Below are 55,321 nucleotides of genomic sequence, written 5' to 3' on the forward strand. Positions count from 1 at the left end.
CCGAACGCGGGCCGGTCGAGGTCAGGTTCTGAGTGTGCCGGGGGAGAGGGAGTTCGTCACGCTGACTCCGGCGCTCGCGATCGCAGCGGCCGCCTTCACCCTGCTGTGGCTGCTCCAGGTCATCTGGCGCATCCGTGCCGCCAAGGGACCACGCGTGGGCCGGGGCGTGGCGGCGCCGGAGTTCGAGGGGCTCTCGCCCGCCGTGGTCGACCTGATCACCGAGAACGGCACGCTCACCCACGAGGCGGCGGCGGCCACGGTGCTGGATCTGGCGGCGCGGGGTCATGTCGGTATCGAGGAGGTAGGGCCCGGTCTCTGTCTGGTACGGCTGCGCCGGGATCGTGCCAAGGGCGGGCTCAAGCCGTACGAGATGATGGTCCTGGACCATCTCACCACGCTGGGCGGCACCGGCGTGGTCGCCACGGAGGCGATCGCCGAGGGCAGCCGCGACCTGGGGCGATGGCAGGACGACTTCGAGAAGAGCGTGATCGCGGAGGCGCGTACGCTGGGCCTGACCGGGAAGGCGGGCGGCCCCGGCACCGGTATGTCGATCACCGGGCTGCTCGCCGCGCTCCTGTGGGGCGTGCTGGCCGACCTGACGTTGATGCCCAGGCCGGTGGGCGCGCTCACGCCGCACCTCCTCCTGATCGGGTTGGCCGCGACGACAGCCTTCGACAAGCGCCTGGGCGGCGAGCGGCTGACCAGGCGCGGCCGGGCCGCCGCCGGACATTGGCTGGGCGTGCGCGCCCACCTGCGCGGGATCGCGCACGTGGACAGCCTGCCGTCGGCCGCGGTGACGATCTGGGGCAGGCGACTCGCCTACGCCGCCGCGTTCGGTCTCACCCGCGCCGCGCTGGCCAGCCTTCCGGTACTGCTCCCGCGCGATCAGGAGCACGCCTGGTCCGACCACGGGGGGCTCTGGCACCGGGTCCGGGTCACGTACCCCGGCCAGAGCAAGGTGATCACCTGGCTGCTGCTCTCCCTGATCTTCTGCATCTGGGTGGGGAGCGCTCTGGGGGTGAGCATCTGGTACGGCCTGCGTACCCTGGCTCCCGACGACCCGGCGCCGTTCGTCATCTCGATGATCATGATCGCCGGCGGCGGACTCGTCACCGTCGTGTTCATGCTGATCGTGATCCTGCCGATCGGGCTGGTCACCAAGGCGGTGTGGAAGAACCGGGCAAGGAACGCCACGCCGCGCCGGACGCTGGAGGGCCGGGTGATCAGACTCCACGCGGCCGAGATCACCGGCGAACTGCGTTATCTGGCCATCGACCACGGGCCGCGGCGCGTGCGGGCGGTTCGCGCGCTCGCCGGCCAGCTGGCCGGCGTCGCCGACGGGGACCTGGTGCGAGCGCGGGTGACCGGGGCGGGCTACCTGGCTTCGATCGAGGTGCTGGAACGCCGCACCGCCCGGCCGTCCGACATCACGACGACGGAGACGTAGGAGTGTCGGGCAAGGGGCGGCCGCCAGTCTGGTGTTGGTCAAGGTCGCGCTAGGCGCATGGCGATCGCCCAGGTCGTGGCCCAGGATGCAGGGGTCCATGCTGACCTGTGAAGGAGCACGATGCGTTACCTGGTCCTGATCCCTGTTGCCGCCGCGGGGCTGTTTCTGGCCTCTCCCGCCCAAGCCGCGCCGGCGCCGCCCGGCGAGGGCCACAGCATGCCCGGCACCCTGCTCGCCGGGCTGACCCGAGGACTGCCGATCAACGGGCTACCGGTCGGCTGAGGCCACCGCTCAAGTCGCGTGGGCGGACAACCCCAGTGCGTTGTCCGCCCGTGCTCTCCGTGGCGACGTCATCCGGCGCGTTCTCGATTCTGCACTGAACTTCCCCGAATCCCCCAGAACTTCGGCGTCGTGGGGGAGCATCACCCATCGGGCTGGGCACGTTGACGCGTACTCGCCTCCGCAGCGGGAGGTGTACGCCGAAAACGCTCACACAGCGTCACGATGGCCATGCTCCAGCCCCACGGGCATGGCTCTCGGATCCACCTTCATGGCCACGATGCCCGTCACCGCCGGCTTCCCGACGGGTGGCCGGGATCCCGCTCGGCTGAGTGGCTCCTCGATGGTACGGCGCGGGCGGTACGGCGTCCCTTGGCTGCGTTCGGGTAGGGCCGCATTGCCTTCCTGCCCGGCGGCCGGGTTGTCGAGGAGGGCGATCACGAAGGCCGCTACGCCGATTCCTCCACGTTGGTGCGGTAAGCTCCCGGGTAGCAGCTAGACAAATTTGGCTAGTGAAGATCGAGAGGTTTCGATGAAGCCGGTACGGCTGCTGGTCCTGGGCGCACCGACGGCTACTGGATCCACGCGGGCCAGGCGCCTCATCGAGGACCTTCCCCGGAAGCGGGCCTGGAGTTGCTGCGCCGGCGGGCCCGCGCCATGCGCGAGCATCACCGCGCACCTGCCCGAGGGCGCGGATCTGGCGACCGGGGGCCCGGTCGGCGAGGTGCCGTCCCTGTGGCCCAGCACCACCGACGCCCAACGGACCGACCCGATGATCCGCCGCCTGGAAGAGGGCGCGTTCACCATGGCCGACGAACAGGAGTTCCCCCGATGGCCAACGAGATCGCCATACCGCTGCTTCCCTGCCGCTCCATCGACGAGATGGCCGACTTCTACACGATGCTCGGCTTCCACCGGATCTACTACCAGGTCCGGCCGAACCCGTACGTGCTGCTCAAGCGCGAGGACCTCCAGCTGGGCTTCTTCGGCATGCCGGAGGCGTTCAAGCCCGAAGACTCCTACGGAACCTGCGTGATCGTCGTGCCGGACACCGGAGAGCTGTTCGAGGCGTTCGCCGCGGGCATGCGCGCGGCGCACGGCAAACTCCTGGTCTCCGGCATCCCCCGGATGACCCGGCCGCGCAGGCGCAAGAACGACGGCAACCGCTCCGGCTTCGCCGTCATCGACCCCGGCGGCAACTGGATCCGCTTCATGACCGCCCGCCCTCTCCCGGAGCAGAAGGAGGCCACGAGCAGGCTCACCACCTCGCTGAACCGGGCGGTCGTGATGGGCGACTCCCACGGCAAGCACGAGCGGGCGGCCGAGGTCCTGGACGGCGCCCTGGAGCGGGACAAGGACACCGCGTCGGCGGCCGAGCTGCTGGAAGCGCTGGCCTACCGGGCCGAGCTCGCCGTCCGCGCCAAGGACCACGCGGCCGCCGGACACGCCCTGGCCAGGGCGCGCGCCCTCACCCTGACCGAGGCGGAACGCGACCAACTCGCCCAGCCCCTGGCGGCCATCGACGACCTAGAGGCCGCGCTGGATCTCTGATCGGGTACGCCGCTCGCGCGCGGCCGCCGAGCGGGGCGGCCGCGCGCGTGCGGCCGAGGCGGGAACAGAGCCCCGGACCAGCTGATGGCCGGGGCGCGTTCACCCGTGCCGGCCGTCCCGCCCGGCGCACCGGCCACCCACCCCGGGCATCGTGCCGTGCCGGTGCGCGCTGCTCGTGGCCGCCGAACCGTTACCGGCTCGCCCCCGGCTGGGGCGCCCCGGCCAAGAACGCGCCCGAGATGAGGGGAAGTAGAGATCGCCGCCCTGCCGGACATCTAGGGGTGAAGCCGAAATCGGGGTAGGAGGAGATCACTTGGCTGTCCAGCAGGTGACGCCGGGCTGCCGCGACGTGTTCTCCGAGCCTGCCAAAGGCGGTCAGCCAGGCGCGTCCCAGATGGGCCGGATCTCGATGCCCGCCCCCAGCGGGCAGCGCCGCGCGATCTCCTCGGCCTCCTGCGCTGATGCGCACTCGATGACGTAGAAGCCGGCCAGGTCCTGCCGCAACTCCACCATCGGCCCGCGCCGGGAGATCGGCCCCTGCTGCGAGGGCCGCAATGACCAAGCCTCCTTGGAGGGCTTGACCGCCTCCCCGGAGAACGCCACACCCTCCTCCCGCAGGTAATCGGCGAACGCCACATGCTCGGCCACCGCCGCGCCCATCTCCTCCGGCGAGACCCTGTCCCAGTAACCCTCCGGGTCGAAGAGCAACAAAACAAACTTCATCATCGACCTCCTTCACCCACCATGACGCTCAAGCCTCTCCGAAATCGACAGGCCTGAGGCGCAAGCCGCCGACCCTCCCTATCTCAAGGGCGTCGAGGGCGAACGGCGTGCAGTACAGGCCCCTTTTGATCGCCCTTCGGCGGCCTGGCGCTCACCACGGTCATCCTGCCCGGCATCCGGGTCATGGCCGGGCTGGAGGTTGGCACTCGAACTCCGCTGAACGGTCCCATGGCCCATCTGGCGGGCTGGAAGGCAGTCCAGCAGGGCGCGAGCTGGCCCTGGACGTGGGTTGCCCGGTCTGGTGGGATCTCTGTGGCTGGGGCCCGTGGAGGAGAGGGCGCGATGGAGAAGTGGGAGCGGCGGGAAGTGCCGCAGGAGATTCTGGAGCAGGCGTCGTCGCATCCCGGTGGGAACGTTTACGCGATCGACCATCGGCAGATTCGAGATGCCTCAGGGTATGTGCCGCCGGAGGCGATCGTCGGGTGCTGGAAGGTTGGGGACGACGGGCGGCCGACTGGAGAGTACGCGGCCAATCCTGGGCATGGGCCGATTACTGATGACTTTCGTGCGTTGAGCGAGGCGGATCACTGGCTGGGGTGGGCTGGGGAGGATCCTGCTGCTGAGGTACGGAGATCGGTGGAGGAGACGCTGCGGGAGCAGGTGACTGGATGCGTCGTTCAGTGGATGAAGGTTCTTCGTGAGCCGGAGTTCCTCACCGGTGGCAGGAGGGATCCCGAAAGCGCCGAACGCATGGTTGTGGTGCGGGCGGGGCTGGCGGTGGAGTTCGCGTTGTCGGTATCGCCGCCGAGCGGGGAGTTCGAGGTCCTCGTCGGTGTGTACACGTGGGTGGCCACCGGGCTCGACGGGCCAGACAGGCGCGATCGTATCTGGCTGGACCTCGGCATGCGCCTTGAGGACGCCAAGGATCTGCTCAAGTCCCGCATTTACGAGGTCGGCTGATCTCTTACGGCCCGCTCGACGGTGACCACCGGATGCCCCCCGCTCTGGTGAAAGGCATCCACGCATGAGCAGGAACAACACGCTGAGAATACCTCAGCTGGATAAATAGCTTTTTTGCCAGCAATTTGGTTGAGGGCCAGTCGATGTCTAGTGCCACGCGTAGATTTTCCAGTATGCCCGTTCGTCAACCTCTGCCTTGATTGTATCCATCTGCGGTTTGCTGAGAAGTAGCCCTACATACTCAACCATGTAGCTGGTTATGTTAACCGCCCATTTGTTGTAAGCCATGGTCGCGTGGCCGTGAGACGTGGCGGCATCCATGCAATATTTGGCTCTTTTGAGCGCGTGTCCCAGCTCTCGGTCTCCTGCGATGCCCGCTCGCCTTTCCAGCGATTTGCAGGCATCAAGCATCGATTCGACACGGCCATAGAAATCGCGGGGGGCTGTCATGTACTTCCGGGGCAGCGCGCGATTCTGTGCATGCCATCGGAGCGCACTGGTGAGATTTTCGTGTCCATCTCCTCTCAGATCGATGGCTGCTGTGAACCGGCCTAACTGAACCTTGGAAGCCGTCATCCAAAACTCCTCGGGGACTTCTCGAAGAAGGCCCATCATCGAGCCGGTAACAAAACAGTAGGCCTTCTCTTGTCGCGAGGATCGATGAACGTCCGTGTACCAGTTTATTCCAACGACCACGCATCCGCCGAGAAAGGAATATCCAATGACACCCGAGAGAAAATTGACCATCACAGGATGCTTCTGCAGAAAATCTAGATAATATAGTTCCATGTAGCAGGCGATGGCAAGGCTGGCTAAGAACGTTATTATGAGGACAGCGACTACAGCCTTCGGCAGGCGCGGCATTAACCTTCTCCAATCGTGCCTGAGTATCGCCAGGGGTGACTATTCCCCGACACGATAACGCCCGTCAGCGCACCGGCGTTCCCGATTTGCTCTGGTTGTCCCCTAGGAACTTGTCTCACTGGCTACACAATCCGCCCAGGTGAGCATTGAAATGTCAAACTGCACGAAAGAGACAACTGCGGATCGTGCCTTAACGTGAGATTCTGATGACCAAATAAGCCCGATTCGCGAATCAGTCTCACGTTCAGATTGACCTCCTTGCGCATCGCGGGACGGCCGGATTGGCTGGGGTAGGTTCACGCGGGTTTGATCAGCCGGCGATGCCACACCGGTAGAAAGCGGGCCAACGCCGCCAGGAGCGCCCGATCGGCCCAGTCCGGCTTTGGCCGGACGATCTGGCGCTTCAACACCGCCACCTCAGGCCGGAGCACCATGATCTCGACATCCTTGGACGTCTCACCTCCAGCCCGCCAACCTCCCGGATCAAGGCCAGATACAGCAGACGAACCGACGCAAGCCCGACCCCGTTCACTGGTCAAACCCGCATGTCAAGCACCACGCGACGAGTTATGGAGCGGTACGGGGATCTCGGCTGAGCGGGCAAGTCGTACCATAAGGCCGTGCACGCCGTCATTCGTTCCCTGTGGAATGAACCGCGTCCTCCCGATCCGCCCGTGCGGGTGCCGCGTGACTGGGTGCTCGTGGGCGTGCTCGTGCCGGTCGCGCTGCTTGAAGGCGTCCTCCGCCCCGACCTGCCCCACCGGGTCGTCGCCGTGACGCTCACCCTCGTCCTGCTGCCCACGCTGCTGTGGCGACGGACGCATCCGCTGCGGATGCTCCTGATCGTCTTCGCCGCCACGGCGCTCGCGCCGCTGCTGACCGGTGGCGCGTCCTCGGAGGCCTACTCCCTGGTCTACGTGCTGATCCTCGTCTACGCGCTGGCCCGCTGGGGATCGGGGCGCGAGATCGCGATCGGTCTGGCCGCCATGATCACGGCGACCGGGCTTTCGACGGCCTTCGGCCGCATGGAGCCTTCCGACGTGGTCGGGTCGTTCGCCGTGATGTCGGCGGCCACCACGCTCGGCATCGCCCTGCGCTACCGGGCCAGAGCCCGCTCGCGTGAGCTGGACCAGGTCAAGCTGCTCGAACGCGCCCAGCTCGCCCGCGACCTGCACGACACCGTGGCCCATCACGTCTCGGCCATGGCGATCCGCGCGCAGGCCGGGTTGGCCACCTCCGCGTCGCGGCCCGACGCGGCGACCGAGGCGCTGAAGGTGATCGAGGAGGAGGCGGCTCTGGCGCTGGCCGAGATGAACAGCATGGTCCGTGTGCTGCGCCAGAACCAGCCGCCCGAACTGGCGCCCGGACGCGGGGTCGCCGATCTCGCGGAGCTGGCCACGCAGGGCTCCGCCGTACCGGCTGTGAAGGTTCATCTCCCCGGCGACCTCGGCGAACTGCCGACGTCGGTCGGGGCGGCGCTCTACCGGCTGGCGCAGGAGTCGGTCACCAACGCCAGGCGGCACGCGCGCCACGTCGGCCTGATCGAGGTGAGCGTCAGCGCGGAGGAGGACTGCGTACGGCTGAGCGTGACCGACGACGGATCACCCCCGGCCGCTCCCAGGCCCGGCTCCGGTTACGGCATCATCGGCATGATCGAACGTGCCGAGCTGCTCGGCGGCACCTGCCAGGCCGGTCCCGGCCCCGAGCGCGGGTGGACGGTCACCGCCGTCCTCCCGCGGGCGGGGAGGCGGTCGTGAGCGTGCGGGTGCTCGTCGCCGACGACCAGGAGATCGTTCTCACCGGACTCACCATGATCCTCGACGCCCAGCCCGGCATCGAGGTCATCGGCCAGGCGGGCGACGGCAGGCGCGCGGTCGAGCTGGCCCGCCGCCTGCGTCCCGACGTCTGCCTGTTCGACATCCGCATGCCCGGCCTCGACGGCATCCAGGCCACCCGCTCCCTGGCCGGGCCCGACGTCGCCGACCCGCTGGCCGTGGTCGTCATCACCACCTTCGACCTCGACGAGTACGTCTACGCCGCGCTGCGCGCCGGGGCCAAGGGCTTCCTGCTCAAGAACGCGGGCGCGGCCCTGCTCTCGCAGGCCGTCCACGCCGCCGCCAGCGGCGACGCGCTGATCGCGCCCAGCGTCACCGCGCGGCTGCTCGGCGTCTTCTCCCGCACCGGGCCCGTCTCTCCGCCCGTACGGCCGACCGAGACGCTGACCGAGCGCGAGGAGCAGATCTTGCTGACCGTGGCGCGCGGACGTACCAACGGCGAGATCGCCGACGAGCTGCACATTTCGCTCAGCACGGTCAAGTCGCACATCGCCAGCCTCATGGCCAAGCTCGGCGCCCGCAACCGCGTCGAGATCGCCATATGGGCCTACGAGACCAACCGCGTCTAGGACCTGTGGATGACCCACTCGGCGACCGCCAGATTGATCAGCCAGCCCGCGGCCATCAGCAACGCCTTGGGAAGCTGACCAGGCGTGCCGGCGACCAAGAACCACGGCAGCAGTGTGAACGCCTGCGTGCCCGCGCCCAGGGCGATCGCGTACGCGCGCATCATCCAGGCCCGGTGGGCGGCGATGTCACGGCGCCGGATCGCGAGCAGACCGAGGACCAGCGAGGCGGCCATGGCCGTACCGAAGATCACGCGAAAGACGCCCAGCAGCGTGCCGTCGGTCTCGGGCAGCGGGCTGAACAGCGTCATCCACATCCCGGCGAGCGCCGCCACCAGCCCCGCAGGCACCAGCACCCGCCCAGCGGCGCGATGCCAGCCGGGACGGCTGCGCCGCAGACCGGGCGCGAACTGGAAGGCGCCGACGACGGTATAGACGGTCGCGCCCGCGATGTGCAGGCTCACCGGAAGCGGCGCGGCGAAGAAGCGCGCGTTGTCCGGCGTGATCGCCGCCCCCACGGACAGCTCGGTCATGCGCATCGCGCCCGCGACGATCGGAACGGCACTGAGCGCCAGCAGCGCGGCCGGGATGGTACGACTCCTCATGCCATCGATCTTGGCGAGCCGAGCCGCGCCGGACATCGCGCCTGAGGCTCCCTGGTAGACGTCCTATCGGCCGCCAATCAGGCGTACTTTCGGCTGATCAGCGTCTGGCGAACGCGTGCAGATTCCCGTTCGTGCCGCCGCAGTACGTGGTGCCGTGATCCTTGACCTGGATGCGGTCATTGACCACGGTCATTGTCCCAGGGAAGGATCGGTGAACGGGATATACGCCTTTGATAGACGTCGGTCAGTGTGTGAGTGCGGCCTTCCGGGTGGAGAATCACCCCACGTTCTCCTCCGAGATCAGGGCCTGTGTGGCGCTCGTGTCGCTACCCTGCGCCGAGTTGGGAAGCGCGGGTGCCAGGGTCAGGCTGAGGCCGGTCAGGAGCGCGGCCAAGTACTTCACCAGGTGCGGTTGCATGATCTTCTCCTCGGCTCGATGAATCACGTAGTCGCTGCGCCGCTCGCCCACGAACGCCGTGGCAGCCGCGCTGATCAATGAAGCGTTCACGGTCCACGCTAGAAAACGTCACCTGGCCAGTTCGACGTCTTTCACGCGTGCTTGAAAGTCCCGCGTCAGGTGCCGCGGACGTAGAGGTCCATGTGCGTGTAGTCGAAGGTGATGGCGAACTTCCTGAGGAAGTCGTGGCTGTAGTTGGCGATGACGTCGAATCCGAACGGGCGGGACTGACCGGGGCCCGGACCCATGGAGGGCGGTTCGGCGATGCCGGCCGCGTCGTGCCGGACGGTGTTGCCGAGGCTGATCCGGTCGGGTTTGATGGGGAAGCGGGTGCGCGTGTCGTCCGTTGGGTGGTCATAGTCCACCTTGAGGCCCGCGCGTTCGGCGATCTCCACGGTCGTGCCGACGCCTGGGCCGAACCCGCCGGTGTCGAGGGTGACGATCCGCGGCCCGTAGTCGCGCAGGCTGCCCAGCGTGCAGGGGAAGTGGTCGCCGGCCAGCCACAGTGGCACCCGGTCGTATCCGCGCTTTCGTGCCTCGGCCTGGAAGACGCGGGTGCCGTTCTTGCGCCGCAGCACCAGGCTCTTGGCCCGATAGTCCATGGTGGTCAGGAAGTGGTAGAAGAGCGTCGTGCCGATCGCGCCCGCCGGGCGCGTGCCGTCCGGTGGGCGGGGCATGTCCGGTGCGTCCTCGCCGGTCCATTGGATCGGGATGTTGCGCAGTTCGATGCCGCCCATCCGCAGCGACTCCAGGACGCCCAGGTAGAGGGTGACGGGGTGGCTGCCGACGTGCGCCGTCAGCTCGGCAGCCGCGCGAAGGCCCAGTTCCTCGGCCACTTCCCGGGTCAGGCCGGCGGTCGCGTAGGTGTCGACGAGGAAGAGCCTGGACCGCCCGCCGTTCACCGAAGCCTCGACGAACGGGAGCGGGTCGATGGCGTACCAGGGCAGCCGGGTGCTCTGCGCGCCGTGCACCTGCCAGGGAGTTCCGGTGAGGCTCGCGTACTGGCTGGCGAACGCCTCGTCACGCTTGCTGCCGGTGCCGCGCAGCAGGGGTATCGCGCGGGAGAGCCGGTCCTGGCGCACGTAGCACTCCGCGAGCCGCTGCTTCGCGGGGACGTCGTCAGGAGCCAGCCGGAGCGCCCGGTTCAGAAACCGCTCAGCGCTGTCGAATCGGTTGGACAGCAGCGCGATGTACCCGCGCTGCGCCAAGGCCCGGGCATCGCCGGGATTCCCGCGCAGCAGCCGCGCGTAGGCGCGGTCGGCCTGGTCGAACTTCCCGGCTTTGAAGAGCTGGTCCGCGCTGGGGGTGCCCGCCGCGGCGGCCGCGGGCCCCAGAGGCGGCAGCACAGCTCCAGCCGTGACAGCCAGTCCCGCCGTCCGCAGAAATCCACGCCTGTCGTACGCCATCGCATGCCCTTCGCCGTCTGCCGGTGATGTGGCCGCCCTTTCTACCGACCGGCGCCGATGGGCAGGCGATGGCGGGACCATACGTGATCCATATGGCGAGACCGGGACAATGCCCGGATGCGGGTTCTGTTGGCCGAGGACGAGCGGCCCCTGGCCAAGTACATCGCGGCCGGGCTGCGCAAGCACGGCTTCGCCGTCGACGTGGCCTACGACGGCAGGGCCGCGCTGGACAAGTGCGCGGCCACGCCGTACGACGTGGTGGTCCTGGACCGGGACCTGCCTCTGGTGCACGGCGACGCGGTGTGCAGGAAGCTGGCCGGGCAGGGCAGGGCGCGGATCCTCATGCTCACCGCCTCCGCCGAGGTCGCCGACCGGGTGGACGGGCTCGTTCTGGGCGCCGACGACTACCTGGGCAAGCCGTTCGCCTTCTCCGAGCTGATCGCCCGGGTCGGCGCGCTGGTCCGGCGCAGTTCCCCGGCCCGTCCGCCGGTGCTGCGCGCCGCCGACGTCGTCCTGGACCCGGCACGGCGCAGCGCCGAACGCGCCGGCCGGTCGCTGGCGTTGACGCCGAAGGAGTTCGGCGTGCTCGAACTGCTGTTGACCGCCGGTGGCGACGTGGTCAGCGCCGAGACGCTGCTGGACAAGGTGTGGGACGAGCACGCGGACCCGTTCACCAACGCGGTCCGGATCACCGTCGGCACGCTGCGCCGCAAGCTCGGCGATCCGCCGCTCGTCGAGACCGTGACCGGCGCCGGATACCGGATCGGGGCATGACCGCCCGCTTCCGGCTCGCCGCTCTCTACACCCTGCTGGTCCTGGCGGCCGGCGTCGTCCTGACCGGGCTGACGTACTTCCTGATGAGCCGCAACCTGGGGCGCCGTCTGTCGCTCGACGTCGTCGGTACCTCCGCCGACCCCGGCTATGCCGCGATGGCGCGGCAACGGCTCTGGACGATCGCCGGACGGCTGGAGGCGGCCACGTACTCCGAGTTCCTGAACCAGGCGTTGATCTCGCTCGCGGTGGTGACCGGGCTGGCCGCCGCGCTGGGCTGGTTCGTGGCCGGGCGGGTGCTCCGGCCGATCCGCACGATTTCGGCGACCGCCCGCCGTCTGTCCGCGGAGAACCTCTCCGAACGGGTGCCGGTCACCACGCCGGCCGACGAACTGGCCGTCCTGGCCCGCACCATCAACGGGATGCTCGACCGTATCCAGACCGGGCTGGCCGAGCGCGACCGGGCCCTGGACAGCCAGCGGATGTTCACCGCCAACGCCGCCCACGAGCTACGCACCCCTCTGGCCACCATGCGTACCGCCATCGACGTCACCCTCGATGACCGGCCGGGCACGTCGGAGTTGCTCGCGATGACGCGGGACGTCAGCGCGGCCGTGGATCAGAGCCGGCGCATCCTCGACGGGCTGCTGACCCTGGCCGGCGCCCAGAGCGGCCGGATCATCGGACGCGACGTGGATCTCGCCGACATCGTGACCGGCGTTCTCGCCGGGGTCGCGGGGGAGGCCCGGGACCTCGCGGTGCGGCGCGTGCTGCGGCCCGCCCGGATGACGGGCGATCCCGTGCTGCTGGAACGCATGGTCGGCAACCTGATCGACAACGCCGTCCACTACAACCACGCGGGCGGCCGGGTCGAGGTGGTCACCGGGGTCGAGGGCGGGCGACCGTTCGCGCGCGTCTCCAACACCGGCCCGCTCCTGACGCAAGGCCAGGTGGAGCGCTGGCGGGAGCCGTTCGTGCGCGGGGAGGGCGTCCGTACCCGCGGTGACGCGGGCCTCGGCCTCGGTCTGTCCATCGTGTACGGCATCGCGGCCGCGCACGACGGCTCGGTCTCCACCACGGCCCGTCCGGCGGGCGGCCTGGACGTCACCGTCCGCTTCCCCTTCCCCGGCAGGCGTTGATGGCCTCCCCGGTCCGTGCGAGGGTGGTCAGCGACGGGGAGGGTTGAGCGATGAGATCGTTCATGGGAAGGATGGCCGTCGTCACCGGGGGCGGCGCCGGGATGGGACGCGAACTGGTCGTTCAGTTGGCCGCCGAAGGCTGTTCGGTCGCCGCGTGCGACGTCGACGAGGCCGGGCTGGCCGTCACCGCCGAGCGGGCCGCCAAAGCCGGGGTGCGGGTCACCACCCATGCCTGCGACGTGTCGGACGAGGCTCAGGTGACGAGGTTCCGCGACGAGGTGGTCGAGCGGCACCGGACCGGCCACATCAACCTGCTGTTCAACAACGCCGGCATCGGCGGCGGCACCAGCTTCGTCACCAGCTCGCGAGCCGAGTGGGAGCGTACGTTCGCCGTCTGCTGGGGCGGGGTGTACAACTGCACGCGTGCGTTCATGCCGCTCCTGATCGCCAGTGACGAGGGGTGCCTGGTCAACACCAGCAGTGTCAACGGCTTCTGGGCGGCGGGCCCCGGTGTGCCGATGAGCGCGTACAGTGCCGCCAAGTTCGCCGTGAAGGGCTTCTCCGAGGCGATGCTGACGGACCTGCGGATCAACGCGCCGCACGTACGGGTCGCGCTGGTGATGCCCGGGCACGTCGGCACGGAGATCGTGATCAACTCCCGCCGGATCCACGGCCACTCCGAGCCTGACGACATGACCGCCGAGGAACTCGCGGACACCCGCGTGCTCGCCGCCGCCGTCGCGGGCGTTCCCGCCGACCGATTGAGTGATGAGGAGGTTCGGGCCGCGGTCAAGAGCATGGGTGAGTGGTTTCGCGACCTCGCGCCGCTGTCGGCCGCCGACGCCGCGACCGTCATCCTTGATGGCGTACGCGCCGGCACGTGGCGCATCCTGATCGGTGACGACGCCCGCGCGCTCGACGCGGCGATACGTGCCGACCCGCTGGACCTGTACCGTCCCGACAGCCCGACCCTGGCCGCCCTCTTTCCCGACATGAGCCATCGCGAGGAGTGACTCGGATCCCGGCGGCGCCGGAGACAGCGACGCGCTGAACAGCGGCAAGCTCCTGCCCGCCGATCTGCTGGCCGAGATGCGCAAGCCGTACCCGAAGAGCGACCCCCTCTACGGCCGCTACGGCCTCGGCGTGTTCGTGCAGGACCTGGGCCCGACCTGCGGCACCGTCCTCAACCACAACGGCAGCCCGCCAGGGGGCTACGCGGCGCTGATGTACAGCACACCCGACGGCAGGGTCATGCTCCACCACCGCCCGGGGCTGTTCCACTGGAAGGGCACGGGCTGGAACGCCTTCTGATTGTCAACGCCGTCCAACCGAACGACGGCGTCCAAGATCACAAGGAGACCTTCATGGTCACTGGCAGCAGTCTGAAACGTGGCCTGCTCAAGGTGCTGGGCATCGCCATGGCCCCCATCGCCGCCCTCGTCTTGGTCGGGGCGCAGCCCGCGTCCGCCGCCACCGTAGCCGCGCAGGCCTGCACGGGTCAGGTCCAGCAGAACGTGTGCGTGACGATCACCAGCCTTGGCTTCGGGTTCTACGAGGTCCGTCTCGGCATCGACTTCCGCATCGGCCTGGCGGGCGCCCAGCAGATCATCAACGCGCCCGGCGAGCCGTTCTCCGGAGCGCTGTTCGGCGCCGACTCCAGCCCCGAGTTCCTCCTCAGCGTTCCCGTCACCAGTGTGGGCGCCTCGGAGGAGAGCGGGCTCAGCGCCGACTTCGTGACCACCGTTCCCCGGCTCTGGCTCGATGAGGACCTCAACGACCGGGACGAGATGTTCGGCAAGATCAGGCTTCTGGACTCTCGCTTCAACGTGATGCGCACCTTCGACACGCCGCAGATCCAGCAGTTCTTCTAAAGCCCCCGGTCACCCGCTCCCGGCCGGCCTGACCGGGCTCCGCTCGCTACTTCCGTGCCGGCAACCCCGAACGAGCCGAAGTCGTCGAGGGGGTCTTCACATGGCCTGCCGGGGCCGTCCGAGGGCTTAGCTTCGGCGTGCTCAAGGCTGGGCGCAGGTAGACGGCGAGGTTGCGTATGGGCCGGCGGGTGAATGGTTGGCCGAGTTTGGTCGGGCCGTGGTCACCTCTGGCGTAGGTAGCGAAGGAGAACGGTCTTGGTGTCGAAGGTCCGCGAGTCGACGAGCGTCATGTCGATGCGGTCCTTCGGCTCCCAGAACAGCCGTGGGCCGCCGCCGAGGACGACAGGGTGCACGACGATGCGGTAGTCGTCGAGCAGGCCAAGCTCGGTCAGGGAGGCCGCGACCTGTGCGCCGCCGGTCAGCAGGATGTCCTTGCCGGGTCGGCGCTTCAGCTCCGCGACCTCCTCGGCGAGGTTCTTTCCGATCACGCGGGCGTCCCAGCCGGCCTTGTCGAGCGTGCGGGAGACCACGACTTTCGGGGTCCGCCGCCAGAAGGGCGAACGCCCGCGCATGATCGTTGGTCGTCTCGGGGTCGGCATCGGCCGTCGACCAGTAGGCGGTCATCATGTCCCACACCACGCGCCCGTACATGAGGGTGTCGACCTGCTCGTTCATCGCTTCGGAGTACCCGAACAGCTCCGGTCCCGGGGTCGGCCAGTCGAACGCTCCCTTGGGCCCCGCGACATGACCGTCGATGGACACGTGGACCCAGTAAATGATCTTTCGCATGACTCGCTCCTCTGCTGTCCGAGGCGCTCTCCGCCCGGCGCCTTCGGGAAGAGTCGGAGCCAGCCGTACGTTCTCGACATCCCCCACCATCTACCTGTACGTCGCTCCGCACGTGGAGCGTCCCGTCGGACACCGCGGACCTTCGGCGACGTGGCTGCGTAGTGCGTCCAGGAATCGGGTGTCGTCTATGGCATGGGTGGCAGGTCCAAGGCGCGGGTGACGGCAGTGACGATCGAGGTGGAGTGATCTGGCAGTTGCCGCTCGGCCCAGGTGGAGACCAGGTTCCGGAAGTGGGTCAGGTCGGTTTCGGCGTGGTTGAGTTGATGACGTAGTTCCGCGGCGGGTGCCTCGATGATCGGGCTGCCGGCCTGCTCGGCGTCGAGGGTCATGCGGACGAGGTCGCCGGTGCGTTCAACCAGCGGGGATGGATCGTGGCCGAAGGAGACGACCGCGCCGTCGATGGCCAGGAACCAGTCGCGCCATTCCTCTAGGCCGCTGCAGCATCCGGGGAGCAGCACGACTCCGCTGGTGGTGTCCGTCACGCGCAGGCCGCCGGAGGCGAAGAGGTCGTCCATGGTGAGGAGCCCGTGCAAGAACGCCTCAATCGAGTCTGCGGGACGAGGAGGATCGCTGTCTGTCGGATCGACGTTGTTGCACTCGGCGATCCGCATCACGGCAGTTCCGACCTCGGCTGGGCTTAGGTCGCCGTTGAGCGGGAGGTAGCCATACGACTCGACCTCGGCGACGGGCCAGAGCGCAAAGCCGTCGTAGGAGTAGACCTCCAGGACGGGCTGCATGACGATCACCTGCGTAGTCTGCCGCAGACTCAAAGGGTCACTCTCGATTGAAGCCGCTGTGGCCATCCTTCGCAGAGGTCGCCGTCCAGGCTTCCGCCGCCGAGAGTTGGCGATGAATCGTCTTGTGAAGGCCCATCGGGCGTGTTTACGTTTGATCATGACCTTCAGGAAACCCGGGGGACGTCTACCCCGTCTGGCCGTGTTAGCCGTGCTCCCCGCCTTCGCGGGACTGGCGTTCTCCCCGTCGCCCGCCCAAGCGGCCCAACCCGGCTACTCCTGCGCCACGCTGGAGACGGAGCCCAGCCCGCAGCAGCGCGTTTTCGCCACCGGTTGCACGCCGCTCAACGGAGCGCCGGACAACGGCCTGGTCAGGGAGGTCTTCATCTCCTGGCCCGGGGGCCGCATCCAATGCTTCACCGCTAGGGCGACGCGCGACGGGGCCCACGTGAGGGTCAGTGCCTCCCCGTGCATATGAACGGCCCCGCCTAGGGTCAGCCGATCGGTGGAGCACGGCCTGTAGCAGATGCCGGCGACATCGGGCGGGATCTTCACTGGCCGCGGCTGTCGACGCGCCGGGCGCGGCGCCGCTGTCGCGCTACCGGATCATGAAGAGCGAGCCACCGGGTCGGGTGGAACGGATCACGGGTGTCGGCGACGCGGACACCGGACCGTTTGTGAGCAGGTTCTCTGCGTATGCCGAGACTGCGCTGGTCACGGTCGGCCCGGTGTCCGAGGCGGCGGGTTTCACGCCGTAGGGCTTTACACGGATACCTACACTCGAAGGCCGGTCGTCGCGGGGCTGGCTGGGACGGCGGGGATTCGAGGCCATGTCCAGGCGGAGCGCAGGACGAAGGCCAGGAGTAGCACCTCGATTCCGATGGAGAGGCCGTAGAAGGAGGCCCAGTCCCAGGACTCCCCAAGCGCGTTGACCACCGAGTAGGGGATGTAGATCGATGCGACGACGAGGTTCGTGGCGCGGTTCACCCGGGCGGGCAGCGTCATGGAGAGCATCACCATCACGGCCGGGATCGCCACGGACGCGAGCATCATGGTCAACAACGTCGGGCTGATGTCGAACTCGAAGACGACGCCAGCCAGGATCTTGTTGACGGTGCCAGGCTTGTAGAGGTGGAAGTAGTCGACGTAGATGTAGAGGAACATGAAGCTGGTCCATGCGGCGGCGAGCTTGGCCCGCACGGGGATCGGCGGGTTGTCGAGCTGGTTCGGGGCTTTGGTTTGTATGGTCATCGGTTCTTCTTTCGAGAGGACGGTCCCTCCGCCGGTGTGGCGGCAGGTCTGGGCGTGCGTACGCACGGGTTGGGTCGTTCTCGTCGGTCCGGTCGTCAGACGGTGACGACGACCTTCCCTCGGGTGTGGCCGGCTGAGGGCGTGCGTGCGGTCGATGACGGGCGAGATCTGCCCGGTCGTGAGCAGGTTCTGGCGTTTCGCGAAGGAGCCCACGCCACCCGACGTTCCCGTGACCAGCACCGTCTGGCCTGCCGGAGGAGCCCGAACGCAAGGCGCACGTACGGCACACCGGTCATCACGAAGTAGCCGCCCACCTGGACGAGCACATCCCTTCGACCGGGCGGCGGCAGCCCGATCCCGGACACCTCGAGCACTGACGGCGGCCCGCATCGTCGCCGCCCCGGCCGGACTCGCCCCCGGCGCCAGGCGTGCTCCGGCATTCGATCGCGGTTCGATTCCCACCGAAGCCTCCTTCACGTCCGAGCTGCGACTCTCGCTGTTTCGTACACCGTACTTCGTACGCCGTACTATGGTAGTACGCTGTACGAATGTCAAGCCGTTCGAGAGCGAGGAGAACCGTGCCTGCAAGGGAACGACGTCAGGTCACTTCAGACGCGGGGCTGAGCAAGCAGCGGGTGGTGGCCGAGGCGATCCGGCTCGCCGACCGCGAGGGGGTCGACGGGCTCAGCATGCGCCGGCTGGCGAACGCGCTCAGCGCGGGCGCGATGTCGCTCTACTACTACGTGGCCAACAGGGAGGAACTGCTGGACGCCATGATCGACATCGTGTTCGAGGAGATCGAGCTCCCGCCCGAAGACACCGACTGGCAGGCGGCGATGCGACGGCGGGCGGTATCCGCCCGACAGGTTCTCGCCCGCCACCCATGGGCGATCAGCCTGATGGAGTCGCGGGCATCGCCGGGGCCCGCGAACCTCCGCCACCGCGAAGCGGTCACCGCCTGCCTGCGGAGGGCCGGCTTCTCGGTCCTGATGGCGACGCACGCCAACTGGTTGCTCGACAGCTACGTCTACGGTTTCGCCTTGCAGGAAGCCAGCCTGCCGTTCGACACCGGCGATGAGTTCACGGACGTGGCCGAGGACGTCTTCCTGCCCCAGCTTCCTCCTGACGAGTTCCCCTACCTCAACGAGTCCGCCGCGGCGCTCGCCGCTGCCGGCTACGACCCGGCGGAGGAGTTCATCTTCGGCCTCGACCTCGTCCTGGCCGCCCTCGAACCCCTGAGAGCCTCCACATAGCGATGCTCACGGACCATCGCGGCCGAAGCGCTCCGCCGGTCATCCTGTACGGCTCGCGCCGCGACAACGTCACCGTCTGGCGCGGTGACCGGAACATGCTGCGGATCTGGGCGCGTTCGCGGCGTTGGGCGGTCAGCACCAGGTCGAGCGGTGGTTCCTGACCCGGGGTTACCCGAACGACGATCGAGGACCATGGACCCTCGGGTTATCGCAGCTCAAGCGCCTTCTGACGCGGCACAGGATTCGTCGAGGAGCAGGAGGTCGGATGGGCCGATCGTGCCGGAGACCAGCAGCGCGGTGATCAGGTTGTGGTTGAGGGTGTTGCCCAGAGGCGGCGGGATCTCCTCTTCCAGGAGTCCGGGCACGTTGGCGCTGAGCCGCTGGCGCGTTTGGGCGACGATGTGGGCGGCTCGTTTGGTGGTCCACTGTTCCGCGGGGCGGAGGTGGCTGAGCTCGTCGGCGACCTGGGCCCAGGTCAGTGGCTGCGGCCATGGCTCGGGCCGGAGGTATCGCTGACCCAGGCAGACCAGGACCAGGCGCTCGACGGGACTCAGGGGCCATCCGCTCGGGCTGCGGGTGTCGGTCTCCTGGCGGACCTGCGGCGCCGGGCTTGATGCCGTCCTGACGATGCGTACTTCAAGTAAGTGGTCTTGCCGGGGAGCAACGATGAACAGCGGTGTGTACGCCACCGGCAGCGGCACGCGGTGCCCGGTGAGCACCAGACGCTCACCGGGAAGGCGGATGGGCAGGTTGCCGACGTTGCACAGGACCCATCGCGCGTTCTCGTAAATGATGATGCCGTGCTGCCGGCTGACGTAGGGGTCGTCGGGCCCCACGCACACGTGCACGTCCGGCTCGCAACGCCCGAACACCACATCGATGCCGGCGTCCGGCGCGACGCGGATCCCGCCTTGGGCTCCCTGGACGTACAGGGTGCCCGGTACGGCGGGAGGCAGCTGGCCGATGATGCCGCCGGGCTCCGCCGGCAGAAGTTCCACCTTGCTGAGGGGGCCGCGTTTCATCGACGCCATGCCCCGATCTTTCCACGAGCCCGGCATCGCTGACAGAGGGAAGTTCGAGGGCGGTCGCCGCTCAGTAAGGTTGCGGTAGATCAGCTCCTTGGCAACACAATGACCGCATGGCTCATTTCACGCCGTTGGCACCCGGCGACCCTGAGAAATTGGGTGGCCTGAGACTCCTCGGCAGGTTAGGCCAAGGCGGGCAGGGCGTCGTCTTTCTTGCCAGGACGCCCATGGGCGCGCATGTGGCCGTCAAATGGCTGCACCGGTTGGACGAGGAGAGCGTGGCGCGCTTCATGCAGGAGGCGGCACTCTCCCAGCGGGTGGCGACGTTCTGTACCGCGGCCGTGCTCAGCACGGGTGTCGAGGGCGGCCGGCCGTACATCATCAGCGAGTATGTCGAGGGCCGCTCGCTGGAGCGGACCGTCAGGGAGGACGGCCCGCTCACCAGCGGCGACCTGGAGCGGCTGGCCATCGGCACCGCCACCGCGCTCGCCGCGATCCACGAAGCCGGCGTGGTGCACCGGGACTTCAAACCCGGCAACGTCATCATGGGCGCCGGCGGCCCGCGCGTGATCGACTTCGGCATCGCGCGCACGCTCGGCCCGGCCACCATGACAAGCAGCACGCAGATCGGGACACCGGCGTATATGGCGCCCGAGCAGATCATGGGGCTCGGACTCGGATCGTCGGCCGACCTGTTCTCCTGGGCCGGCACGATGGTCTTCGCCTCCTGCGGGCAGGCGCCGTTCGGCAATGACGGAACACCTGCCGTGATGCACCGGGTGCTCAGCGATCGACCCGAACTGGGCTCGCTCGACGGACGGCTGGCCGAACTGGTGCAGCGGTGCCTGGCCAGGGAACCGGGAAGCCGGCCGACGGCCATGGACGTCATCACGCACCTGCTCCGGAATCCGGAGCCCGGCACCGACCCGCTCGTGGCGGGAGCCAGGCAGGCCACTCGGGACCCCGCCACACCCGCCGGCCGTGGCGGGACCGCACGCGGGCCGATCCTCGCCGCCGCGGCTCTGATCGCCACGGCCGCGGTGGTGACCGCGGTAGCGCTGCCCGGCTGGCTGCGGACGAGTACGCCCGCCGCCTCGCCGACCGCCGCGCGGTCCGCGACCGCGTCGCAGCGCGCGACACCCTCGCCGACCACGTTGCCCGGCGGGCCGATCACGCTCCAGGAGAGCCCGTCCGACCCCATCGCACTGACCGCGTACGACGTCTACGACAAGAAGCTCGACAAGGACGTCAACTATGCCAGGCAGTCGCTGCGGGGGAAGTTCGACAGGTATGCGGGCAACATAGAGTCGCTGGTGTCCCCCAACGGCCGCTATCTCGCGGGAAGGCCGGACGACTACACCGCGGACGGCTACGACTCGATCCTTCTCACCGACCGGCGGACAGACTCGAGTTTCCGGATCAAAACCCTGCCCAAACCGCAGGACACCAGCATCCGCGCCTGGTCGAAGGACGGCTTGAAGATCCTCCTGAACCTCAACAAGAAGATCACCGACAAGCGGGACAAGGAACGCTGGGTCACCTTGGGGTTCGCCATCGTCGACGTGGACAGGAACGACCTGTTCCAGAGCAAGGTCCGGGTGGTCAGGGTGGCGGACGCCTCGCTCGGCGACAACAACTTCGGCTGGGACGGCGCCGAACAGGGCGTCGTCATCGTCGATGGCAAGGACAAGGGGCTGCGCTTCTTCGACGCTGCCGGCAAACACACCCGTGACCTACCTGGAGTGGGGCCGCTGGCGTCCGGCACCGTCGACCTCTTCTCACCCTCGGGCAAGACCTTCGTGACCGCCTGCCCGGGTGACGACGACAGCGATCACTGTCTCTGGGACGCCAGCACCGGCAAGCAGGTACGCAGGTTCTCCTCCGACTGCGACAAGGTGCTCGGCTGGTTCGACGAGTCGCATCTGTACTGCTGGGAGAACGACAACGGCGCCCACGACGAAGTTCGCGTGGTGGCGTTCGACGGCAGGCTGCTGCGAAGGCTGCTGGAGTCTCCGGACGAGCTTGACCTCGCGCCGTACTTCACCGTCACCCCCACCAGGTCGTGAAGCGGCAGTTGCCGCACGTTGGGTGATCGAGATCACGCGGAACCGGTTCGCTACGCGTCCGTTGTGGGGGAGGGCAGGCCGGGACCCCTCCCGAGTGAGTGGCGCTACGTTGTGCCGATCGGTGGCGATCCAACGGGAAGGAACGCGCGGACGTGGCACTGCTGAGTTCCATAACGGCGCAAGTACGGCAGTTACGTCATCCGAGGGAATTCCGCATCCATGCCGCGGCCTGGCCCGACGACGCCCTGGTGGCGTTCGAGCGTCTGGGGACGGATCGGCCCACGGAGACTCCGGACGACGCCCTTTCCGGGCACTCGGTGGCCGAGGTGGTGACGAGTCTCTGGCGGCTCGATCGCCGGGTACGGCGACTTCCGGGGGAGACGCGGGCCGTGACGCGCTACCTGGAGATGGCCTGGGATTCCTTCACCCAGGCCGGCATCAAGGTCCAGGAGCACGTGAACGACCCATTCGACCCGGGGCTCGCGATCGAGGTGCTGTCCTACCAGCCCGCGCCCGGTCTCGACCGTGACCGGGTGGTGGAGACCATCCGGCCGAGCGTTTACCTGAACGATCATGTGATCCAGAGAGGAGAGGTGATCGTGGGTACCCCCGACCCCGTCGCGAAGGAGGTCACCCCGTGACCAGGACCACGATCGGCTACGGGATCGACCTCGGTACCACCAACAGCTCGATCGCCGTGCTGAACGGCGTGGGCGTCGAGGTGGTCAAGAACAACCGCCAATCAGAGATCACCCCGTCGGCCATCTGGATCGACCGCGCGGAACGGCTCCACGTCGGCGACGTCGCCAAGAAGCGCAGCGAGCTGGATCACGAGAACACCTGCGTCGAGTTCAAGGCCAGGATGGGCATGACCGACCAGCCCAAGGTCTTCGCCGACGGCGGCCGGTCGATGACGCCGGAGGAGATGTCCGCTGAAGTACTGAAGTCGCTCAAGGGCGACGTAGCGCAGCGGACCGGCGAGGATCTGCGGGCGGCGGTCATCACGGTGCCGGCGGCCTTCCAGCTCAGTGCTTGCGAGGCGACCAAGCAGGCCGCCAGGCTCGCCGGGCTGGAGCACGCGCCGCTGCTGCAGGAGCCCACCGCGGCCGCGCTGGCGTACGGGTTCCAGAGTACGGCCGACAACGCCTTCTGGCTGGTGTACGACCTGGGAGGCGGGACGTTCGACGCGGCCGTGGTCAACCTCAGGGACGGCGAGTTGACCGTCGTCAACCACCGGGGCGACAACACCCTCGGCGGGAAGCTGATCGACTGGAAGATCGTCGAGGAGCTGTTCATCCCGGCCCTGACGAGGGAGTACCGGTTCGCCGATCTCAGCCGGGGCAACCCGCGGTCGCTCGCGACCATCAGTCAGCTCAAGCGGGCCGCGGAAGAGGCCAAGATCGAGGTGTCGCGCAGCGAGTCCGCGTCGATCTCCCTCTTGCTGAAGGACGACCGTGGCGACGACGTCGACTTCTTCTACGACCTGGAGCGGGCGGAACTGGTGCGGCTCACCGAGCCGCTCATCGTGCGCTCGGTGAATCTCTGCAAGAAGGCCCTGGAGGAGCGCGGGCTCGGCGCGGCTGACATCGAGAAGGTCCTGCTGGTGGGCGGTCCCACACTGTCGCCTTACCTCAGGGAACGGCTTGCCGACCCCCGGCAGGGGCTTGGGATCCCGCTCGACCACAGCAGGGATCCCATCACGGCCGTGGCCACGGGCGCCGCCATCTTCGCCGGAACCCAACGCCTGGACGCCATGGCGACACTGGCCGTCCCGCCCGCCGGCGAGTACGTGGTGGCTCTGGCCTACGAACCGGTGGGGGCGGATACCGAGCCGCTCATCGGAGGCCGGGTGTCAGGAGCTGACACGGCGGGGTTCGCGATCGAACTGGTCAACGCGGAGGCCCGGCCGGAGTGGCGGAGCGGCAAGATCACGCTGGACGCCGACGGGACCTTCACCGCCACGCTGTGGGCCGAGCGCGGGCGGGCCAACACCTTCCGCGTCGAGCTCACCGACGGCTCGGGAACCCGGCGCGAGGTGAGCCCCGACCAGCTGACCTACACGGTCGGAGCCGTCGACTCCCAGCCCACGCTCACCAACGCGATCGGTGTATGGCTGGAGGACCACGATGTGGCCTGGCTGCTCCCGAGGGGGACGCCGCTCCCGGCACGGCGCAGGCACACGCTGCGTACCACGATCACACTCAGCAACAGCCGGCGCGAAGGCTACATCCGCATCCCGATCGTGGAGGGCGAGTACTCGCGCGCCGACCGCAACCGGCGGGTCGGCCGGTTGGAGATCGACCCTGGCCAGGTCACCCGTGACGTGCCGGCGGGCAGCGAGGTGGAGTTCTCCGTGGTGGTCGACGAATCCCGGCTGGTCGTCGCCCGTGCGTACATTCCGCTCCTTGATGAGGAGTTCGAGCACGTCGTCAACCTGCGAACCGAGACGACTCCCACGCACGACGAGCTGAACAAGAAGGTACGTGCGGAAAGGCACCGGCTGCACGAACTGCGCACGGAAGCCAGGGACCTCGGCGACGTCAGGGCCGGGACACTGGTCGCCAGGATCGACGCGGAGGGGACCGCCAAGGACCTCGACCGGCTGGTCGATGCGGCCCGCGCCGATCCGGACGCCGCCACCGAGTGCGGCAGGCGTCTGCTCGATCTCCAGGTCGCCATCGACGAGGTGGAGGAGATGGTGGAGTGGCCCAAGCTGGTCCAGGAGGCGAAGGAGACGATGGGCGGCGTCCGGGACATCGTGCTGGGCATGGGCGACGTGAACGACCAGCGGACCCTGACCACGCTCGAGTCCGCGACGCGGGAGGCGATCAACGCTCATGACGCCGACCTGGTCAGGAGATGTGTCGCCGACGCCTACGGGCTGGCGGCGGAAGTGCTGGAGAGGACGGACGAGCTCCCTCGCATCCGGTTCGAGCATCTCAGGGGCCTGCTGCCGGATATGCGGGACAGGCACGAGGCCGCTCAGCTCATCGAGACCGGGAGGAAGGCGATGGAGCGAGGCGACATGAGGACGGTGCGCGACGTGAACCGCGAACTGGAGAGCATGCTGCCCGCGCCGCCGCCGCTCGATCTGTCCAGCACCGTCGTACGTGGGTCATGAAGCAGGTGACCATGGCCCTATCCGTCACCCGCGAGCTGGTCCTGGCCCAGGCCAGGGCCCTGGCGCGGAGCGGCCGCCGCGCAGAGGCCGCGGAACTGCTGGAAGATCTCCAGGGGGAGCCCAGCGTGACCGTGCTGGACCTGCTGGCTCGCGTCTACGCTCAGCAGGGCGATCTCGACCGGGCGGACCAGTGCTGGGCAGAGGCGGAGCGGCTGGCTCCCGGCGGGGCGGAGATCGCCGCCGGACGGCGGCGGATCGCGGCCATGCGTCCCGCCGCGCGGCGGCGCAGGCTCGGCAAGGGTCTGCTCGCCACGTGCGCGGTGCTGGTCACAGGCGCGGTGCTCGTCCTGCTCGTCGATATCCGCCTGGAAACCGCCGGGCCTGCGATGCCCGCGGCCCCGCTGACGGTCGTGACGACCTCGCCGCCGGAGAAGCCCGACGTGCTGGCCCGCATGAGACTCGACGTTCCGGGGATCCGGGTGAGGCGGTCACCGGGGGAGATCTCCATCGTCTTCAAGGAGGCCCTGTTCAGCCAGGGCACCGAGCTGACTCGCCGCGGCCGGGCCGTGCTCGGCGATCTGGGCAGACGTCTGCGCCCGTACGCCACCGGGATAGAGGTGGCCGTCGTCGGCCACACGGACCGCGACGCGCTCCTGCCGGGCGGCGACCACGTCAGCAACGCCGACCTCGGCCTGGCCAGGGCTACCTACGTGCGCGAGATCCTCCGCACCACGGCGCGGATCCCCACGACAAGGTTCGCGCTGTCGTCCCTGGGCGGGGTCATGCCGCCGTACCGCGACGGCGCGCGAAACCGTACGGTCACCCTGCGCATCTCCGGAGCCGCCGGATGACGCTCCTGGGACTGCGGCCGGACCTGTACCGGGAGAACGCCTTCCGGATCACCGGGCTGCCGGTGCGCGCGACGACACGCGACATCCGGAGGCAGGCGGAGAAGATGCGCCTCATGGAGCGTCTCGGCAGGTCCGGCGCGAGCGAGGGGATACTGCCGCCCGCCCGGCCCCCTGACGAGGACACGCGGCAACGAGCCGCACAGCGGCTGAAGGATCCGGTGTCGCGGCTGGTGGACGAGCTCTTCTGGCTGTGGCCGATGGCCGATGGCGAGATCGACGACGCCATGGCCGCCCTGCTCAAGGGCGAGCCGCACGACGCGCTCCGCGTGTGGGAGCGCACGACGAAGCAGCCGGCCAGGACCATCGCGGTGCACAACATCGCGGTGTTGTCACACGTCTGGGCACTCGACACGGACAAGCTGGACACCGACGCCATCAGGCTGTGGAAGCGGGCGTACAAGTGCTGGGGCGAGGTGATCGCCGACGACTCCTTCTGGGAGCTGATGCGGGTACGCGCCAACGAGCTCGACGATCCACGGCTGACGGCGGGCGTGGTCGGCCGGATGCGCGAGGATCTGCCCGCCGCCCTGCTGGCGATCAACGCCCAACTGGCGGTCGCGGCCGCACAGGACGGGCGGCTCAAGGACTCACGCGGGCACATCACCGGCATGCGGGCGTCCGGATTCTCGACCGGGCTGGTCGACGAGGCCTTGCACGGCGCCTTGGGGCACGAGACGTCCAGGATCAAGACGCTGTGCAAAAACGTGGGGCAGGCCGTCAGAGCGACCCCTGAACGTGGGGACGAGCTGGCCGATCGGTTCCTCGACGAGGCCAAGCCCCTTCTCAGAGTGGCGGGAAGCGTACTGCCCGACGATCACCGGGTGGTGCGGGAGGCCGGTGACGACATGGCGCTGACGGTTCTCGGCTGCGTCGTCGCCTACGTGAACACGGCCAAGGACCACCGGCGATCTCTGGACCTCCTCCAGCACGCCCTCGCCCTGGCGGACTCGGAATCGGTCCGTGAACGCGTGCAGGAGAACGTCGACATCATCGCGGACAACCTCTCCTACGCCTCCTGCTTCTTCTGCGGGCAGGACGCCGACGAGCCATGCGCGCTGCACCTGCCCATGCATGGTGACGTCAACCGCGCGAGCGACTATTACCAGACCCGGATAACCTGGCGGACGATCACCGTCCAGGTGCCGCGCTGCCGTCGGTGCAGGAGGAAGCGCAGCTGGAGAATCGCCTGCGGCGCGCTGATGGGCCCCTTGGCCGCGGTGGCGGTTGCCGCGTTCTTGATGAACGCCGTCGGCCTGGGCGCCGTCCTGACCGCGATCGGATTCTTCGTGGCGAGCTGGCTGATCGCGGGTCCGCGCCGCGACCCCACCGAGTTCGGACCCGTCATGGAGTTGTACGCCCTGGGTTGGCGGCCCGGCAACCGCCCGCCGGAGGCCGGACGCTAGATCCTTGAGGATGATGGCTGATCCGGGCTGTGTGGCGTTCGAGGCCGACTCCGGCGAAGCCCTTGCCACACACGATCGGGCCCGTCCACCTCGGCAGCCGAGTTCATGACCGAGTACACCTGGGCCATCGCCTCTGACCGCAATGGTCCGGCAGATGACAGGAGGCGCCGTATGCCCTGATGGTGTCGGTGATCCAGGAACGGTAGTGGGTCACGTCGGTCCAGATGCCGACTCCTGGCCCGCCCCTGGGGTTGGTGGAGCAGCCGGCGTCGCCGTTCATGCGGTCCTCCATGTCGTCGCCGTCGCGCGAGGTGGCTCCGACCAGCTCCCACCGGCCGCCAACCTTGCGGATCTGCGGACCACCTGAGTCGCCGTTGCAGGCGCTGGCAGCACGCCCGTTGAGCTCACCGGTGCACAGCTCCTCGCCGCGGTTGAGGGAAGAGCACCGGGAGTCGCGTACGCGTACGGTGTCGAGTTCCTGCAGCAGCCGTGGACCGTTCGAGCAGAGCGGATCGTCGGGGTCGTCGCAGGTCATGCCCCAGCCGATGACACGGCTCGGCTCGCCCACCCGGCCCGGGCCGTCGGCGATGCGTATGGGCTCAAGGTCTACCGGCCGATCCAGCTGGACCAGCAGGATGTCGTCCTTGGGTTCCCCGCGCATACCGGGCTTGTCCTGGTTGGGATGGGTGATGACGCGCTTGACGCTGGTGAGCGCTCCGCCCGTGTCACGTTCCAATGAGCCGACCCGCACCTGTGTCTTGCCGGCCTTCATGAGTCCCTTGCAATGGGCGGCGGTGACGACCCAGTCCGGGGCGATGAGGGAACCGCCGCAGTGGTGCTCCGGTAGTTTCCGCAGCTGGAAGGAGACCATGAACGAGTAGGTCTCCGTCGCGGCCTTTCCACCGATGATCGCGGGACGGCCGGTGCTCGCCGCTGCCGTCGTCGCGGTGGTCAGTGCGAGCCCGGTGGCCATGAGGGTGGCGAGCACCACTGATCGTCTGCCGGTTGCCTTGAACACAGGTCTCCAGTCGGTCGAGAGGCGCGGGCAGGGGGTTCTGGCGCTTCGCGCGGCGTTCTGCCAGGTCAACACGCCCGCCATGCCAGGCTACCTGCGATTTCCGTTGGAACCGACGCGAGCGCTCATGCTCGCGACCGAGCGAGAACGAGGAGGAGCGGCGCACCTCCCTCATCGAGACTCGTGACCACCGCGCACCCGGCTGTCAGGCCACCGCCTCCGACCAGTACCAGCAGCACGGCCGATGCGCTCGGCTTTGGCAGTAGGAATCTTCTGATCCCGACACCTCGCGTCGGCCCCGTTTCGCCGTCATACAGTCCGCCACTTGGAACGGAACGGAACGCGAGGGAACCGGATGTCCCGCCTTGGGAGTAACCGACCAAAGGAGAAATGGATGCCTCGCTCATGGTGGACGACCCTGTTCGGGATCGTCGCGATCATGCTGACCTTCGGCCTGGCCGGGCCGGCCGGCGCCCTTCCACCGGACAAGGATCCGGACAACCCCGGCCCCGATCCCATCCCCTGTATCGACTCGATCGTTCTCAACTCCTTCTCCGTCTCGCCGACCACCGTCGCCGCCGGCCAGAGCGTCACGGTCAGCTGGAACGTCTCGGTGACCACGGACAATCCGCTGTGCACCCTGAGCAACTACAAGGTGACGCTTGACGGATCCCCAGTGGGCAAGGTCGGCAGCAAGACCGTCCAGGTCTTCGCCACCAGGGCCTTCTTCCTGCGCGGCGCCTACGGCACGGCCACGAAGTTCAACGTGTTCCGTGAGGTGACCGTCCCGCCGCAACAGGTCACGGTGCCGAACGTGGTGGGGCTCGACACGGCCGCCGCGCGGCAGGCCATCACCTCCAGGGGACTGACCCTGACCGCCTCCATCAAGATCGACCCGTTCTGCAACGCGACTCCGGGCACGGTACTCAGCCAGACCCCCGTCGGCGGGACGCAGGTCTCGCCGGGATCCCTCGTGCGGATCTCCATCGCGGATTGGCCGGACACATGCCCATGACCTGGCTGCTCGCCCTGAGCCTGATGGGCCCGGCAGGGGCGGCGACGATCCCGTCCGACGTCTTCTGCGTGCTGCGCACCACCGGCTCGGTCACCGCGGCGCCAACCCCCGCGCTGAACCAGTGGCGGATCACCTGGAAAGTGGTCGTGCCGGCCGACTGCGAAGGCCGTGTGAGCCAGCAGCTGGACGACGTGGTGGTCTTCCGGTCGGGATCGGCGTTGTTCAACGTCCTGACGCCGAGCCGTACCTGGACGCTTGAAGCCTTCAACTCGGCACGGGTGAAGTTCCTCGACTCGGTGACCGTCCTCGGGACACCGCCCTTCTCCAGGCCCGACGCGTCCAGCTGAGCCTGCCAGTTGGCGACGTGGCGATGAGTCGGTCGAGATTTCTCGTCATCTGGCAGGACTGTCCGGCACGGGTACCCGTGCCGGACAGTCCTGCCAGCGCGAACGGCGTCAAAATGGAGCCCGCACCCAAGCTTCGGGCTCCTGGAGTTCGGCTTGACGCCCCGGGCTGATCAAGACGGCCGCCATCCCGCCCAGATGGCTGCGTCCGATCCGGCCTCGGCCATCCCTGGCCACCCACGTCTCAGGTTTTCTTGCCGCCCTGGCCGTGGGGTCCCGCCGAGCGCGACTGCCAAGGACGCCTGCCGCTCCAACGCCGCCGCCATCCGCATGCGCGCCCGATGCAGCCGGGTCCGGGCGGCAATGGCCGTACACATCCCAAAGCTTTGGCGATCCGCTGGCTGGTCTGGCCCTCCCAGCACCCCAGCGCCAACACCTCGCGGTCACGTTCGGGCAACCCGTCGAAGGCGGCGCGAACATGGTCCAGATCGACCGGCCTGACCGGCCCGGTCGGCCGCCAACTCCACACGCAGCCGTTCGGTGAGCACGGCCCTCAGTGCCTGTGAAGGCCTTTCGACAGGGAAGCTCCACGATCTTCAGTGACATGTCCCGATCCGACAAGGGAGAAGGGCGTGGGAGTCTGGACATGTGACAATTGAGTGGTCCCGGAAGGAGGTCCTCGAAGCGGTCAGGACACGCTTGCAACCTGCGGGCGCCGTGCTGGAGGGGTGCTCCGGTGTCGATGTCAGGGCAGAGTCCGACGGCATGCTGGTGATCTTCCGTTGGCGTCGAGATCCGAACACTTACGCCATCAAGGTCGAGTTCCCGAGGGGGTCAGCGAGTCCGTGGAGCGGCGGTTCGTACACCGGCCTGCCGGTGACCTCGCCGGATGGATGGGCCGTTGACTTCGCCTTCCGTCTTGGGCTGGAACTCGACACCGGGCTGGTTCGCCGAAGCCGCCGAACGATCCGATACGGGTACGTCCTGTTGGACGTTCGCGATGACACAGACGTCTGGCGCGCCGGGTTCTTCATCAATGCCGTTCCACTCAACGACCTTGAGCTCTCGGCCTCGCCTGATGACCTCGAAAGGGCCTATTCCCTTCTCGGATCGGCTTCTCCGCCTGTGTACGAGGCCGGCGCCTGGCTGGCTCGGGCCGGGATGGATGTCACCGTTCCCAGGCAGCTGATCGTCGAGGCCAGGCTTGCCTGCTGGCTTCATGCCTATGTCGACAACGCCCGCGGGGAACCTTTTGTCGGTCAGGCCGCCGCGTCCTGGGAGGACAAGCGACGTACCATCGCCCGTCTCGACCTGGTGCACGTCCAGCCGGGCGTCCCATCAGAGGTGCGCGATGCGCTGGTGCGTGTCGTGATCTGCGAGGTAGCCGAGGCCGGCGCCCTGCGCGTGGTCACCGCGGTCGACGATCCCGAACTCCATGGACTGGGGTTCCGGCCCGCGAACGTTGGCGGCCTTGCGCTTCACACCAGGAGCTGGGACCCCGCGGCCGGAACCTGACTCAAGGCGCCTCACATCCGAGGCTGGACCTCGACAGACTTCACCACCCAGATCACTGTCATCGAACTCCCGCCCTGCCACCCCGGCTTTCGGGGTGGTGGCGGGGGAGGACGTCCTCGGAGACATCTTGGACGTCCCCCCACCACCCCTGACGTCCAGGACGTCCTGGACGTCAGGGGTGCCGGCCTCGTTGTCGGGGCCGAGCGGGCGTTCGGGCGGGCGCGCTCGACGTCGTGGCGGGCCTGCGCCGATGCCCGCCACAGCGCGGCCGCCGCGGCATCGGCACGCTGCTGCAGGTCGCCTACGGGGGCCAGGCGCGGCCGACCTCGCGCAGGTGATCGGCGTGCTCGGTGATAAAGGCGCGGTGGTGCTGGCGTGCCCGCTTGGGCCGCCGCGCAGCGACAGGTCGCGGTGTTCGGCCGGCTGGCGCGAGCGTACCGTCAGCGCGGGGGCGAGCTCGTGGAGCAAGGCTCCTGGCGGGGGGGTATACGTTACGGACATCCGATGGATCCGGACATGCGGAACCCAGCTCGCGTCTGCGTGGTCCGCTGTCAGGGCCACGATGACACGAGCCGGTCCCCGCTGGATGTCGAGCTTGCTCCCGGCGGGGAGTGGGAGGGCAGGGATTGATGGCATGGGATTGGTCGACGGTACGAACGTCTTCGGGGGGCTCGGAGGAGATCCCGGCAACCCTGGAGAGGCTGCTTGCCGGAGAAACAGAGGCCCAGCGCGATAGGGCTTTTGATGGCCTCTACTCGGCTGTCGTGAACCAAGGCGACCTTGAGACGGCCGCTGCCCCGGTCGCGGACCGAATTCTTGAGGAGCTGGGCGTTCACGGATCCGTTTCCGAGTACGGCTGGCTCATGCTCAACTGCATCTTCGGCGGAGCGGGGTACGGCAAGCAGGTGCTCGTGGATGGGTCCGAGACGGACCTGGAGAGCTATTGCCGGCAAACGGTGATCGCGAGCCTGCCCATGATCGGTCCCGCGGCCGCGGCGGCCGATGGAGAGACCTTCAGATTTCTGACTGTGCTGCTGGGCAAGGTGGGTGAGTACGCGCCGGAGGCCATCTCCATTCTGGAACGGGAAGTGCGGGTCTCCTCTGGAGAACGCCTTGTGGCGGCGAGCGATGGGCTGGAGGTAGCTCGGGAGCTCGCGGCCGAACGCGCGGCCGACGGGTGAGCCGCACCCCGGGCGTCTTGTCACCGTTCGCTGAGCTGGACCCAGGTGACCTTTGGAGCCGATCACATAGCCCTCACCCTTCTGCGGGTCCTCGCGCAGTTGGCGGATGACCAGCAGCGCGGCCAGGCGGGCCAGCACGGCGGTGATCCCTTCGGGCGAGATCTGGTCACGCAGGTCGACGGCCGCGCCACAGTAGCTCTCTCGTATGGCGTCACGCGCGCGGACGGTGTGCTCGTACGCGGAGCGGGCCAGCAGCAGGGGTGGGCGGCGAGCACGGCGCGGTGGGCGCGGTAGCCCGGCGGCAACGCCTCCAGCAGCCAGCCGATCGCCTTCCGGGTCAGCCGTCGGTGCCAGGCGCGGGCACATCCGATGGCGGCGCACTGCTGTCAGGTGGTGAGCGCCGGCGTGTCTCGATCGCGCGGACGATGGTGATGATGGCGCATCGGATGCGGACCGACCGCATCGTCCTTCTGGACGGGGGCCTGATCGTGGAGGAAGGTAGCCACGACGAACTGCACGCCGGCTTCTGGAACACCTCCATGGCCCCCGCCGCGCGGGAACGAGCCCGCCGGGCCCGTGTTTCCGGCCTGGGGCGCTCCGGTACGGCCGCTACGGCGACGGCTGCCGGTCATCGACCGCGCGGGAACATTTGTCCAAGACTGGCGGTGGGCCGCCTGTGCATAGTCTCCGCATGAGTGCATACGACATTGAACGTTCGCATGGGATGCACGTGGTCCATGACGGCCCGCGGCAGGCGCCGCCGTTGTTGCTCATCCACGGGTCGGGGGCCTCGGGCGGTTTCTGGGGTCCGGCGGTCCCGGCGCTGGCCGCTCACCACCACGTCATCCGGGTCGACCTCCCGGGTTGCGGCCAGTCGCCGCCCGCGCCGTCGTACGACGTGCCCGCGCAGGCGGGTCAGGTGGCGGCGCTGCTGGACGACCTCGGGCTGCGTCACGTCGCCGTGGCCGGGCACTCCAGCGGTGGCTACGTCGCCACCGCGCTGGCCGAGCAGCGTCGCGACCTCGTGGGCTCGCTCGCGTTGATCAGTAGTGGCCCGAGCCCGGATGCGCTCCTGCGGCAGCCGTTCATCCTTCGGGTGCTGCTGGCCCCGCCGCTGGGCCCGCTCATGTGGCCGAGGCGTTCGGACGCGATGATCCGCAAGGGGATCAGCGCGACAGCCGTTCGCCCCGTGGACCTCCCGGACGACGTGGTCGCCGATGTGCGAGGCATCACCTACCGCGTGATGAGAACCGTGCTGCGCCAGAACACCGCCTACATCGCCGAACGGAGCGTGCCCGAGCGGCTCGCCGCCCTCGGGATCCCCGTACAGGTGATCTTCGGTGCCGCCGACCCCCGTTGGGAACCGTCGTCGGCGCACCGATACGACGCGGTCCCGGGCACGCGGGTCGAACTGCTACCCGGCGTCGGGCACCTACCCATGCTGGAAGCGCCCGAGACGATCGGCAAACTGCTGCTGGACTTCACAGCGGCGGGGCCGACGACGACCCGTGACCCCTGATGCCTCGACTGCTCGCAAGACCGGCCAGCAGCCCTCCGGCATCCGGGGCAGGTTCATGAACTCGTTCAAGCGCTCGACGGGTTCCGGAAGAGTGACGTACTCCGCAGGAGCGGCCGTGAGCTCGGGGGCTTCATGGCGCTCCTCGTGCCACAGGTGGTGCGGTGAGATACGCAGGTTGGGTAAGTGCAGGCTTCTCACCGCCGGGGTGAAACCGCCGAAGCCGAACCAGTCGGTCGCCCTGATCGGTTCACGCAGAGAGCTGCGCACGCGTTGCGCCAGAGACGCCATGTTCAAGGGCTCGGAGGCATTGTCGTACTCCGTGGCAACCATCGAGCGGAACGCCTCCAGGACGGCAAGCCACTACCCACCGGCCGCTGGTCGATCAAGGCGCCCATCGCGGTCGCCGTCGGCGGTAACGGCGAGCCCTTCATCCGCACCGGCGCCCAAGCGCTGGCCGCCATCCTGCCGGACGTGACCGTCCTGACACTCGCCGACCACGACCACTCCGCCTTCTGGATGGCCCCGAACCCGTCGCAGACCAGGCCCGCACCTTCCTCCTCGGCTGAAGAACCCCGCAAGCCGATCCAGCCGGCGCACCACGGCCTGGAGGTCCACGCCGTCGCCTTCCGGCACGGAGCGCTCACCCGGGCGTGGCGGCTTGTGGGTCGGGTCGGTGTCCCATGCTTCGGGCCGGCGACCGCTGTTTCAGCTGGCGGCGCGGCTGCCTTGCGCCGGGTGGGCCGGCGGTGTTTCGGTGGCCGCGGCGGGTGTGGTGAGGCGGGTCAGCAGGGCGAGGATGCGCTCGGCGTCGGTGAGCAGGCTGCCGCTGGCGGCCCAGCCCTGCGGGCGCTCCACCTCGCCGGCGCGGATCTCCGTGGTCATCTGCCGATGGATGGCTTCGATCTTCTCGCGAGCGCGCGAGAGCAGCTGGGCGGTTTCGCGGTCGTCGGGCGCGGGCGGGACGACCCGGACCAGTGCGGCCGCCAGCGTGTCCAGCAGTTCGGCGTAGTCGCGGGCGAAGTGCACGCTGATCCAGCCGGTGGCGGTGTCCACGCCCGGCTGCTGCTCGATGTGGGCCAGTGCGCGCACGATGGCGTGCACGTGTACGCCGGCCTGGCTCATCGCGCTCAGCAACGTCGCATGATCCCCCTCGGCAGGGTGGCGTGAGCGGCGCAGGTTGTAGCGGCGGCTTTCGACCCCGTCGGTGATCGCCTCCCGGGTTTGGACAAGGTGGACATCCAGTTCGGCGGCCCGCTTCTCCCACTTCGGTAGACGTGACAGGTCACAACGCTCCTTCAAGCCCGCCGCCATGCTCTCCAGCAGGGCCGCGACCTCCTGGCTCTGCCCGCGCAGCGCCCGGAAAGGACGGCGCAGATACAGCGGCGGCCAGATCAGCGCGTTCACCCCCGCTCCGCATAACGCCCCGGCTGCGGTCGCCATCACGTAGCCGGCCAGATAGCGCTCCTGGGAGGCGGCGCCGAACGACAACATCAGCACGGCCGTGGTGGCCACGTCCGAACCGTGCCGTCCCATCCGATTCCAGCGCGCCGCGATCAACGCGGGTGGCACGACCAGGAGCAGGCTGAGTGCGTTCAGGCCGAGCAGATGGCCGATGCTGCCGGCCAGGAAGACCCCGGCGGCCACCGCGCCGACCCGCCGCAGCCCGTTGGTCACCGTGCGATACACGGTCGCGTGAACCATGATCACCGCGGTGGCCGGAGCGAACCACACCGTCTCCCGCGCCAGCAACCGATCAGCGATCAACCACGCCAGCACCGCGGCCGCGGTCGCCTTGGCGATCTGCCGCAGTTCCAGACGCTGGGAGGAATTCCGCTCGCCCAGCCCGGTCACCTGCTGACGCACATGGCGCAACTCCCGCCGCGCCGCCCCCGCCAGCCGTACCCCCCAACGCTCACTCACACGATCCCCCTGTCACCGCATTCACGAGGCATATGGACCCGCGCCTGGCGCGCTGAGCCACAGTCCGGTCACTTGTGGCCTTTGCCGAACGAGCGGAGCTTGCGCCCGCTTTTGACCTTGCCGCTTTTGCCGGTGGTCTTCTTTGCCTGTCCCGGAGGCATGGACTCCGCTGCAGCCGGGGCGGACCCTTCGGTCTGGCGCCAGGTGGCTGGAGTGCCCCGTCTGGTGGACGCGGGCCTCAGCTCCAGGACCGCGCCGGGCGAGGCGGACACCGTCGTGGCAGGCGTTTCGGCGAAGGGACGTTCGGTGGCGGGAGCGTCCTTCGGCGCGCCTGGCCAATAGACGACCGCCAGCATCCCGGCGATCAGGGCGGTCACCGCCGCCGCCGCGGGCCGGCCGTACGGGATCCGAGACCCGCGAACGGCCGGATGGGCCCGCGACGGGGTGGGCTTGGGCGCGGGTGGCGCCGCGATGGCGGGCGAGGCGGTGATGTGCCGCAGGAGCCGGCGGGCGTCATCGACGGCGGTACGGCGGGCCGGGTCCTTGGCCAGCAAGCCGGTCAGGAGGGGCGCCAGCGGACCGGCGCGTACGAAGGGGGCCGGATCCGCGGTGAGGACGGCGCTGATGGTCGCCAGGGCACTGCCCTGTTCGAACGGGCAGCGGCCCTCGACCGCGGTGAACAAGGTGACGCCCAGCGACCACAGGTCGCTACCGGCGGTCGGGGCGGCGCCGCGGGCGCGTTCCGGGGAGATGTAGGCGGGGGTGCCGACCACGATGTCGGCCTGGGTGAGGCCGCCGTGGGCCGGCTGCTCCAGGGTGGTGGCCAGGCCGAAGTCGGTCAGCACCGCGTGCCGGCCGGTGTCGGCCAGGAGGATGTTGGCCGGTTTGACGTCGCGATGCACGATGCCCGCGGCGTGTGCCGCCTGTAACGCCTCCAGCACCTGGAGGCCGATCCTGGCGACGTCGGCGGGCGGCAGCGGCCCTCGTTCGGCCAGCACGTCGGCCAGCGTGGGGGCGGGAACCAGCTGGAGCACGATCCATGGCCGCCCGTCGGCCTCGACCACGTCGTACACGGCGGCGATGTGCGGGTGCGACAACCTGGCCGCCAGCCGGGCCTCGCTCATGGTACGGCTCAGCAGCGCGGCGCGTTCGCTTGGCGGCCGCCGGTCCAGGGTGACTTCCTTGACCGCGACCGGGCGATCGAGCAGTTCGTCGTGGCCGCGCCAGACCCTGCCCATGCCGCCTCGGCCGAGTTCGGCCTGCAGTCGGTAGCGGCCGCCCAGCAACCCGTCCCCAAACCCCTGCGAACTCGGCATAGCGCACGACCTACCCGATCAACGCTCACCCATTCGGCGACGAGCATCCGAGACCGGTCAAGCACGACGCCATACCCTTCCACAGCCGGGTGATCGTCCCAGAGAAGCCGTCCGGAGCCACCCTCCAGCAGCTTCTTTGGAAAGCGCACGCGGACGGCCATCATGGACCCGCCTTCGCTGGGCCGCGGAGATGACGACGTGTGATCGCTCCGCGGTGAGCTCGGGCGAGTGCGTCCTGCTGACCGCATGTCCGCTGCTATGGGTCGGCCCTGTCCCTGGGCGGGGGCGTTGCTTTACCCGACGGCGGGCAGGGCCCGTAGCGCATATCCAAGCAGCTCAAGGGGGACACGCACATGGACAACGACTTCTTCCAGCGCAAAGTGCAGGCACGACTCGCCGGATTCGATCATGACAAGGACGGCGTGATCACGCAGGCCGACGTCGACACGGTGACCGAGCGGGCCATGGACGCCTACGGCCTGGCGGCGACCTCGCCCCAGGCCAAGGCCCTCAAGGCTGCGGCCGGGACGTTCTGGCGGCAAGTGGCCGCGAACGCTGACGGTGACCGCGACGGCAAGATCAACCAGGACGAGTTCTTCCTCGCCGCGGCAGGATTTCAGCAGGCGGTGCAACCCTGGGTGAGGGCGCTGGTCTCGGCGGCCGACACCGACGACGACGGCTGGCTCACCGACCGGGAGTACCGGTCTCTGCTGCGGGCGCTCGGCGCCGACGAAACGACGCTTGACCAAGCCGCCCAGCACACCGCTTCAGATGGCTCCATCGCCGTTGTCAACGTACAGAAGACCGCGCTGGAGCTGTTCGCCGACCACAAGCCCTACGCCCCCGCTACCTGGTCATTCGGGACGTTCTAAACCGACACGGGCCTTAACTGGCCTAGATCACGATAAGACGGCCAACCGCGGGCGCGGGCCATACGCCCGACCCGCGTCCGGCTTGGTCTGCGGCGGCGCTCTGAAGAAAGCCCGCCAGGATCATATGCGGTGGCGGTCCCATGGAGGAGTACATGATGAGCGCTCACGACGAGCGGCCGCCGCCAGACAGTCCTGCCTCATCCGCGCAGGCGCTCGAGCGCCAGGCCGCCACCGAAACCGCGACGGTCATCGCCGGGAGCGTCGCCTCCCTCGGCCGGGACGAGAAGAGAGCGCACCGCGTCCGGCAACGGCTATGGCAGCGCCTGCCAGGCCCTGAGGTCACCTTCGCGATGGGCGCGATGGTTCTTGCCCTGCTCATGGCAACGGCCGCCGGCACGGCCACAGCCGCTCTGACACGGGCGATCCGCGCCCGACGGAAGCGCGCCCGATGAATGTCCAGCGCATAGGCCACAGTGATGGGGCTACCGGCCGACGCCTACCTGCCGGTGCAGCGTCTGGTCGACGACATCGCCCTGCCGTCCACCTTCATCGCCGGCCTCTCGCCGGCCGCACCGTATCGCCGGATGTCGCGGCCTCACCCTTGCGCCGCGCTTCGTCTTGTTCGCGTACGTCGGTGATGACGAAGCCACTGCGGGGCCGGGTCGGAACCCTGCGCAGTGAGATGGTCAGGTCCTGGCGCGGCACCGTGTAGTCCAGCCGCGCCAGCCGTACGGCCAGCGTGCGCAGGACCGCCACGGTGACGGCCTCGCCGGGGCAACGGTGACCGGTGTGCGGATCGCCACCACCCTGGGGCACGAGATCGTCACGTCCGACGGAGGCGCCGGTGAACCTGCCGGGATCGAAGGAGTAGGGGCGCTCCCACAGCTCTCCGTCGTGGTTTTGGCCGTGAAGGTCGAGCAGCACCAGCGTGCCTTCGGGGATCTGCTCGCCCAGCCAGGTCAGGTCCTTGACGGCGAACGCCCCGACGAAGGGGGCGATGGGGTAGAAGCGCCGGACCTCCTGGGCGAAGGCGTCGGCGTAGGCGGGGTCGGCGCGCAGGCGCGCACGATTGTCCGGCCAGCGGTGCAGGGCATGGGCCGCGAAGGCGACGTACCAGGCGACCGCGACCGTGGGCCTGATGATGTTGAGCAGCTCGGTCGCGGCGATGCCCGGATCGAGGATCCGCCCGTCCTCGTCGCGATGGCGCGCGACAAGCTCGGCCACCGATCCCGAGGGCAGCGCGTCCGGCTCGGCGAGCAGGCCCGCCAGCCACTTCTCGCGCCGTGCCCGCGCCAGCCGGGCCTTCCAATGCCGCGGGCCGAGACCGCCGAACCCGTCGACGAGCGCCACCATGTCGGCGGCCAGGGCGTCGGTGGCGTCCACCGGGGTGCCGGCCCAATCGCACACGCCCTCGGTGATGGCCTTGGCCGCCTCGTCGAACACCACGACACGCGAATGCGCGGGCCGGTCGCGCAGCCGGCGGTCCCAGCGCGCGCCAACCTCCTCGGCGAGTGCGGTGACCCGGCCGGGATCGGCGAGCACGGACATGAACAGGTGCTTGCGCGTCCGATGTGCCGCCCCGTCGAGACCGTGCACGGTCCCCTTTCCGGTGAGCGTGGCCTGGACCGGTTCGGGGAGCGCCCCGTGCCGCATCATGTGGCGCTCGTCGTAGAAGAACCGCACCGCCCCGGGTCCGCGCAGCGCGACGGTACGACGTCCGAGGATCCGCGTGCGCACCATCCTGCCGTCCCCGCGTCGCCACAGCCCCGGCAGCCAGGCGTATCCGCCGGCCAGCAGGTTGAGCGTCTGGTCGAGGAAGGATGCGCGTGAAGTCGTCATCTCTGCCGCTTGCCCCCGAGGCGGCGGACAAAACAGATGGTCAAGGCGCTGGCCGACTCCGGTGCTGAACTCGCGCGTCCTGGCCGGGCCGCCGGTATCGGCCGCCAGCGGCAGGGTGTCGGCGTCCGCGCCGGTCCTTGGGGCCGGGCGAGTACGCGCCGACGGATGACGTGCAGGGTGCCAAGGGTGGTGTTCGCCTTCCATGTGGCGACGCGTCGGCACCTTCGAGATGCGGGCGCAGATCATCGCCTCGCACGTCGACGGGCCCGCCAGGTGGTCTTGTCCGGCCGCCGATCGGGCAGGCCGCCGGGTCGGGCCGAGGATGGAGGTGATGCCGGGGCCGGTCACGTTTAGCGGCCCTCATCCGGGTAGCGCAGCATGGCTGAGCAGCGCTTCTACGCGAAGGAGACAACCGTGAAAGCCGTCACCTGGCACGGTGGGCGAGACGGCCGGGTTACCGGGTGATCGCCGTGGACGGCGTACCCGAACGGCTACGGACTGACGCTGACCAGGGTCCTTAGGCATCTCGCGCCCTGAGGACCGGGGGAGAGGGGAGGGGTGAGTGCGGTGACGAGCGGGGTGGAGCGGATGCTGGAAGGTCTGCTGGATGCCAGCCACCTGGCGATCCTGGACGATCTTCCCGGGCTGGTGACCCGGCACGCGGCTCAGGCCGGTCTCGCCCATGTGGCGATCTATGTGGCCGACCTGCAGCAGAACGTGCTGCGTCCGCTGGCCGGCGACGGCGAGTTGCGTGTCGACACCACGCTGGCCGGCCGAGCCTTCCAGGAAGTGCGGCCCCTGTCGCAGCGAGGCGAGGACGGAGGGCAGCTGTGGTGGCTCCCCCTTCTGGACGGCACCGAACGGCTCGGCGTGCTCCGGCTGCCCGGCGACGGGAGCGCGCCCCCTCCGGCCGGCCGTCATCTGGCTTCGCTGCTGGCGTTGTTGCTGGTCAGCCAGCGCACCAGCAGCGACACCTACTCGCGGCTGGTGCGCTCGCGGCCGATGAACGTCGCCGCCGAGATGCAGTGGCGGCTGGCTCCGTCGCTGACCTGCGCCACCCCGCGGGTGACCGTCAGCGCGGTGATGGAACCCGCCTACGAGATCGGCGGAGACTGCTTCGACTACGCCTTCCACGGCGACACCCTGCATCTGGCCGTCTTCGACGCCGAAGGCCACGACCAGTCGGCGGCCCTGACCGCCGGCCTGGCCATGGCCTCCTGCCGCAACCATCGCCGCCAGGACATGGACCTGGCCGCCAACAGCGCGGAAGTCGAAAAGGTGTTGATCGGACAGTTCGGGCGCACCACCCGCTATGTCACCGCCGTCATGGCCGACCTCGACCTGCGGACCGGCATGCTCAGCTGGATCAACCGGGGCCATCCGCCGCCGGTGCTCATCCGCGGCGGCCGGTGGAGCACCACCTTGACCTGCCCGCCCGCCCATCCCATGGGCATGAACCTGGGCGGGCCCGTCACCCTGTGCCGCGAGCAGCTCGAACCCGGCGACCGGCTGCTGCTCTACACCGACGGCATCACCGAAGCCGGCGCGCCGAACGGCCGTGAGTTCGGGCTGGCACAGTTCGTGGACTTCATCATCCGTCACCACAGCGGCAACCTGCCCGTGCCGGAAACCCTCCGGCGCCTCATCATGAACATTCTCGACTACCATCACGGCCGGCTCGGCGACGACGCCACGGTCCTGCTGACCGAATGGCGTACCGCCGCCCACGAACGACTGACGCCAGAGCTGGGCAGCGGGCGGTGAGGCTCGGGCTCGTGCGCCATCCCGGCCCGACCGTCACCGTGGCCGGCCCGGCCGCGCTGGCACGACGGCTTCGGCCGTACCTCAGGAGGGTTGAGCTGCCGGCGTAGCTCACCCACAGCAGGTACAGCGCCGCCACGCGGCGGATGCGCCAGAACAGCACGATGGTGGCCACGATCAGCAGGCCGAGCGCCACGAAGATCGGCAAGGTGGCCCAGGTGCGGACCGGCTGGTTGATAACCATACGTTTCTCCCTGCCCGCACGGGGACGACGCTCATCCGGGGAGGGTCTCGCCGCCGATCGGGGCGAGGATCTCGCCGCTGTAGTAGGACGACAGCCGGGCGGCGGCGAAGAACACGTACGAGGGCGCGATCTCGTCGGGCTGGGCCGGACGGCCCATCGGCGCCTGCTCGCCGAAGTCCTCGACCCGCTCCCGCGGGAAGGTGGCGGGGATGAGCGGCGTCCATACCGGGCCGGGCGCCACCGCGTTCACCCGGATGCCGCGTTCCAGGAGGTTCTGCGCCATCGCCTGGGTGAAGGCGTTGACCGCGCCCTTGGTGGCCGAGTAGTCGAGGAGCGTCTTGTTGCCGCGCAGGCCGTTGACCGAGGAGGTGTTGATGATCGCCGCCCCTTCTCCCAGGTACGGCAGCGCCGCCTTGGTCACCCGGTAGTAGCTGTGGATGTTGACCTCGAAGGTGCGCTGCCATTGTTCGTCGGTCAGCTCGTCCAGAGACGACACCGGCGCCTGGTACGCGACGTTGTTCACCAGGATGTCCAGACCGCCGAGCTCGGCAACGGCCTGTTCGACGACGTACCGGCAGTGGGTGGCCTCGCCGAGATCTCCGGCCAGCGGGACGCACCGCCGTCCGGCCTTCTCGACCAGGGATCGGGTGTGGGCGGCGTCCTGGTCCTCCGACAGGTAGGCGATGGCGACGTCGGCGCCCTCCTTGGCGAAGGCGACGGCGACCGCACGGCCGATGCCGGAATCGCCTCCGGTGATGAGCGCCCGCTTGCCCGCGAGCAGGTCCCGCCCGGCGTAGTCGCGCATCTCGTCGCGCGGGTTCGGAGTCATCCGGTCGCTGGCGCCGGGATAGCGCTGTTCCTGGGGCGGCGGCGTGCTGTCGTTGACTGCCATTCCCTTCGGCTCCCCGCAGCGAGCCTGGCCAAACGTCATGACCCGGCTCGACCTGCGATGACGGACAAGCGGCTCACCCGCTACTCGAGCGTGCTGGGGAAGCGCTCCCAGACCCGGTGCCTGGCCAGCAGCCCGGTCACCTTCTCAAGGACGTCGTCCGCCTCGCCGGCGGACACCACACCCGGCGCCGAGGCCGGGATCGCGGCGGCGTCGAACACCTCCCGCGCCCCGCCCCAGCCGCCGATCGGCTTGGCGTGCCGGTACGCCTCGCCGAGTAGCATCACGACCCGCGGATCGAGCTGGCCGCAGTTCACGCCCGCCTTGGCGTCGCGGGCACCCCGGGCGTCGGCGGCGGGCGACGGCGCCCCGGCGACGATGATCGCGTCGAACTCCACCGACCTGGCAGCCGCGAACGTACGCTGCACGGCCACCGGTTCGCCCGGCCCCGGCAGTACGCCGCCGGCCGGCGCGATCACGAGCGGCACCATGCCGCCGTCGAACACCGCCTGCCGTACCGTCCGGACCGCGTCGAGGTCGGGACCGGCCACGATGCCGATGACCCGGCCCGCCGTCGGCCAGCTCTGGCCCACCTGCGACAGCGCCGGGCTGGGCTGCGGGCCCGCTTCCGGCGCACCGTCCGGCACCGGCAGGCCGAGCCCGGCCGCCACCTCCCGGCAGAGCACCGGATCGATCCTGGCCAGCACCATGAGCTGCCGCTCCTTGACCACCTGCTCGTACACCTTGCTCAGCTCGAAGGTGTAGGCGGCGATCACGTGCTCCCGCTCCGCCGGCGACAGGCTCAGCCAGAACAGGCGCGGCTGGGTGAAGTGGTCGTCGAAGGAGGCGGGCGCGAGCCGCCCGCGCGGCCCAGCCTCCACCGGAACGGGCGCCTCGATGTAGCCGCCGGGCGCGTGGAACGGGCAGCCGCCGTCGAGCGAGTTCGGCCGGTACGGCGCCGCCCCGGCGTGCACCGCGCTCTGGTGCATGCCGTCGCGCAGCATGTCGTTGACCGGCGCGTGCGGCCGGTTGATGGGCAACTGATCGAAGTTCGGCCCGCCGAGCCGGGTGATCTGCGTGTCCAGGTAGGAGAACAGCCGCCCCGCCAGCAGCGGGTCGTCCGTCACGTCGATGCCCGGCACCAGATGACCGACGTGGAAGGCGACCTGCTCCGTCTCGGCGAAGTAGTTGACCGGGTTGGCGTTGAGCGTCATCAGCCCGATCGGCTGCACCGGCGCCAGCTCTTCCGGCACGATCTTCGTCGGGTCGAGCAGGTCGATGCCCTCGAACGTCTGCTCCTCGGTGTCCGGGAAGACCTGCACCCCCAGCTCCCACTCGGGCAAAACGCCCGCCTCGATGGCGTCGGCCAGGTCCCGCCGGTGGAAGTCGGGATCGAGGCCGCCCAAGAGCTGCGCCTCCTCCCACACCAGGGAGTGCACGCCCGCCTTCGGCTTCCAGTGGAACTTCACCAGGACCGTGCCGCCGTCCTCGGCGACCAGGCGGAAGGTGTGGACGCCGAAGCCCTCCATCATCCGGTACGAGCGCGGGATGCCGCGATCCGACATGTTCCAGATGGTGTGATGGGTGGCCTCGGTGTGCAGCGAGACGAAGTCCCAGAACGTGTCGTGCGCGCTCTGGGCCTGCGGGATCTCCCGGTCCGGATGTGGCTTGCCCGCGTGGATGACGTCGGGGAACTTGATCCCGTCCTGGATGAAGAACACGGGAATGTTGTTGCCGACCAGGTCGAAGACCCCTTCGGAGGTGTAGAACTTCGTCGCGAAGCCCCGAGTGTCACGGACCGTGTCGGCAGAGCCGCGGGAACCCAGCACGGTGGAGAACCGCACGAAGACCGGGGTCTCGACGTCCTTGGCCAGGAAGGCGGCCCGGGTGAGCGAGGCGGCGGTGCCATACCCGCGGAAGATCCCGTGCGCTGCGGCGCCGCGCGCGTGCACGACCCGCTCGGGGATGCGCTCGTGGTCGAAATGCGTGATCTTCTCGCGCAGGTGGTGATCGCGCAGCAAGGTCGGTCCGCGCGGCCCGGCCTTGAGCGAGTGGTCGGTGTCGGGCAGCCGCGTGCCCGTGGCCGTCGTCAGGAACTCCCCGCCCTGAGCACGGATCTGCGCCGTCCCGCCGGACGGCTGCCCCGTGGACGTGAACGAACCGGGTCCGCGCTGGTCCGGCTTGGGGGGTAGCGGATCGCGCGGCTCCACGGGTTCGGCGAGGCTCGGCGCCTCGGCGCCCGGCCGCCCCGGGATCTTTCCTTCCGCGTCGCGGTCTGCCGCCTTGGTCTTCTTTTTCGGCATGGAAACGTTCCCCCCTGTGGGTGGCGTGCTGTCAGGCGCTGAGCGCGGCGATCAGTTCGTCCTTGGTCATGGAGCTGTAGCCGGTGACGCCCTTCTCCTTCGCCTGGTCCAGCAGTTCCTGTTTGGTACGCCCGACGGGCTTGGGCGGCGTCGCCAGTTCATCGGCCTTGGCCTGGCTGAAGACACGGCCCAGCTTGACGAGCTTGTCGGCGGGGATGGACTTGGCCATGGCCGGGAGGATCTCGTTCTCCTCCTCCTCGACGTGATGGCTGACCGCCTTGATCAGGTCCTCCAGGGCGCTGAGGAACTCCGGCTTGTCGGGGTTGGCGTCCATCAGCTTGGCCAGCAGTTCCTCGGCCTCGTGGTGCTCCTCGACGCCGTGGTGGACCTCACCGCGCTCCGACGGCTTGGCCTTGGCCAGCGCGGTATAGACCTTCGTCTCCTCCGCCCGCGCGTGCGCGACGAACTTGGCGGCCAGCTCGGCCACCAGCGCGGGACGGTTCTCCGGCTGCCGCTTCAGCTTCTCGAAGATCACCTCCACATCGCGGTGGTCCGCCTTGATGAGGTCGATTACGTTCTGTGACATAGTTCCTCCTGATCGTGACGCGGATGGTGCTACCCGGGTATGAGCGACATACGCGGCCGACCGGTCGGGACCTCGGCAGACGTACCCAAGGTCTATCCACCGCCCACCAGGGCAGGGGCCGGGCATGAGCGCACAGTCGTACTGGATGCGGACCGCGCCGGGGCACTCCTACCCCGCCCTGGAGCAGGATCTCCGCGTTGACGTCGTGGTGGTGGGGGCGGGCATCGCGGGACTGAGCGCGGCCTGGGAACTCGTGAAGGCCGGACGCAGCGTCGCCGTGCTGGAGGCCGGGCGGATCGCGGCCGGGGTGAGCGGCCACACCACGGCCAAACTGTCGGCCCAGCACACCATGATCTACGCCGGCCTCGCCTCCTCGGCGGGGACGAAGACGGCGGCCCTCTACGCCGAGTCCCAGCAGCAGGCCATCGACCATCTCGCCGCCACCGCGACCGCCCTGGGCATCGACTGTGACCTGGAGCGGGTGCCCGCGCTCACCTACGCCGAGTCGGCCGGCGACCTCGGCCTGCTGCGCGCCGAAGCCGAGGCCGCCGCCCGGGCCGGACTGCCGGCCTCCTTCGTGACCAACAGCACGCTGCCCTTCCCGATCGCCGGCGCCGTACGGGTGGAGAACCAGGCACAGTTCCACCCCCGCGCCTACCTCCTCGCCCTCACCGAGGCCATGGCCGCGGAAGGCGCGCTCGTCTTCGAGGGCACGCGCGTGGTCGATCTGAAGGAGGGCGAACCCTGCCAGGTCACCACCGAGAGCGGGCAGGTCGTCACGGCGGCCGACGTGATCGTCGCCACGCACTATCCGATCTTCGACCGGGCTGTGCTGTTCGCCCGCCTGCGGCCTCATCGCGAACTGGTCGTCGCCGCGCCGATCCCGGCCGGGAGCGACCCGGGCGCCATGTTCATCACCACTGAGCAGAGCACCCGTTCCGTCCGCACCGCCCCGTACGGCGACGGGCAGCGGCTGCTCATCGTCACCGGCGAGACCTTCACACCGGGGGCGGGCCGGGTGACCGAACGCCTGGACCGGCTCCGCTCCTGGATGACGGAGCGGTTCGCGACCGACACGGTGACGCACTGGTGGGCGGCCCAGGACAACAGCACCACCGACGGACTGCCCTTCGTCGGCCCGCTCCACCTCGGGGCCAGGCACGCCTACGTCGCCACCGGGTTCGGTGGCTGGGGCATGAGCAACGGCGTCATGGCCGGCCTGCTGCTCACCGCTCTGATCACCGGGGGAGAGTCCCCGTGGTCGCAGATCTACGATCCCCGCCGCCTGCATCCGCTGCGTGAAGCAGGTCCGGCGGTGAAGGCGCAGACCGCTGTCGTCCGGCACTTCGTCGGCGATCGGCTGGCCGTACCCCACGGCGGCGAACTGACCGAACTGCCGCGCGGACGCGGAACCGTGATCAGGACCGGCGGCGAACACCGCGCCGTCTATCGCGACGACGACGGTGCTCTCCACGCGGTCTCGGCCATCTGCACTCACCTGCGCTGCGTCGTGGCCTTCAACGAGGCCGAACGCTCGTGGGAGTGCCCCTGTCACGGCTCACGCTTCGACGTCGACGGCGCCGTCCTGCAGGGACCCGCGGTGCACCCATTGCCACCGGTCGAGCTGAACGAATCACCGGATTAGGGCATGGCTCCGTATCACAGTCGTTCCCGGAGCGCGGGCAGCAGGTCCTTGGCCGACCAGTCCAGGAAGGCGTCCTGGTGCTCGGCGCCGATCTGGACCAGTGCGACGTGCGTGAACCCCGCCTCGGTATAGGCGCGCACCGCCTTCACGACCGCCTCGACATCCGGTCCGCACGGCACGTTCGCCGCCACGTCCTCGGGGCGGACGCTGCCGGCGTAGGCGGCGAAGTTCAGCGGGCCGGGCAGTTCGGCCATCACCTTCCAGCCCGCCACCGACCAGCGCCACAGCCGGTGTGCCCGCTCGACGGCGGCATCCCGGTCAGAATCGAAGCAGATCGGCAGCTGGCCGTAGACCGGCTTGCCCTGCCGGGCGAACCCGCCGACCAGCTCCGCGTCCGGATCAACCGCCACCAACGCGTCGCCGTACTCGCCGGCCAGACCCAGCGAGCGCGGCCCCGAGGCCGCGATCGCCAGCGGCACACCCGCCTCGGGCCGGTCATACAGCTTGGCGGAGTCGACGGAGAAGAATTCGCCACGGCGGGTGACATAACCGCCGTCCAGAAGGTCACGGATAATCCGCAGCGCTTCGGCGAACATCGCGTGCCGCGTGTCGGCCGATGGCCAGCCCCGGCCGATCACGTGCTCGTTGAGGTTCTCACCCGCGCCCAGGCCGAGCGTGAAACGGCCCTGGGACAGCTCCGCCATGGTGGCCGCCTTCTGGGCGACGACCGCCGGGTGATAACGCATGATCGGGCAGGTCACGTAGGTCATGAGCGGCAGATTCTGAGTGACCTGCGCGGCCGCGCCCAGGATCGACCAGGCGTACGGCGAGTGCCCCATCTCCTCCAGCCAGGGAAAGTAGTGGTCGGAGATGACCGCGTAGTCGAAGCCGGTCTCCTCGGCCGTGGCGACGTCCTTGACCAGTTGCCTGGCGGACGTCTGCTCACACATCATCGTGTACCCGAACTGAGTCATACGTGGGCACCTACCCGATGCAGCCCCGCCAATCCTGCCTGGTCAAGGCCACCGCGAGACCAGCTTGCCGCCGGACGCGCCGCCAACGCGCGAGCCATGAATGAGTCCGCTGCGTGGAAATCGTCCGGCGAGTCAGGATGCGCGCGCGGACGGGCGGGTAGGAAGCGCCCGTGATTGCTTCAGGACACGACGTTCCGGTCATGATGGACATGCGGCTGTCGGTCAACGGCGATGGCCACCCCGTGGTCGTGGACACTCGCGAGACGTTGCTGGACACGCTCAGGGAACGCCTGGATCTGACCGGCGCGAAGAAGGGCTGCGACCACGGTCAGTGCGGCGCGTGCACCGTGCTGGTGGACGGCCGGCGCGTCAAGTCGTGCCTGACGCTCACGGTGACCCTGGACGACAGAGAGATCACCACGGTCGAGGGGCTGGCCGAAGGGGATACGCCGCATCCGCTTCAGACCGCTTTCATCACCCACGACGCCTTCCAATGCGGCTACTGCACGCCGGGACAGCTGTGCTCCGCCGTCGGCATGCTGGCCGAGGCCGCCGCGGGCTGGCCGAGCGTGGTCACGGGGGACGTGCGCGCCGAGCCCGCCCTCGACGAGGAGGAGATCCGCGAGCGAATGAGCGGGAACCTGTGCCGCTGCGGCGCCTACGTCAACATCGTCGCCGCGATCGGGGAGGTGGCGCGGTGAAACCCTTCGACTACCAGCGGCCGGTCGACGCGCGGTCGGCGGTCGACGCGCTGAGCGGGCGGTCCGAGGCCATGTACCTCGGTGGCGGCACGAACCTGGTGGATCTGATGCGGCTGGGCGTGGCCACACCCGCCGTGCTGGTGGACATCACCCGTGCCACGTCGGACGCCATCGAGGAGAGCTCCGGCGGCGGCCTGCTGATCGGCGCGGCGGCGCGCAACAGCGACCTGGCCGCCCATCCCGTGGTACGCCGTCGCTACCCGATGCTCGCGCAGGCGCTGCTGGCGGGCGCCTCCGGTCAGATCCGCAACATGGCCACCGTCGGCGGCAACCTCCTGCAGCGCACCCGCTGCTCCTACTTCCAGGACATCGCCAAGCCGTGCAACAAGCACCGGCCCGGCTCGGGCTGCCCCGCCCGCGAGGGCGACCACCGCAACCTGGCCATCTTCGGGCACTCCGGCAGCTGCGTGGCGACCCATCCTTCGGACATGGCCGTCGCCCTGGCCGCGCTCGGCGCCAGCGTGCACGTCGAGGGCGTCGCAGGGACGCGTACCCTGCCGATGCCAGGGCTTCACCGGCTGCCGGGCGACGATCCCGAGCGCGACACCGTGCTGGAACCCGGTGACCTGATCACCGCGGTCGAGCTGCCCGCGTTGCCGTACGCCGCCCGCTCGCGCTATCGCAAGGTACGCGACCGGGCGTCGTTCGCGTTCGCCGTGGTGTCGGTCGCGGTGGCGCTCGACCTGACCGACGGGATCGTGCGCGACTGCCGCATCGCGCTGGGCGGCGTCGCCCACGTGCCCTGGCGGGCCACGCTGGCCGAGTCGGCGTTGCGTGGCGTGCCCGCCACCGCCGAGGAGTTCACCAGAGCGGCCGACGCCGAGCTGGCGGGCGCCCGTCCGCTGCCGGACAACGCCTTCAAGGTGCCGCTCGTCCGCAACGTCCTCGTCCGCGTTCTCAGCGAGCTGGCGTCATGACCACCACGGCCAGGAAGTACGTCGGCACGCCCCTCGACAGGGTCGAGGGCATGGAGAAGGTGACGGGCCGCGCCCGCTACGCCTACGAGCACTCTCCCGACGAGCTGACCTACGCGGTGCCCGTGCAGGCGTCCATCGCCCGCGGCGAGGTGCGCGCGATAGACGTGCGGGCGGCGCTCACCATCCCCGGCGTGATCGCGATCATCTGGCACCGCAACGCGCCCAGGGTGGCGCCCGCCGACAACGCCGAGCTGTCGGTGCTGCAGTCCGCACGGGTCGCCTACCGGGGCCAATACGTCGCCGTCGCGGTGGCCGAGACCCTGCAGGCGGCGGGAGAGGCGGCCAGGTCACTGGCGGTCGACTACGCGAGCGAACCGCACGACACCGAGCTGCGCGCCGACCATCCGGGGCTGTACCGGCCCGAGAAGGTCAACGCCGGCTACCCCACCGACAGCGAGCACGGCGACCCCGACGCGGCCATGGAGGCGGCGCCGATCCGGGTCGACGCGATCTACAGCACGCCCGCCGAGCACAACAACCCGATGGAACCGCACGCGACCGTCGCCCGATGGGACGCCGACGGGCTGACCTTGTACGACTCGACCCAGGGGGCCTCGGCGGTACGCGCCACGCTGGCGGCGCTGTTCGCCATGCCGCCGGCGAACGTCAGGGTCATCGCCCCCCACGTCGGAGGCGGGTTCGGGTCCAAGGGCCTGCCCCTTGCCCCGGTCGTGCTCGCAGCTCTGGCCGCCAAGCACGTCAACCGCCCGGTCAAGCTCGCCGTACCCCGTCAGCAGATGTTCGCCGTGACGGGCTACCGCACTCCGACGATCCAGCGCGTACGGCTCGGCGCCGACGCGGACGGCCGGCTGACCGCGATCGTGCACGAGGCGATCGAGCAGTGCTCCACCATCCGCGAGTTCGTCGAGCAGACCACGGTGCCCACCCGGATCATGTACGCCGCGCCCAACCGGAGGACCACCCACAGGGTGGTCAAGCTCGACGTCCCCACCCCGAGCTGGATGCGCGCGCCGGGAGAGGCCCCCGGCATGTTCGCGCTGGAGTCGGCCATGGACGAGCTGGCCATCGCCTGCGGGATCGACCCCGTCGAGCTGCGCGTCCGCAACGAGCCCGACGCCGATCCGGAGAGCGGCGAGCCGTTCAGCTCCAGGAACCTGGTGGCCTGCCTGCGTGAGGGAGCGCGGCGGTTCGGCTGGGCCGACCGCGACCCCACGCCGGGCGCCAGGCTCGTGGGCCAGACCCTGATCGGGACCGGCGTGGCCGCCTCCACCTACCCGGCCTATCGCAGCCCCTCCCAGGCGAGCGCCCGCCTGGAGCCCGATGGCCGCTACACCGTCAGGATCGCCGCCACGGACATCGGCACGGGCGCCCGCACGGTGCTCACCCAGATCGCCGCCGACGCCCTGCGCACCTCACCCGACAGGGTGACGGTGGAGATCGGTGACAGCGCCATGCCCCCCGCCTCCATCGCGGGCGGGTCGATGGGCACCGCCTCCTGGGGCACCGCCGTCGTACGGGCCTGCGAGGCGCTGCGGGAGCAGGTCTCCGGGAGCGGCGGCGGTCTGGAGGCCACCGCCGACACCAAGGAGGAGATCGGCGCGCAGGAGCGCTTCTCCCGCCACGCCTTCGGCGCCCAGTTCGCCGAGGTCGGCGTGGACGTCGACACGGGAGAAACCAGGGTCCTGCGGCTGCTCGGCGTGTTCGCGGCGGGAAGGATCGTCAACCCGAAGACCGCGCGCTCGCAGTTCATCGGCGGCATGACGATGGGCCTGTCGACCGCGTTGTTCGAGGAGAGCCTCATGGACAGGGAGTTCGGCGACTACCTCAACCGCGACCTCGCCCAGTACCACGTGGCGGCGTGCGCGGACGTGCGCGACATCGAGGCGGTCTGGGTCGAGGAGGACGATCCGCACCTCAACCCGATGGGCACCAAGGGCATCGGCGAGATCGGCATCGTCGGCACCGCGGCGGCCATCGCCAACGCGGTGCACCACGCCACCGGCATCCGGATCCGCGACCTGCCCATCCGCCTCGACAAGCTGCTGCGCTGAGCGCCCCATCCCAGGGAATCGGGCTGATCGCGATCGTCGGCGTCCATCGACGATCGCGGTCGGGCGCGGCGTGCGGGTACCAGAGCATCTGCCGGTACCCAGTCTCGTGGCAGGGCACGCCGATCTCGGCGCAGTGCCCGCGGACGACGGACCGGGCGTGGCGGACGCGCGGGCTCCGCAGTGGCTGCCGGGCGCGTACTCGGTGCGGCCAACCCCCCTGATCCAGCGTGCAAGCTTGCCGACGTAGGGCTTCGGTCCTCACTCGGCAGGGGTGAGGACCGAAGCCCTACGTCCATCCCGGCGGAACACTCCTCCCATCGGAACTCCGCGGCAGGTGTGGGGCGGTCGATGTCGGGCAGTCGGTGATCGGCTTCACCTCCCGACTCGCAAGGAGCAGCACATGACCATCACCGGCATCATCACCGCGATCGTGATCGGCGCCATCATCGGAGCGCTCGGCCGCCTGGTCGTCCCGGGCAAGCAGCACATCCCCATCTGGCTGACCATCGTGGTCGGCATCGTCGCCGCCTTCATCGGCACCGCCATCGCAGGCGCGTTCGGCGTCGCCGCGACAGGCGGCATCGACTGGATCGAGCTGCTGCTCCAGATCGCCGTCGCCGCCGTCGGCGTCATCCTCACCGTCAGCCTGTACGGCAGGCGCGGCGTACGCAGGTGACCGCCGAGGGGCGAAGGACGATGACACTGCAGTTCGACAGTGAGTGGATCACCAGCGACAGCTGCAAGCAGGTGGCGAAAGCCGAACCCCGCGGCCGATGGGTTCTGTCCTGGCGGCCGGGTAGCTACAGCCGGGACCAGGCGATCGCCGCGCTGACCCGCGCGGAGAGCGGCGACCTGGCCACCGACCCTGAACAGCCGCTCCCGCGTGCCGATGCCCCTACGTCTGGGTCGATCTCCACCAAGGAGCAGCAGGAGCCGGACGGCGGCCCGCAGTAGCGAGCGACCACGCCCGCGTGCTGCTGGAAATCGCCCGCAATCCCGGGACACGGCTACCACCGAACGCACCGTGCAAACGATCGTCAACGACCCGCACGAAGCCGGCTACCTCACCCGCCGTCGCGTCGGCCGCGGTGGCGGGTGAGGTAGCCCACCCCATCCCCGCGCCCCCTCAGTGACCGCCGTACAAGAAGACAGGAGAAGCAGATGAGTGACCGTCAGGTATTGCCGCACGCGGACGGCTGGCAGGTGCTGGCGCCCGGCGCCACGCAAGCGAGCGAGGTGTTCGCCACGCAGGACGAAGCGATCGAACGTGCCCGCGAGATCGTTCACAACAGCGGCGGCGGTGAGCTGGTCATCCACGGCGCCGACGGCAAGGTCCGCGACAAGCGCACCATCACCCCCGGCTCCGACCCCCACCCCCCGACCGGCTGATCTGCGCCCGACGCAGCCCGCCCACCTGGGCGCAAGACGCCGCCCTGGTGCGCGATTCGGGCACCAGGCACCTCCGTTCCCGGACGGACGCGGAGACTATGCGTCGTTTGTGCGTCGTTACGGAGTCAGTGGTGAGGGCAGCTGGACTTCATGCCACGTACTTCACAGGCGCGCTTCGGTTTCGACTTCGACCCGCGCTATCGACGTCCGCTCTCGCTGCTGGGCATCCGGCCCGGCAACTGCGGGCTGATCGTGACCGAGAGGGTCCTGCGGGTGCGGTTCGGGCCCTGGAAGCTGATCACTGACCTGCGCAACGTACGCGCGGCGCAGGTCACGGGACCGTACACCGCGCTCAAAATCATTGGACCGCACCTTTCGCTCGCCGACCGGGGGCTGAGCTTCGGCACCAACACCCGGCGTGGGCTCTGCGTCACCTTCCATCAGCCGGTACGCGGCGGCGAGCCGACAGGACTCGTGCGTCACCCCGGGCTGACCGTCACCGTCAACGACCCGGAGGCGCTGGCCCAGCAGCTCCGGACCCTCCTGCGGGCATGTCGGACCGTCCGCCTATGAACGAGGTTCGGTCATGATGAGCGCGCGCCTGGGCAGGGGTATGGACAACTGCGCCGCAGCTCAAGGGGGTTTCAAGGCCACCTCTACGGTGCTGATCGGGGGCGGGATGGCGACGACCATGGGGGTGGAGGAGGAGTTCCTGCTCCTGGAGTCGGGCTCGGGTGAGCCTGCGGCGCTGGCGAGCAAGGTTCTCGCGGCGGCCGGGGGGCATCCCTGGCGCCCTAGCGGCGGCGGCCTGCACGGGGAACTGTTCCAGACGCAGGTCGAGGCGGCCACCGGGATCTGCTCGACGCTCCGCGAGCTGCGGACCCAGGTGCACCGGGCCCGTATGGTGCTGGACGCCGCCGCCCGGGACGAGCAGTTGGAGCTGGTCTCGGTGGGTACTCCGGTGCTGGCCGGTACCGCGCCCGTGCTGTCGGAGGGCGAGCGCTTCGCCCGGATCGGGCAGATGTATGCCGGGGTGATCGCCGACTATCAGAGTGCCGGCTGCCATGTGCACGTCGGCGTCCCTGATCGTGAGAGGGCCGTGGCGGTGATGAATCACCTGCGTCCCTGGTTGCCGACGCTGGTGGCGCTGTCGGCCAACTCTCCCTTCGATCGGGGACGTGATTCGGGTTATGCGAGCTGGCGGATCGTCCAGCAGTCCCGTTTTCCCGGTTTCGGGGTGCCGCCGTGGTTCGACTCGGCAGCCGCCTACGACCGGCAGGTGAGCAGGCTCGTCGACTGCGGGGTGCTGGTGGACGAGGCGATGTCGTTCTGGCTGGCCAGGCCGGGCGTCGGGCTGGCGACGGTGGAGGTCCGCGCGGCCGACGCGGCGGCAACGGTCGACGAGACGATGCTGCAAGCGGCCCTGACCAGGGCCTTGGTCAGCACGGCGGAAGCCGCTCTGGCCGCCGGTCGCGAAGCGCCGAGAGCGAGCGAGCAGGTATGCGCGGCGGCGGTCTGGAACGCGGCCCGGCATGGACTCGACGGGCCGGGAGTCGACGTCCTCACCGAGCGCGCCGTTCCCGCCGTACAGCTGCTCGGCCGGCTGCTCGCCCACGTGCGTGACGCCCTCGCCGACAGCGGCGACCTGGCCGAGGTCGAGGAGCTGGTGGCCTGGGTACGGCGAGCGGGAACGGGCGCCGCACGCCAGCGCCATGCCGCCGAAGGCGGAACACGGGCGGTGCTGGAGCTGCTGCGCGAGCAGACCGTCCGGGGACATCCCGATCGGGCAGACAGGACGAGCGCATGAACGAGCCGAAGCTGCCGCCTGCCCGTGGACCTCTGTCGGCAGGGGTGATCTCGACGCTGACGCTCGGCAAGCCGCCCCCGCGGGTGCAGGAAGCCGATCCGCTCGGTGAGGACCTGCAACTGGCTCTGTATCTGTGCTACGAGCTGCACTATCGCGGCTTCAGCGGCGTTGGCGGCGCGCTGGAGTGGGATCCCGATCTGCTGCGCACCCGTGGCGAGCTGGAGCGGATGTTCCTGGTCGCGCTGCGGGACGGGGTCGCCGGTGGAGATGACGTGCCGGGCGTGCTGGAGGAACTGCTGGTCGAGCCGGTCGACGCCAAGGGGATCTCCCACCACCTGCGTGACGATGGG

General features: G+C 69.3%; 54 protein-coding genes (2 of these 54 only partly in view). 36 read left to right on the plus strand and 18 right to left on the minus strand.

The genetic code is table 11. The annotated features are described in order from the left end of the window. The 4 genes from ACIBKY_RS32580 to ACIBKY_RS32595 form a co-directional block, all read left to right on the plus strand. A protein-coding gene (locus ACIBKY_RS32580) for a LemA family protein (protein ID WP_397102627.1) crosses the window boundary here: on the plus strand, nt 1-32 show its final stretch. 520 nt of this gene lie to the left of the window's left edge; 32 of the gene's 552 nt are visible here — the last part of the coding sequence; its start codon lies beyond the left edge, outside the window; its stop codon occupies nt 30-32. Between the two features lie 2 nt (nt 33-34). After that, on the plus strand, nt 35-1,447 hold the full coding sequence (locus ACIBKY_RS32585; RefSeq protein WP_397102629.1) for a DUF2207 family protein: 1,413 nt from the start codon (nt 35-37) through the stop codon (nt 1,445-1,447). A 120-nt stretch (nt 1,448-1,567) separates the two neighbouring features. After that, complete coding sequence (locus ACIBKY_RS32590; protein ID WP_397102631.1) at nt 1,568-1,729, plus strand: hypothetical protein; 162 nt, start codon at nt 1,568-1,570, stop codon at nt 1,727-1,729. A gap of 828 nt (nt 1,730-2,557) precedes the next feature. Further along, nucleotides 2,558-3,277 (plus strand): VOC family protein, encoded by a 720-nt coding sequence (locus tag ACIBKY_RS32595; protein WP_397102633.1) that lies wholly within the window; start codon nt 2,558-2,560, stop codon nt 3,275-3,277. Nucleotides 3,278-3,652: 375 nt separating this feature from the next. Here ACIBKY_RS32595 and ACIBKY_RS32600 read toward each other — a convergent pair whose 3' ends face one another. After that, nucleotides 3,653-4,003 carry a YciI family protein gene (locus ACIBKY_RS32600; RefSeq protein WP_397102635.1) on the minus strand — a complete coding sequence of 117 codons (351 nt, stop codon included), beginning with the start codon at nt 4,001-4,003 and terminating at the stop codon, nt 3,653-3,655. A gap of 339 nt (nt 4,004-4,342) precedes the next feature. Between ACIBKY_RS32600 and ACIBKY_RS32605 the strand changes: the two genes are divergently transcribed. Beyond that, complete coding sequence (locus tag ACIBKY_RS32605) at nt 4,343-4,960, plus strand: hypothetical protein (RefSeq protein ID WP_397102637.1); 618 nt, start codon at nt 4,343-4,345, stop codon at nt 4,958-4,960. Between the two features lie 147 nt (nt 4,961-5,107). Here the strand turns inward: ACIBKY_RS32605 and ACIBKY_RS32610 are convergent, their stop codons facing one another. Further along, nucleotides 5,108-5,824: a hypothetical protein gene (locus ACIBKY_RS32610; RefSeq protein WP_397102639.1), complete on the minus strand. Its 717-nt coding sequence runs from the start codon at nt 5,822-5,824 to the stop codon at nt 5,108-5,110. A gap of 620 nt (nt 5,825-6,444) precedes the next feature. On the opposite strand from ACIBKY_RS32610, the gene ACIBKY_RS32615 reads away from it, so the two are divergent. Further along, on the plus strand, nt 6,445-7,581 hold the full coding sequence (locus tag ACIBKY_RS32615; protein ID WP_397102641.1) for a sensor histidine kinase: 1,137 nt from the start codon (nt 6,445-6,447) through the stop codon (nt 7,579-7,581). Continuing rightward, a complete protein-coding gene (locus tag ACIBKY_RS32620; protein WP_397102643.1) occupies nt 7,578-8,228 on the plus strand; it encodes a response regulator in 651 nt (216 codons plus the stop codon). The genes ACIBKY_RS32615 and ACIBKY_RS32620 overlap by 4 nt, the downstream gene beginning before the upstream one ends. Here ACIBKY_RS32620 and ACIBKY_RS32625 read toward each other — a convergent pair. The 3 genes from ACIBKY_RS32625 to ACIBKY_RS32635 all read right to left on the minus strand — a co-directional run bounded on the left by ACIBKY_RS32625 (nt 8,225) and on the right by ACIBKY_RS32635 (nt 10,633). After that, entirely contained in the window at nt 8,225-8,830 is a 606-nt protein-coding gene (locus tag ACIBKY_RS32625) for a DUF2306 domain-containing protein (protein ID WP_397102645.1), read from the minus strand. The genes ACIBKY_RS32620 and ACIBKY_RS32625 overlap by 4 nt on opposite strands. 277 nt (nt 8,831-9,107) lie before the next feature. After that, nucleotides 9,108-9,338, minus strand: a complete 231-nt coding sequence (locus ACIBKY_RS32630; RefSeq protein ID WP_397102647.1) for a hypothetical protein — start codon at nt 9,336-9,338, stop codon at nt 9,108-9,110. A 65-nt stretch (nt 9,339-9,403) separates the two neighbouring features. Next, entirely contained in the window at nt 9,404-10,633 is a 1,230-nt protein-coding gene (locus ACIBKY_RS32635; protein ID WP_397102649.1) for a tetratricopeptide repeat protein, read from the minus strand. Nucleotides 10,634-10,810: 177 nt separating this feature from the next. Between ACIBKY_RS32635 and ACIBKY_RS32640 the strand changes: the two genes are divergently transcribed. The 5 genes from ACIBKY_RS32640 (at nt 10,811) to ACIBKY_RS32660 (ending at nt 14,474) form a co-directional block, all read left to right on the plus strand. Next, nucleotides 10,811-11,467 (plus strand): response regulator transcription factor, encoded by a 657-nt coding sequence (locus ACIBKY_RS32640; protein ID WP_397102651.1) that lies wholly within the window; start codon nt 10,811-10,813, stop codon nt 11,465-11,467. After that, nucleotides 11,464-12,603: a sensor histidine kinase gene (locus ACIBKY_RS32645; RefSeq protein WP_397102653.1), complete on the plus strand. Its 1,140-nt coding sequence runs from the start codon at nt 11,464-11,466 to the stop codon at nt 12,601-12,603. The genes ACIBKY_RS32640 and ACIBKY_RS32645 overlap by 4 nt, the downstream gene beginning before the upstream one ends. A gap of 50 nt (nt 12,604-12,653) precedes the next feature. Further along, a complete protein-coding gene (locus ACIBKY_RS32650; protein WP_397102655.1) occupies nt 12,654-13,616 on the plus strand; it encodes an SDR family NAD(P)-dependent oxidoreductase in 963 nt (320 codons plus the stop codon). 76 nt (nt 13,617-13,692) lie between these two features. Continuing rightward, nucleotides 13,693-13,914 (plus strand): hypothetical protein, encoded by a 222-nt coding sequence (locus ACIBKY_RS32655; RefSeq protein WP_397102657.1) that lies wholly within the window; start codon nt 13,693-13,695, stop codon nt 13,912-13,914. A gap of 53 nt (nt 13,915-13,967) precedes the next feature. Then, nucleotides 13,968-14,474, plus strand: a complete 507-nt coding sequence (locus tag ACIBKY_RS32660) for a hypothetical protein (protein ID WP_397102659.1) — start codon at nt 13,968-13,970, stop codon at nt 14,472-14,474. 221 nt (nt 14,475-14,695) lie between these two features. Here ACIBKY_RS32660 and ACIBKY_RS32665 read toward each other — a convergent pair whose 3' ends face one another. The 3 genes from ACIBKY_RS32665 to ACIBKY_RS32675 form a co-directional block, all read right to left on the minus strand. Further along, nucleotides 14,696-15,046, minus strand: coding sequence for a dihydrofolate reductase family protein (locus tag ACIBKY_RS32665; protein WP_397102661.1), 351 nt, complete (start codon nt 15,044-15,046; stop codon nt 14,696-14,698). Nucleotides 15,047-15,448: 402 nt separating this feature from the next. Further along, on the minus strand, nt 15,449-16,060 hold the full coding sequence (locus ACIBKY_RS32670) for a hypothetical protein (protein ID WP_397102956.1): 612 nt from the start codon (nt 16,058-16,060) through the stop codon (nt 15,449-15,451). 771 nt (nt 16,061-16,831) lie between these two features. After that, nucleotides 16,832-17,308: a DUF6326 family protein gene (locus tag ACIBKY_RS32675; RefSeq protein WP_397102663.1), complete on the minus strand. Its 477-nt coding sequence runs from the start codon at nt 17,306-17,308 to the stop codon at nt 16,832-16,834. Nucleotides 17,309-17,886: 578 nt separating this feature from the next. Between ACIBKY_RS32675 and ACIBKY_RS32680 the strand changes: the two genes are divergently transcribed. Beyond that, a complete protein-coding gene (locus ACIBKY_RS32680; protein WP_397102665.1) occupies nt 17,887-18,561 on the plus strand; it encodes a TetR/AcrR family transcriptional regulator C-terminal domain-containing protein in 675 nt (224 codons plus the stop codon). Between the two features lie 215 nt (nt 18,562-18,776). Here the strand turns inward: ACIBKY_RS32680 and ACIBKY_RS32685 are convergent, their stop codons facing one another. Then, on the minus strand, nt 18,777-19,592 hold the full coding sequence (locus tag ACIBKY_RS32685) for a hypothetical protein (RefSeq protein ID WP_397102667.1): 816 nt from the start codon (nt 19,590-19,592) through the stop codon (nt 18,777-18,779). Between the two features lie 107 nt (nt 19,593-19,699). On the opposite strand from ACIBKY_RS32685, the gene ACIBKY_RS32690 reads away from it, so the two are divergent. From ACIBKY_RS32690 to ACIBKY_RS32710, 5 genes are all read left to right on the plus strand, one after another. Next, nucleotides 19,700-21,652 carry a protein kinase gene (locus tag ACIBKY_RS32690; RefSeq protein ID WP_397102669.1) on the plus strand — a complete coding sequence of 651 codons (1,953 nt, stop codon included), beginning with the start codon at nt 19,700-19,702 and terminating at the stop codon, nt 21,650-21,652. A gap of 152 nt (nt 21,653-21,804) precedes the next feature. Further along, a complete protein-coding gene (locus tag ACIBKY_RS32695; RefSeq protein WP_397102671.1) occupies nt 21,805-22,293 on the plus strand; it encodes a hypothetical protein in 489 nt (162 codons plus the stop codon). After that, the gene (locus ACIBKY_RS32700; protein WP_397102673.1) at nt 22,290-24,773 is read left to right on the plus strand and encodes an Hsp70 family protein; all 2,484 of its coding nucleotides are present in this window, start codon (nt 22,290-22,292) and stop codon (nt 24,771-24,773) included. Before ACIBKY_RS32695 ends, ACIBKY_RS32700 begins: the two co-directional genes overlap by 4 nt. 11 nt (nt 24,774-24,784) lie before the next feature. Continuing rightward, a complete protein-coding gene (locus tag ACIBKY_RS32705) occupies nt 24,785-25,624 on the plus strand; it encodes a hypothetical protein (protein WP_397102675.1) in 840 nt (279 codons plus the stop codon). Then, the gene (locus ACIBKY_RS32710; RefSeq protein WP_397102677.1) at nt 25,621-27,087 is read left to right on the plus strand and encodes a hypothetical protein; all 1,467 of its coding nucleotides are present in this window, start codon (nt 25,621-25,623) and stop codon (nt 27,085-27,087) included. Before ACIBKY_RS32705 ends, ACIBKY_RS32710 begins: the two co-directional genes overlap by 4 nt. A gap of 103 nt (nt 27,088-27,190) precedes the next feature. On the opposite strand, the gene ACIBKY_RS32715 is transcribed toward ACIBKY_RS32710, so the two are convergent. Further along, nucleotides 27,191-28,105: a S1 family peptidase gene (locus ACIBKY_RS32715; RefSeq protein WP_397102679.1), complete on the minus strand. Its 915-nt coding sequence runs from the start codon at nt 28,103-28,105 to the stop codon at nt 27,191-27,193. A 391-nt stretch (nt 28,106-28,496) separates the two neighbouring features. Between ACIBKY_RS32715 and ACIBKY_RS32720 the strand changes: the two genes are divergently transcribed. The 4 genes from ACIBKY_RS32720 (at nt 28,497) to ACIBKY_RS32735 (ending at nt 32,157) form a co-directional block, all read left to right on the plus strand. After that, nucleotides 28,497-29,117, plus strand: coding sequence for a PASTA domain-containing protein (locus ACIBKY_RS32720; protein WP_397102681.1), 621 nt, complete (start codon nt 28,497-28,499; stop codon nt 29,115-29,117). Beyond that, complete coding sequence (locus ACIBKY_RS32725) at nt 29,114-29,464, plus strand: hypothetical protein (protein WP_397102683.1); 351 nt, start codon at nt 29,114-29,116, stop codon at nt 29,462-29,464. Before ACIBKY_RS32720 ends, ACIBKY_RS32725 begins: the two co-directional genes overlap by 4 nt. A gap of 762 nt (nt 29,465-30,226) precedes the next feature. Next, complete coding sequence (locus ACIBKY_RS32730) at nt 30,227-30,976, plus strand: hypothetical protein (RefSeq protein WP_397102685.1); 750 nt, start codon at nt 30,227-30,229, stop codon at nt 30,974-30,976. A 629-nt stretch (nt 30,977-31,605) separates the two neighbouring features. Next, nucleotides 31,606-32,157: a hypothetical protein gene (locus tag ACIBKY_RS32735; protein ID WP_397102687.1), complete on the plus strand. Its 552-nt coding sequence runs from the start codon at nt 31,606-31,608 to the stop codon at nt 32,155-32,157. 386 nt (nt 32,158-32,543) lie between these two features. Here the strand turns inward: ACIBKY_RS32735 and ACIBKY_RS32740 are convergent, their stop codons facing one another. Continuing rightward, complete coding sequence (locus ACIBKY_RS32740) at nt 32,544-32,675, minus strand: hypothetical protein (protein WP_397102689.1); 132 nt, start codon at nt 32,673-32,675, stop codon at nt 32,544-32,546. 173 nt (nt 32,676-32,848) lie between these two features. Here ACIBKY_RS32740 and ACIBKY_RS32745 point away from each other — a divergent pair, with 173 nt between their 5' ends. After that, complete coding sequence (locus ACIBKY_RS32745; protein WP_397102691.1) at nt 32,849-33,676, plus strand: alpha/beta fold hydrolase; 828 nt, start codon at nt 32,849-32,851, stop codon at nt 33,674-33,676. Nucleotides 33,677-34,381: 705 nt separating this feature from the next. Here the strand turns inward: ACIBKY_RS32745 and ACIBKY_RS32750 are convergent. Together ACIBKY_RS32750 and ACIBKY_RS32755 are read right to left on the minus strand one after the other, a co-directional pair. Beyond that, entirely contained in the window at nt 34,382-35,596 is a 1,215-nt protein-coding gene (locus tag ACIBKY_RS32750) for an aromatic acid exporter family protein (RefSeq protein ID WP_397102693.1), read from the minus strand. 68 nt (nt 35,597-35,664) lie between these two features. Beyond that, complete coding sequence (locus tag ACIBKY_RS32755; RefSeq protein WP_397102695.1) at nt 35,665-36,912, minus strand: serine/threonine-protein kinase; 1,248 nt, start codon at nt 36,910-36,912, stop codon at nt 35,665-35,667. Between the two features lie 353 nt (nt 36,913-37,265). Here ACIBKY_RS32755 and ACIBKY_RS32760 point away from each other — a divergent pair, with 353 nt between their 5' ends. Both ACIBKY_RS32760 and ACIBKY_RS32765 read left to right on the plus strand, forming a co-directional pair. Next, the gene (locus ACIBKY_RS32760; RefSeq protein ID WP_397102697.1) at nt 37,266-37,784 is read left to right on the plus strand and encodes an EF-hand domain-containing protein; all 519 of its coding nucleotides are present in this window, start codon (nt 37,266-37,268) and stop codon (nt 37,782-37,784) included. A gap of 140 nt (nt 37,785-37,924) precedes the next feature. Then, nucleotides 37,925-38,236, plus strand: a complete 312-nt coding sequence (locus tag ACIBKY_RS32765; protein WP_397102699.1) for a hypothetical protein — start codon at nt 37,925-37,927, stop codon at nt 38,234-38,236. Nucleotides 38,237-38,330: 94 nt separating this feature from the next. Here ACIBKY_RS32765 and ACIBKY_RS32770 read toward each other — a convergent pair whose 3' ends face one another. Then, nucleotides 38,331-39,623 carry a cytochrome P450 gene (locus tag ACIBKY_RS32770; protein ID WP_397102701.1) on the minus strand — a complete coding sequence of 431 codons (1,293 nt, stop codon included), beginning with the start codon at nt 39,621-39,623 and terminating at the stop codon, nt 38,331-38,333. A gap of 558 nt (nt 39,624-40,181) precedes the next feature. On the opposite strand from ACIBKY_RS32770, the gene ACIBKY_RS32775 reads away from it, so the two are divergent. Continuing rightward, on the plus strand, nt 40,182-41,387 hold the full coding sequence (locus ACIBKY_RS32775; RefSeq protein ID WP_397102703.1) for a PP2C family protein-serine/threonine phosphatase: 1,206 nt from the start codon (nt 40,182-40,184) through the stop codon (nt 41,385-41,387). Nucleotides 41,388-41,659: 272 nt separating this feature from the next. On the opposite strand, the gene ACIBKY_RS32780 is transcribed toward ACIBKY_RS32775, so the two are convergent. The 3 genes from ACIBKY_RS32780 to ACIBKY_RS32790 all read right to left on the minus strand — a co-directional run bounded on the left by ACIBKY_RS32780 (nt 41,660) and on the right by ACIBKY_RS32790 (nt 45,406). Then, entirely contained in the window at nt 41,660-42,520 is an 861-nt protein-coding gene (locus tag ACIBKY_RS32780) for an SDR family oxidoreductase (protein ID WP_397102705.1), read from the minus strand. A gap of 80 nt (nt 42,521-42,600) precedes the next feature. Further along, nucleotides 42,601-44,820, minus strand: a complete 2,220-nt coding sequence (locus ACIBKY_RS32785) for a catalase (RefSeq protein ID WP_397102707.1) — start codon at nt 44,818-44,820, stop codon at nt 42,601-42,603. Between the two features lie 31 nt (nt 44,821-44,851). Then, nucleotides 44,852-45,406: a hemerythrin domain-containing protein gene (locus ACIBKY_RS32790; protein ID WP_397102709.1), complete on the minus strand. Its 555-nt coding sequence runs from the start codon at nt 45,404-45,406 to the stop codon at nt 44,852-44,854. A 124-nt stretch (nt 45,407-45,530) separates the two neighbouring features. Here ACIBKY_RS32790 and ACIBKY_RS32795 point away from each other — a divergent pair, with 124 nt between their 5' ends. After that, nucleotides 45,531-47,051 (plus strand): FAD-dependent oxidoreductase, encoded by a 1,521-nt coding sequence (locus ACIBKY_RS32795; RefSeq protein ID WP_397102711.1) that lies wholly within the window; start codon nt 45,531-45,533, stop codon nt 47,049-47,051. Between the two features lie 14 nt (nt 47,052-47,065). Here the strand turns inward: ACIBKY_RS32795 and ACIBKY_RS32800 are convergent, their stop codons facing one another. Beyond that, the gene (locus tag ACIBKY_RS32800) at nt 47,066-48,025 is read right to left on the minus strand and encodes a TIGR03557 family F420-dependent LLM class oxidoreductase (RefSeq protein WP_397102713.1); all 960 of its coding nucleotides are present in this window, start codon (nt 48,023-48,025) and stop codon (nt 47,066-47,068) included. A gap of 203 nt (nt 48,026-48,228) precedes the next feature. On the opposite strand from ACIBKY_RS32800, the gene ACIBKY_RS32805 reads away from it, so the two are divergent. The 9 genes from ACIBKY_RS32805 to ACIBKY_RS32845 all read left to right on the plus strand — a co-directional run. Then, nucleotides 48,229-48,726 (plus strand): (2Fe-2S)-binding protein, encoded by a 498-nt coding sequence (locus ACIBKY_RS32805; RefSeq protein WP_397102958.1) that lies wholly within the window; start codon nt 48,229-48,231, stop codon nt 48,724-48,726. Beyond that, complete coding sequence (locus ACIBKY_RS32810; RefSeq protein ID WP_397102715.1) at nt 48,723-49,703, plus strand: FAD binding domain-containing protein; 981 nt, start codon at nt 48,723-48,725, stop codon at nt 49,701-49,703. The genes ACIBKY_RS32805 and ACIBKY_RS32810 overlap by 4 nt, the downstream gene beginning before the upstream one ends. Then, the gene (locus tag ACIBKY_RS32815) at nt 49,700-51,775 is read left to right on the plus strand and encodes a xanthine dehydrogenase family protein molybdopterin-binding subunit (protein ID WP_397102717.1); all 2,076 of its coding nucleotides are present in this window, start codon (nt 49,700-49,702) and stop codon (nt 51,773-51,775) included. Before ACIBKY_RS32810 ends, ACIBKY_RS32815 begins: the two co-directional genes overlap by 4 nt. Nucleotides 51,776-52,175: 400 nt before the next feature. Then, entirely contained in the window at nt 52,176-52,451 is a 276-nt protein-coding gene (locus ACIBKY_RS32820; protein ID WP_397102719.1) for a GlsB/YeaQ/YmgE family stress response membrane protein, read from the plus strand. Between the two features lie 20 nt (nt 52,452-52,471). Next, nucleotides 52,472-52,729 (plus strand): hypothetical protein, encoded by a 258-nt coding sequence (locus tag ACIBKY_RS32825; RefSeq protein ID WP_397102721.1) that lies wholly within the window; start codon nt 52,472-52,474, stop codon nt 52,727-52,729. Between the two features lie 207 nt (nt 52,730-52,936). Beyond that, nucleotides 52,937-53,164, plus strand: coding sequence for a DUF2188 domain-containing protein (locus ACIBKY_RS32830; RefSeq protein ID WP_397102723.1), 228 nt, complete (start codon nt 52,937-52,939; stop codon nt 53,162-53,164). A gap of 150 nt (nt 53,165-53,314) precedes the next feature. Further along, a complete protein-coding gene (locus ACIBKY_RS32835; protein ID WP_397102725.1) occupies nt 53,315-53,737 on the plus strand; it encodes a hypothetical protein in 423 nt (140 codons plus the stop codon). A 13-nt stretch (nt 53,738-53,750) separates the two neighbouring features. Further along, nucleotides 53,751-54,971: a glutamate--cysteine ligase gene (locus ACIBKY_RS32840; RefSeq protein ID WP_397102727.1), complete on the plus strand. Its 1,221-nt coding sequence runs from the start codon at nt 53,751-53,753 to the stop codon at nt 54,969-54,971. Continuing rightward, nucleotides 54,968-55,321, plus strand: the start of a protein-coding gene (locus ACIBKY_RS32845; RefSeq protein ID WP_397102729.1) for an iron-containing redox enzyme family protein. Its footprint extends 618 nt past the window's final position; 354 of the gene's 972 nt are visible here — the first part of the coding sequence; the start codon lies at nt 54,968-54,970; the stop codon falls past the right edge of the window. Before ACIBKY_RS32840 ends, ACIBKY_RS32845 begins: the two co-directional genes overlap by 4 nt.

It is taken from the genome of Nonomuraea sp. NPDC050394 (assembly GCF_044459065.1).
Lineage (GTDB): Bacteria > Actinomycetota > Actinomycetes > Streptosporangiales > Streptosporangiaceae > Nonomuraea.

Bases quoted from the DNA above. Each gene is read 5' to 3' on its own strand.
- ACIBKY_RS32835 (WP_397102725.1), top strand. From the start codon at position 53,315: ATGCCACGTACTTCACAGGCGCGCTTCGGTTTCGACTTCGACCCGCGC.
- ACIBKY_RS32670 (WP_397102956.1), bottom strand. From the start codon at position 16,060: ATGCAGCCCGTCCTGGAGGTCTACTCCTACGACGGCTTTGCGCTCTGG.
- ACIBKY_RS32820 (WP_397102719.1), top strand. From the start codon at position 52,176: ATGACCATCACCGGCATCATCACCGCGATCGTGATCGGCGCCATCATC.
- ACIBKY_RS32840 (WP_397102727.1), top strand. From the start codon at position 53,751: ATGATGAGCGCGCGCCTGGGCAGGGGTATGGACAACTGCGCCGCAGCT.
- ACIBKY_RS32795 (WP_397102711.1), top strand. From the start codon at position 45,531: ATGAGCGCACAGTCGTACTGGATGCGGACCGCGCCGGGGCACTCCTAC.
- ACIBKY_RS32705 (WP_397102675.1), top strand. From the start codon at position 24,785: ATGGCCCTATCCGTCACCCGCGAGCTGGTCCTGGCCCAGGCCAGGGCC.
- ACIBKY_RS32645 (WP_397102653.1), top strand. From the start codon at position 11,464: ATGACCGCCCGCTTCCGGCTCGCCGCTCTCTACACCCTGCTGGTCCTG.
- ACIBKY_RS32765 (WP_397102699.1), top strand. From the start codon at position 37,925: ATGGAGGAGTACATGATGAGCGCTCACGACGAGCGGCCGCCGCCAGAC.
- ACIBKY_RS32770 (WP_397102701.1), bottom strand. From the start codon at position 39,623: ATGACGACTTCACGCGCATCCTTCCTCGACCAGACGCTCAACCTGCTG.
- ACIBKY_RS32640 (WP_397102651.1), top strand. From the start codon at position 10,811: ATGCGGGTTCTGTTGGCCGAGGACGAGCGGCCCCTGGCCAAGTACATC.
- ACIBKY_RS32745 (WP_397102691.1), top strand. From the start codon at position 32,849: ATGAGTGCATACGACATTGAACGTTCGCATGGGATGCACGTGGTCCAT.
- ACIBKY_RS32600 (WP_397102635.1), bottom strand. From the start codon at position 4,003: ATGATGAAGTTTGTTTTGTTGCTCTTCGACCCGGAGGGTTACTGGGAC.
- ACIBKY_RS32710 (WP_397102677.1), top strand. From the start codon at position 25,621: ATGACGCTCCTGGGACTGCGGCCGGACCTGTACCGGGAGAACGCCTTC.
- ACIBKY_RS32805 (WP_397102958.1), top strand. From the start codon at position 48,229: ATGGACATGCGGCTGTCGGTCAACGGCGATGGCCACCCCGTGGTCGTG.
- ACIBKY_RS32720 (WP_397102681.1), top strand. From the start codon at position 28,497: ATGCCTCGCTCATGGTGGACGACCCTGTTCGGGATCGTCGCGATCATG.
- ACIBKY_RS32605 (WP_397102637.1), top strand. From the start codon at position 4,343: ATGGAGAAGTGGGAGCGGCGGGAAGTGCCGCAGGAGATTCTGGAGCAG.
- ACIBKY_RS32730 (WP_397102685.1), top strand. From the start codon at position 30,227: ATGCTGGTGATCTTCCGTTGGCGTCGAGATCCGAACACTTACGCCATC.
- ACIBKY_RS32725 (WP_397102683.1), top strand. From the start codon at position 29,114: ATGACCTGGCTGCTCGCCCTGAGCCTGATGGGCCCGGCAGGGGCGGCG.
- ACIBKY_RS32660 (WP_397102659.1), top strand. From the start codon at position 13,968: ATGGTCACTGGCAGCAGTCTGAAACGTGGCCTGCTCAAGGTGCTGGGC.
- ACIBKY_RS32760 (WP_397102697.1), top strand. From the start codon at position 37,266: ATGGACAACGACTTCTTCCAGCGCAAAGTGCAGGCACGACTCGCCGGA.
- ACIBKY_RS32785 (WP_397102707.1), bottom strand. From the start codon at position 44,820: ATGCCGAAAAAGAAGACCAAGGCGGCAGACCGCGACGCGGAAGGAAAG.
- ACIBKY_RS32790 (WP_397102709.1), bottom strand. From the start codon at position 45,406: ATGTCACAGAACGTAATCGACCTCATCAAGGCGGACCACCGCGATGTG.
- ACIBKY_RS32755 (WP_397102695.1), bottom strand. From the start codon at position 36,912: ATGCCGAGTTCGCAGGGGTTTGGGGACGGGTTGCTGGGCGGCCGCTAC.
- ACIBKY_RS32675 (WP_397102663.1), bottom strand. From the start codon at position 17,308: ATGACCATACAAACCAAAGCCCCGAACCAGCTCGACAACCCGCCGATC.
- ACIBKY_RS32650 (WP_397102655.1), top strand. From the start codon at position 12,654: ATGAGATCGTTCATGGGAAGGATGGCCGTCGTCACCGGGGGCGGCGCC.
- ACIBKY_RS32735 (WP_397102687.1), top strand. From the start codon at position 31,606: ATGGCATGGGATTGGTCGACGGTACGAACGTCTTCGGGGGGCTCGGAG.
- ACIBKY_RS32595 (WP_397102633.1), top strand. From the start codon at position 2,558: ATGGCCAACGAGATCGCCATACCGCTGCTTCCCTGCCGCTCCATCGAC.
- ACIBKY_RS32690 (WP_397102669.1), top strand. From the start codon at position 19,700: ATGGCTCATTTCACGCCGTTGGCACCCGGCGACCCTGAGAAATTGGGT.
- ACIBKY_RS32685 (WP_397102667.1), bottom strand. From the start codon at position 19,592: ATGGCGTCGATGAAACGCGGCCCCCTCAGCAAGGTGGAACTTCTGCCG.
- ACIBKY_RS32825 (WP_397102721.1), top strand. From the start codon at position 52,472: ATGACACTGCAGTTCGACAGTGAGTGGATCACCAGCGACAGCTGCAAG.
- ACIBKY_RS32830 (WP_397102723.1), top strand. From the start codon at position 52,937: ATGAGTGACCGTCAGGTATTGCCGCACGCGGACGGCTGGCAGGTGCTG.
- ACIBKY_RS32815 (WP_397102717.1), top strand. From the start codon at position 49,700: ATGACCACCACGGCCAGGAAGTACGTCGGCACGCCCCTCGACAGGGTC.
- ACIBKY_RS32665 (WP_397102661.1), bottom strand. From the start codon at position 15,046: ATGCGCGGGCGTTCGCCCTTCTGGCGGCGGACCCCGAAAGTCGTGGTC.
- ACIBKY_RS32590 (WP_397102631.1), top strand. From the start codon at position 1,568: ATGCGTTACCTGGTCCTGATCCCTGTTGCCGCCGCGGGGCTGTTTCTG.
- ACIBKY_RS32780 (WP_397102705.1), bottom strand. From the start codon at position 42,520: ATGGCAGTCAACGACAGCACGCCGCCGCCCCAGGAACAGCGCTATCCC.
- ACIBKY_RS32625 (WP_397102645.1), bottom strand. From the start codon at position 8,830: ATGAGGAGTCGTACCATCCCGGCCGCGCTGCTGGCGCTCAGTGCCGTT.
- ACIBKY_RS32800 (WP_397102713.1), bottom strand. From the start codon at position 48,025: ATGACTCAGTTCGGGTACACGATGATGTGTGAGCAGACGTCCGCCAGG.
- ACIBKY_RS32610 (WP_397102639.1), bottom strand. From the start codon at position 5,824: ATGCCGCGCCTGCCGAAGGCTGTAGTCGCTGTCCTCATAATAACGTTC.
- ACIBKY_RS32655 (WP_397102657.1), top strand. From the start codon at position 13,693: ATGCGCAAGCCGTACCCGAAGAGCGACCCCCTCTACGGCCGCTACGGC.